The organism is Ruegeria sp. CDSC042 (genome assembly GCF_059610745.1).
The window spans coordinates 1-54211 of the sequence record NZ_JBXWOF010000012.1; the positions used below are offsets into that span (position 1 = coordinate 1).

Annotated in this window: 64 protein-coding genes and 2 tRNA genes (1 of these 66 cut by a window edge); 28 read left to right on the forward strand and 38 right to left on the reverse strand. The window is 56.4% G+C overall.

Going from position 1 to position 54211, the window contains the following annotated elements; genetic code table 11:
- Positions 1–132: 132 nt before the first annotated feature.
- Positions 133–507 carry a hypothetical protein gene (locus AC2FHX_RS18795; protein WP_281973222.1) on the reverse strand — a complete coding sequence of 125 codons (375 nt, stop codon included), beginning with the start codon at positions 505–507 and terminating at the stop codon, positions 133–135.
- Positions 508–598: 91 nt separating this feature from the next.
- On the opposite strand from AC2FHX_RS18795, the gene AC2FHX_RS18800 reads away from it, so the two are divergent.
- Entirely contained in the window at positions 599–1357 is a 759-nt protein-coding gene (locus tag AC2FHX_RS18800) for an alpha/beta fold hydrolase (protein ID WP_496731114.1), read from the forward strand.
- Between the two features lie 48 nt (positions 1358–1405).
- Here AC2FHX_RS18800 and AC2FHX_RS18805 read toward each other — a convergent pair whose 3' ends face one another.
- The 3 genes from AC2FHX_RS18805 to AC2FHX_RS18815 form a co-directional block, all read right to left on the reverse strand.
- On the reverse strand, positions 1406–1777 hold the full coding sequence (locus tag AC2FHX_RS18805) for a rhodanese-like domain-containing protein (RefSeq protein WP_142638196.1): 372 nt from the start codon (positions 1775–1777) through the stop codon (positions 1406–1408).
- Between the two features lie 225 nt (positions 1778–2002).
- A tRNA-Leu gene (locus AC2FHX_RS18810) sits at positions 2003–2088 on the reverse strand.
- A 239-nt stretch (positions 2089–2327) separates the two neighbouring features.
- Positions 2328–2403 (reverse strand) — tRNA-Thr (locus AC2FHX_RS18815).
- A 499-nt stretch (positions 2404–2902) separates the two neighbouring features.
- On the opposite strand from AC2FHX_RS18815, the gene AC2FHX_RS18820 reads away from it, so the two are divergent.
- Positions 2903–3460 (forward strand): hypothetical protein, encoded by a 558-nt coding sequence (locus AC2FHX_RS18820; protein WP_281973223.1) that lies wholly within the window; start codon positions 2903–2905, stop codon positions 3458–3460.
- Positions 3461–3482: 22 nt separating this feature from the next.
- On the opposite strand, the gene AC2FHX_RS18825 is transcribed toward AC2FHX_RS18820, so the two are convergent.
- On the reverse strand, positions 3483–3749 hold the full coding sequence (locus AC2FHX_RS18825) for a DUF2312 domain-containing protein (RefSeq protein ID WP_142638157.1): 267 nt from the start codon (positions 3747–3749) through the stop codon (positions 3483–3485).
- 162 nt (positions 3750–3911) lie between these two features.
- Here AC2FHX_RS18825 and AC2FHX_RS18830 point away from each other — a divergent pair, with 162 nt between their 5' ends.
- Entirely contained in the window at positions 3912–4130 is a 219-nt protein-coding gene (locus AC2FHX_RS18830) for a carboxymuconolactone decarboxylase family protein (protein ID WP_142638212.1), read from the forward strand.
- A 9-nt stretch (positions 4131–4139) separates the two neighbouring features.
- Here AC2FHX_RS18830 and AC2FHX_RS18835 read toward each other — a convergent pair whose 3' ends face one another.
- On the reverse strand, positions 4140–4355 hold the full coding sequence (locus AC2FHX_RS18835; protein WP_142638155.1) for a hypothetical protein: 216 nt from the start codon (positions 4353–4355) through the stop codon (positions 4140–4142).
- A gap of 246 nt (positions 4356–4601) precedes the next feature.
- Here AC2FHX_RS18835 and AC2FHX_RS18840 point away from each other — a divergent pair, with 246 nt between their 5' ends.
- The 4 genes from AC2FHX_RS18840 to AC2FHX_RS18855 are packed head-to-tail and all read left to right on the forward strand — an operon-like array spanning position 4602 to position 6795.
- Positions 4602–5465 (forward strand): MBL fold metallo-hydrolase, encoded by an 864-nt coding sequence (locus tag AC2FHX_RS18840; RefSeq protein ID WP_282022110.1) that lies wholly within the window; start codon positions 4602–4604, stop codon positions 5463–5465.
- 35 nt (positions 5466–5500) lie between these two features.
- A complete protein-coding gene (locus AC2FHX_RS18845) occupies positions 5501–5923 on the forward strand; it encodes a YeeE/YedE family protein (RefSeq protein WP_496692838.1) in 423 nt (140 codons plus the stop codon).
- Positions 5923–6354: a DUF6691 family protein gene (locus tag AC2FHX_RS18850; RefSeq protein WP_496698102.1), complete on the forward strand. Its 432-nt coding sequence runs from the start codon at positions 5923–5925 to the stop codon at positions 6352–6354. Before AC2FHX_RS18845 ends, AC2FHX_RS18850 begins: the two co-directional genes overlap by 1 nt.
- A 9-nt stretch (positions 6355–6363) precedes the next feature.
- Positions 6364–6795: a protein tyrosine phosphatase family protein gene (locus tag AC2FHX_RS18855; RefSeq protein WP_496703397.1), complete on the forward strand. Its 432-nt coding sequence runs from the start codon at positions 6364–6366 to the stop codon at positions 6793–6795.
- Positions 6796–6803: 8 nt separating this feature from the next.
- On the opposite strand, the gene AC2FHX_RS18860 is transcribed toward AC2FHX_RS18855, so the two are convergent.
- The 5 genes from AC2FHX_RS18860 to AC2FHX_RS18880 all read right to left on the reverse strand — a co-directional run bounded on the left by AC2FHX_RS18860 (position 6804) and on the right by AC2FHX_RS18880 (position 12707).
- The gene (locus AC2FHX_RS18860; RefSeq protein ID WP_496731100.1) at positions 6804–7922 is read right to left on the reverse strand and encodes a FliM/FliN family flagellar motor C-terminal domain-containing protein; all 1119 of its coding nucleotides are present in this window, start codon (positions 7920–7922) and stop codon (positions 6804–6806) included.
- A gap of 50 nt (positions 7923–7972) precedes the next feature.
- Entirely contained in the window at positions 7973–10651 is a 2679-nt protein-coding gene (locus AC2FHX_RS18865; RefSeq protein WP_496703393.1) for an ATP-binding protein, read from the reverse strand.
- Complete coding sequence (locus AC2FHX_RS18870; RefSeq protein WP_281973229.1) at positions 10651–10953, reverse strand: hypothetical protein; 303 nt, start codon at positions 10951–10953, stop codon at positions 10651–10653. Before AC2FHX_RS18870 ends, AC2FHX_RS18865 begins: the two co-directional genes overlap by 1 nt.
- Positions 10950–11330 carry a response regulator transcription factor gene (locus AC2FHX_RS18875; protein WP_496703392.1) on the reverse strand — a complete coding sequence of 127 codons (381 nt, stop codon included), beginning with the start codon at positions 11328–11330 and terminating at the stop codon, positions 10950–10952. Before AC2FHX_RS18875 ends, AC2FHX_RS18870 begins: the two co-directional genes overlap by 4 nt.
- 78 nt (positions 11331–11408) lie before the next feature.
- A complete protein-coding gene (locus AC2FHX_RS18880; RefSeq protein WP_496703402.1) occupies positions 11409–12707 on the reverse strand; it encodes a helix-turn-helix domain-containing protein in 1299 nt (432 codons plus the stop codon).
- Between the two features lie 222 nt (positions 12708–12929).
- Between AC2FHX_RS18880 and AC2FHX_RS18885 the strand changes: the two genes are divergently transcribed.
- The 4 genes from AC2FHX_RS18885 (at position 12930) to aat (ending at position 16150) form a co-directional block, all read left to right on the forward strand.
- Entirely contained in the window at positions 12930–13466 is a 537-nt protein-coding gene (locus AC2FHX_RS18885; protein WP_142638135.1) for a helix-turn-helix domain-containing protein, read from the forward strand.
- Positions 13467–13618: 152 nt separating this feature from the next.
- Complete coding sequence (accB, locus tag AC2FHX_RS18890) at positions 13619–14110, forward strand: acetyl-CoA carboxylase biotin carboxyl carrier protein (protein ID WP_142638133.1); 492 nt, start codon at positions 13619–13621, stop codon at positions 14108–14110.
- A gap of 9 nt (positions 14111–14119) precedes the next feature.
- Positions 14120–15469 (forward strand): acetyl-CoA carboxylase biotin carboxylase subunit, encoded by a 1350-nt coding sequence (gene accC, locus AC2FHX_RS18895; protein WP_271950374.1) that lies wholly within the window; start codon positions 14120–14122, stop codon positions 15467–15469.
- 48 nt (positions 15470–15517) lie between these two features.
- Positions 15518–16150 (forward strand): leucyl/phenylalanyl-tRNA--protein transferase, encoded by a 633-nt coding sequence (gene aat, locus AC2FHX_RS18900; protein ID WP_496703390.1) that lies wholly within the window; start codon positions 15518–15520, stop codon positions 16148–16150.
- Here the strand turns inward: aat and AC2FHX_RS18905 are convergent.
- From AC2FHX_RS18905 to AC2FHX_RS18930, 6 genes are all read right to left on the reverse strand, one after another.
- Complete coding sequence (locus AC2FHX_RS18905) at positions 16105–16473, reverse strand: DUF2155 domain-containing protein (protein ID WP_142638127.1); 369 nt, start codon at positions 16471–16473, stop codon at positions 16105–16107. The two genes, aat and AC2FHX_RS18905, sit on opposite strands and share 46 nt — an antisense overlap.
- Positions 16470–16922 (reverse strand): outer membrane lipid asymmetry maintenance protein MlaD, encoded by a 453-nt coding sequence (gene mlaD / locus AC2FHX_RS18910; protein WP_496703388.1) that lies wholly within the window; start codon positions 16920–16922, stop codon positions 16470–16472. Before mlaD ends, AC2FHX_RS18905 begins: the two co-directional genes overlap by 4 nt.
- Positions 16923–16935: 13 nt before the next feature.
- On the reverse strand, positions 16936–17319 hold the full coding sequence (locus tag AC2FHX_RS18915; RefSeq protein WP_271950379.1) for an NADH:ubiquinone oxidoreductase subunit NDUFA12: 384 nt from the start codon (positions 17317–17319) through the stop codon (positions 16936–16938).
- A gap of 79 nt (positions 17320–17398) precedes the next feature.
- Positions 17399–17773, reverse strand: a complete 375-nt coding sequence (locus AC2FHX_RS18920; protein WP_142638120.1) for a Rid family hydrolase — start codon at positions 17771–17773, stop codon at positions 17399–17401.
- A gap of 66 nt (positions 17774–17839) precedes the next feature.
- Entirely contained in the window at positions 17840–19105 is a 1266-nt protein-coding gene (gene clpX, locus AC2FHX_RS18925) for an ATP-dependent Clp protease ATP-binding subunit ClpX (RefSeq protein WP_142638118.1), read from the reverse strand.
- Positions 19106–19237: 132 nt separating this feature from the next.
- Positions 19238–19870, reverse strand: coding sequence for an ATP-dependent Clp protease proteolytic subunit (locus AC2FHX_RS18930; RefSeq protein WP_271950384.1), 633 nt, complete (start codon positions 19868–19870; stop codon positions 19238–19240).
- Between the two features lie 320 nt (positions 19871–20190).
- Here AC2FHX_RS18930 and AC2FHX_RS18935 point away from each other — a divergent pair, with 320 nt between their 5' ends.
- Entirely contained in the window at positions 20191–20526 is a 336-nt protein-coding gene (locus AC2FHX_RS18935) for an ArsR/SmtB family transcription factor (RefSeq protein WP_142638116.1), read from the forward strand.
- 23 nt (positions 20527–20549) lie between these two features.
- On the opposite strand, the gene AC2FHX_RS18940 is transcribed toward AC2FHX_RS18935, so the two are convergent.
- Positions 20550–21560, reverse strand: a complete 1011-nt coding sequence (locus tag AC2FHX_RS18940; RefSeq protein ID WP_496703385.1) for a zinc ABC transporter substrate-binding protein — start codon at positions 21558–21560, stop codon at positions 20550–20552.
- A 93-nt stretch (positions 21561–21653) separates the two neighbouring features.
- On the opposite strand from AC2FHX_RS18940, the gene AC2FHX_RS18945 reads away from it, so the two are divergent.
- The 4 genes from AC2FHX_RS18945 (at position 21654) to AC2FHX_RS18960 (ending at position 23887) form a co-directional block, all read left to right on the forward strand.
- Positions 21654–22133: a Fur family transcriptional regulator gene (locus AC2FHX_RS18945; RefSeq protein WP_142638114.1), complete on the forward strand. Its 480-nt coding sequence runs from the start codon at positions 21654–21656 to the stop codon at positions 22131–22133.
- A complete protein-coding gene (locus AC2FHX_RS18950; RefSeq protein ID WP_496690139.1) occupies positions 22130–22879 on the forward strand; it encodes a metal ABC transporter ATP-binding protein in 750 nt (249 codons plus the stop codon). The genes AC2FHX_RS18945 and AC2FHX_RS18950 overlap by 4 nt, the downstream gene beginning before the upstream one ends.
- Complete coding sequence (locus AC2FHX_RS18955) at positions 22879–23673, forward strand: metal ABC transporter permease (protein ID WP_496703383.1); 795 nt, start codon at positions 22879–22881, stop codon at positions 23671–23673. Before AC2FHX_RS18950 ends, AC2FHX_RS18955 begins: the two co-directional genes overlap by 1 nt.
- Positions 23674–23749: 76 nt before the next feature.
- Entirely contained in the window at positions 23750–23887 is a 138-nt protein-coding gene (locus tag AC2FHX_RS18960) for an entericidin A/B family lipoprotein (RefSeq protein WP_142638111.1), read from the forward strand.
- A 1294-nt stretch (positions 23888–25181) separates the two neighbouring features.
- Here AC2FHX_RS18960 and AC2FHX_RS18965 read toward each other — a convergent pair.
- Entirely contained in the window at positions 25182–25502 is a 321-nt protein-coding gene (locus tag AC2FHX_RS18965) for a hypothetical protein (RefSeq protein ID WP_142638110.1), read from the reverse strand.
- Positions 25503–25592: 90 nt separating this feature from the next.
- Positions 25593–25772, reverse strand: coding sequence for a CTP synthetase (locus AC2FHX_RS18970; RefSeq protein WP_142638109.1), 180 nt, complete (start codon positions 25770–25772; stop codon positions 25593–25595).
- 354 nt (positions 25773–26126) lie between these two features.
- On the opposite strand from AC2FHX_RS18970, the gene AC2FHX_RS18975 reads away from it, so the two are divergent.
- Positions 26127–26969 carry a hypothetical protein gene (locus AC2FHX_RS18975; RefSeq protein WP_496703381.1) on the forward strand — a complete coding sequence of 281 codons (843 nt, stop codon included), beginning with the start codon at positions 26127–26129 and terminating at the stop codon, positions 26967–26969.
- A 16-nt stretch (positions 26970–26985) separates the two neighbouring features.
- On the opposite strand, the gene lepA is transcribed toward AC2FHX_RS18975, so the two are convergent.
- Both lepA and AC2FHX_RS18985 read right to left on the reverse strand, forming a co-directional pair.
- On the reverse strand, positions 26986–28785 hold the full coding sequence (lepA, locus tag AC2FHX_RS18980) for a translation elongation factor 4 (protein WP_142638105.1): 1800 nt from the start codon (positions 28783–28785) through the stop codon (positions 26986–26988).
- A gap of 143 nt (positions 28786–28928) precedes the next feature.
- Positions 28929–29942 (reverse strand): hypothetical protein, encoded by a 1014-nt coding sequence (locus tag AC2FHX_RS18985; RefSeq protein WP_496703379.1) that lies wholly within the window; start codon positions 29940–29942, stop codon positions 28929–28931.
- Positions 29943–30134: 192 nt separating this feature from the next.
- Here AC2FHX_RS18985 and AC2FHX_RS18990 point away from each other — a divergent pair, with 192 nt between their 5' ends.
- The 3 genes from AC2FHX_RS18990 to AC2FHX_RS19000 all read left to right on the forward strand — a co-directional run bounded on the left by AC2FHX_RS18990 (position 30135) and on the right by AC2FHX_RS19000 (position 32540).
- The gene (locus tag AC2FHX_RS18990) at positions 30135–30446 is read left to right on the forward strand and encodes a hypothetical protein (protein ID WP_142638101.1); all 312 of its coding nucleotides are present in this window, start codon (positions 30135–30137) and stop codon (positions 30444–30446) included.
- A gap of 66 nt (positions 30447–30512) precedes the next feature.
- The gene (locus tag AC2FHX_RS18995) at positions 30513–31454 is read left to right on the forward strand and encodes a LysR family transcriptional regulator (protein WP_282022114.1); all 942 of its coding nucleotides are present in this window, start codon (positions 30513–30515) and stop codon (positions 31452–31454) included.
- Positions 31455–31613: 159 nt separating this feature from the next.
- On the forward strand, positions 31614–32540 hold the full coding sequence (locus tag AC2FHX_RS19000; protein ID WP_496703377.1) for a DMT family transporter: 927 nt from the start codon (positions 31614–31616) through the stop codon (positions 32538–32540).
- A gap of 67 nt (positions 32541–32607) precedes the next feature.
- On the opposite strand, the gene AC2FHX_RS19005 is transcribed toward AC2FHX_RS19000, so the two are convergent.
- Positions 32608–33051: a low molecular weight protein-tyrosine-phosphatase gene (locus tag AC2FHX_RS19005; protein WP_496692854.1), complete on the reverse strand. Its 444-nt coding sequence runs from the start codon at positions 33049–33051 to the stop codon at positions 32608–32610.
- A gap of 28 nt (positions 33052–33079) precedes the next feature.
- On the opposite strand from AC2FHX_RS19005, the gene AC2FHX_RS19010 reads away from it, so the two are divergent.
- Positions 33080–33775, forward strand: coding sequence for an NAD-dependent deacylase (locus tag AC2FHX_RS19010; RefSeq protein ID WP_496703375.1), 696 nt, complete (start codon positions 33080–33082; stop codon positions 33773–33775).
- 54 nt (positions 33776–33829) lie between these two features.
- Complete coding sequence (locus tag AC2FHX_RS19015) at positions 33830–34438, forward strand: HdeD family acid-resistance protein (RefSeq protein ID WP_496703373.1); 609 nt, start codon at positions 33830–33832, stop codon at positions 34436–34438.
- Between the two features lie 81 nt (positions 34439–34519).
- On the opposite strand, the gene AC2FHX_RS19020 is transcribed toward AC2FHX_RS19015, so the two are convergent.
- From AC2FHX_RS19020 to meaB, 5 genes are all read right to left on the reverse strand, one after another.
- Positions 34520–34984 carry a copper chaperone PCu(A)C gene (locus tag AC2FHX_RS19020; RefSeq protein WP_496703371.1) on the reverse strand — a complete coding sequence of 155 codons (465 nt, stop codon included), beginning with the start codon at positions 34982–34984 and terminating at the stop codon, positions 34520–34522.
- Between the two features lie 42 nt (positions 34985–35026).
- On the reverse strand, positions 35027–35377 hold the full coding sequence (locus AC2FHX_RS19025; protein WP_142638088.1) for a hypothetical protein: 351 nt from the start codon (positions 35375–35377) through the stop codon (positions 35027–35029).
- A gap of 407 nt (positions 35378–35784) precedes the next feature.
- On the reverse strand, positions 35785–36072 hold the full coding sequence (gene rpmB / locus AC2FHX_RS19030; protein WP_142638086.1) for a 50S ribosomal protein L28: 288 nt from the start codon (positions 36070–36072) through the stop codon (positions 35785–35787).
- Between the two features lie 169 nt (positions 36073–36241).
- The gene (locus AC2FHX_RS19035) at positions 36242–37381 is read right to left on the reverse strand and encodes a Hint domain-containing protein (RefSeq protein ID WP_142638084.1); all 1140 of its coding nucleotides are present in this window, start codon (positions 37379–37381) and stop codon (positions 36242–36244) included.
- A 149-nt stretch (positions 37382–37530) separates the two neighbouring features.
- Positions 37531–38508: a methylmalonyl Co-A mutase-associated GTPase MeaB gene (gene meaB / locus AC2FHX_RS19040; protein WP_142638208.1), complete on the reverse strand. Its 978-nt coding sequence runs from the start codon at positions 38506–38508 to the stop codon at positions 37531–37533.
- Positions 38509–38661: 153 nt separating this feature from the next.
- Between meaB and hrpB the strand changes: the two genes are divergently transcribed.
- The 3 genes from hrpB (at position 38662) to AC2FHX_RS19055 (ending at position 43264) form a co-directional block, all read left to right on the forward strand.
- Entirely contained in the window at positions 38662–41094 is a 2433-nt protein-coding gene (gene hrpB / locus AC2FHX_RS19045) for an ATP-dependent helicase HrpB (protein ID WP_496703368.1), read from the forward strand.
- A 139-nt stretch (positions 41095–41233) separates the two neighbouring features.
- Complete coding sequence (locus AC2FHX_RS19050) at positions 41234–41692, forward strand: NUDIX hydrolase (protein WP_271950409.1); 459 nt, start codon at positions 41234–41236, stop codon at positions 41690–41692.
- A gap of 93 nt (positions 41693–41785) precedes the next feature.
- Positions 41786–43264: an inorganic phosphate transporter gene (locus AC2FHX_RS19055; protein WP_496703366.1), complete on the forward strand. Its 1479-nt coding sequence runs from the start codon at positions 41786–41788 to the stop codon at positions 43262–43264.
- 4 nt (positions 43265–43268) lie between these two features.
- Here AC2FHX_RS19055 and AC2FHX_RS19060 read toward each other — a convergent pair whose 3' ends face one another.
- The 6 genes from AC2FHX_RS19060 to AC2FHX_RS19085 form a co-directional block, all read right to left on the reverse strand.
- Positions 43269–44234 carry a 2-dehydropantoate 2-reductase gene (locus AC2FHX_RS19060; protein ID WP_496703364.1) on the reverse strand — a complete coding sequence of 322 codons (966 nt, stop codon included), beginning with the start codon at positions 44232–44234 and terminating at the stop codon, positions 43269–43271.
- A 67-nt stretch (positions 44235–44301) separates the two neighbouring features.
- Positions 44302–45264 (reverse strand): pirin family protein, encoded by a 963-nt coding sequence (locus AC2FHX_RS19065; protein ID WP_282027759.1) that lies wholly within the window; start codon positions 45262–45264, stop codon positions 44302–44304.
- Between the two features lie 309 nt (positions 45265–45573).
- Positions 45574–45915 (reverse strand): 5-carboxymethyl-2-hydroxymuconate Delta-isomerase, encoded by a 342-nt coding sequence (locus AC2FHX_RS19070; protein WP_496692861.1) that lies wholly within the window; start codon positions 45913–45915, stop codon positions 45574–45576.
- Positions 45916–45972: 57 nt separating this feature from the next.
- Positions 45973–46899, reverse strand: a complete 927-nt coding sequence (argF, locus tag AC2FHX_RS19075) for an ornithine carbamoyltransferase (RefSeq protein WP_271950442.1) — start codon at positions 46897–46899, stop codon at positions 45973–45975.
- Between the two features lie 28 nt (positions 46900–46927).
- On the reverse strand, positions 46928–48115 hold the full coding sequence (locus AC2FHX_RS19080; RefSeq protein ID WP_496703361.1) for an aspartate aminotransferase family protein: 1188 nt from the start codon (positions 48113–48115) through the stop codon (positions 46928–46930).
- 239 nt (positions 48116–48354) lie between these two features.
- A complete protein-coding gene (locus AC2FHX_RS19085) occupies positions 48355–48612 on the reverse strand; it encodes a zinc ribbon domain-containing protein (protein WP_496692863.1) in 258 nt (85 codons plus the stop codon).
- 61 nt (positions 48613–48673) lie between these two features.
- On the opposite strand from AC2FHX_RS19085, the gene AC2FHX_RS19090 reads away from it, so the two are divergent.
- Both AC2FHX_RS19090 and AC2FHX_RS19095 read left to right on the forward strand, forming a co-directional pair.
- On the forward strand, positions 48674–49051 hold the full coding sequence (locus AC2FHX_RS19090; RefSeq protein ID WP_496703360.1) for a MerR family transcriptional regulator: 378 nt from the start codon (positions 48674–48676) through the stop codon (positions 49049–49051).
- A 47-nt stretch (positions 49052–49098) separates the two neighbouring features.
- On the forward strand, positions 49099–49992 hold the full coding sequence (locus AC2FHX_RS19095) for a DMT family transporter (RefSeq protein ID WP_496690153.1): 894 nt from the start codon (positions 49099–49101) through the stop codon (positions 49990–49992).
- Here the strand turns inward: AC2FHX_RS19095 and AC2FHX_RS19100 are convergent.
- A complete protein-coding gene (locus AC2FHX_RS19100) occupies positions 49974–50777 on the reverse strand; it encodes an ABC transporter permease (RefSeq protein ID WP_496703358.1) in 804 nt (267 codons plus the stop codon). The genes AC2FHX_RS19095 and AC2FHX_RS19100 overlap by 19 nt on opposite strands.
- Positions 50778–50903: 126 nt before the next feature.
- Between AC2FHX_RS19100 and AC2FHX_RS19105 the strand changes: the two genes are divergently transcribed.
- A complete protein-coding gene (locus tag AC2FHX_RS19105; RefSeq protein WP_142638060.1) occupies positions 50904–51479 on the forward strand; it encodes a GcrA family cell cycle regulator in 576 nt (191 codons plus the stop codon).
- A gap of 101 nt (positions 51480–51580) precedes the next feature.
- On the opposite strand, the gene AC2FHX_RS19110 is transcribed toward AC2FHX_RS19105, so the two are convergent.
- From AC2FHX_RS19110 to AC2FHX_RS19120, 3 genes are all read right to left on the reverse strand, one after another.
- A complete protein-coding gene (locus AC2FHX_RS19110) occupies positions 51581–52669 on the reverse strand; it encodes a Hint domain-containing protein (protein ID WP_496703356.1) in 1089 nt (362 codons plus the stop codon).
- A gap of 124 nt (positions 52670–52793) precedes the next feature.
- Positions 52794–53870, reverse strand: a complete 1077-nt coding sequence (locus tag AC2FHX_RS19115; protein WP_142638056.1) for a T6SS phospholipase effector Tle1-like catalytic domain-containing protein — start codon at positions 53868–53870, stop codon at positions 52794–52796.
- Positions 53848–54211, reverse strand: partial view of a xanthine dehydrogenase family protein molybdopterin-binding subunit gene (locus tag AC2FHX_RS19120; RefSeq protein ID WP_496703354.1) — the 3' end only. It continues 1928 nt past the right edge of the window; only the last 364 of its 2292 coding nucleotides appear in the window; its start codon lies beyond the right edge, outside the window; it ends in the stop codon at positions 53848–53850. Before AC2FHX_RS19120 ends, AC2FHX_RS19115 begins: the two co-directional genes overlap by 23 nt.

A 54211-nucleotide genomic window follows, 5' to 3' on the forward strand; every position in this document is an offset into this window, starting at 1 on the left:
ACGGTGAGGTCGAGGCCAAAGTCAAAACCGAAGTCGCAAACCTCTGCGCCAGATTCCCTATCTATCCAAACTTGTAAGAATTCAGTCATCCAAGAACAAAACGGCGCCAACCCGGCGCCGTTTTTTTTGTGGTCAGATAAGCCCCTGCCACATCATGAAGATCAGCAACAAAGCAGAAAAGGCCAACAGGTTAAAAGTCAGCCCGCCCAGCATTCCCAGAAACCACCCCATCCGCCGATCCGCCAAATTGATACCCCCCAGATGTTTTTGCACCTCTTCCGAGGCCTGGATCAGTTTCGGATTGTCCAGCACAAGTCGCAGTTTTGGATGGGCCGCCATCTGCTCTGCTTGTGCCAGAACCATTGCCTGTTTGTATATCCGGCGCGGCAGTTGCCTTTTGGCCTTTTTGACCGAGGCGGTCAGCGTTTTGTCGCGCACACCCAACTTGTCACGCAACAGCTGTATGGTCTGCGCAATTTGGGTTTGTATATCTGTGTCTTGCGGCATGCTGCGGCCTCCTGAGCTGACAGTTTACCCATGTGGAATAGGAGCCACAATGGGGCTGGCCGTTTCAGATTGCGGCGGGTATCACGGCTATATGCTGAACACGATCATACATGGTGAACCAACCGACAGGCCCCCTTTGCTGATCGCCCATGGCCTATATGGCTCGGCCCGGAACTGGGGGGTCATCGCCCGCCGGCTATCTGACGAGCGGCAAGTTGTGGCGGTTGATATGCGCAACCACGCAAACAGCATGTGGACGCATGACCATAGGTATTCCGATCTGGCGAATGATCTGGCCGAAGTCATCGACCAGTTCGGCGGACAGGCAGATGTCGTCGGACATTCGATGGGCGGCAAGGCATCCATGACTTTAGCCCTGCTGCACAGCGCAAAGCTGCGCAAACTGGTGGTGGCAGACATCGCCCCGGTGGCCTATAGCCACAGTCAGATTCAGTTTATTGAAGCGATGCGCGCGGTGGACCTTTCCCGGGTCGAGCGTCGCTCGGACGCTGAACAACAACTGGCCGACAACGGAGTCGAAAAAGCCCTTCAGAGCTTTTTCACGCAGTCACTCGACATCAACGGACAGCGTTGGCTTTTGAACCTGGATACTTTGGCCTCTGAAATGCCCAAGATCATGGGATTTCCTGAAATAGACGCATCCTGGGGTGGTCAAACACTGTTTTTGTCCGGGGGGGAGTCCGACTATGTGCTGCCTGAACATCGCTCTGTGATCCGCGGAATGTTCCCTTCGGCACGTTTTGCAAAAATACCTGGTGCAGGACATTGGTTGCATGCGGAAAAACCGCGTGAGTTCGAGGCCGCCGTCAGGACGTTCCTCAACGCCTGACCTGACCTTTCGAACGATCACAGCTCGGGTTCTGGCGTTTCCTATTGGCTAGGCGACTTCGCCCCCGCCATTCACCCAATCGACCAAGCCACCCAGGTTATAGACCTGCTCATACCCCATGTCCTGCAACAGTTTTCCCGCAAGGGCAGCGCGGCCACCCGAGGCACAATACAAGACAATTGGGCGATCTTTGCGAAGCTCTGGATCATGTGATTGCAGAGTGTCATCGGCCCGAAATTCCAACATACCGCGCGGGATATGATGTGACCCCGAAGCACGCCCTGTCTGCTGCAATTCCGCTGCATCGCGGATGTCCAGAAGCAGGCCACCTCGCTCCAGGATCTCGACCGCTTTGGCTCTCTGGATTCGCTCGACGGTGGAGTTCGCAGCTTCCATCATTTGTTTTACGGTCAACGGCATATGGTGTCTCCTGAAGAAATTTACGGGATGCTAACATGCAGGAACTGGAAGGTGTAGCCTGACAGGCCCTCACCTTAGACTGGATAGATATTGGACATTTAATGCAGGACACCGATTTTTGCGCTGGACCAATCCCGGTATTCAATTCCCGCCGAACCCGAACCAAAGCAAATCGGGAGAGGTTCCGCTGCATCGAGACTTGAAAATCAATCAGGGTGGCAGAGGTGGTGCGGGCGGTGGGACTCGAACCCACACGGGCATACGCCCTTCAGATTTTAAGTCTGATATGTCTACCATTCCATCACGCCCGCACAGCGCGTTGGGCCAGTTTTTAGGCTGAAAGCACCAGTAAGGCCATAAGGCTATGAACACAATGCGTTTCGCCGATGCAACTTGCGGAAATTCAATCGCCGCCTTTGACCACCACCCCATTTACGCAGGTCATCAGAAAAAGTCCTCGGAAAAACTCTTCGTTACGCAATTCGCCTGCGCTGTCCCAATCATTCTGACTTTTGGAAAATCAAGAAATAGAAAGAATCTTAGAGTGAAATGGTGCCCCCACACGGACTCGAACCGCGGACCTACTGATTACAAATCAGTTGCTCTACCAGCTGAGCTATAGGGGCACTTGGTGTCGATTAATGCCTCTTGTTACGGACTTCAAGACAGAATTTTGCCGCCGCTTAACGATTTTCTGTATTCATGGCACTGGGTCTGGCCCAGAGATTTTACTCCGCCTGGTTTGACTGTGCGGAGTACAGCCTGTAACCCAGCAGATAATGTGCACGAACGCGAGGGTAAAAACCGAATATGCAGGTTGCAATCCACGCAGGTGCTGCGTTCACCGATGAAGGTCTCGTATTGCGGTCCCTTCAACGCAACACCGGCGCGTTGCATCAAAATGGTGCATCCGTATTTGGCCCGCGCCGTTATCGGCAAATTTTCGAACCCGCCTTTGCTGCCATTGAAAACCAGGATGAAATCGGTGCCGCAAAGGAAATGCTTCGGGCTGGGTTGCGATCGGCTCCGAAGGTCGATCGTTTGATTTACTCATGCGCCAGCTTTGCAGGCGATGTTGGAAATGCACTGGACGACGGGCAGCTATACCCAAATGCGGGACGCCGAATGGAGTTGCTTGAAAAGTCCTTTCCTGACCACGAAATTGAGCTTTGTATGGGTTTTTTAAGCCCTGGCAGATTTATTCCCAAAGCTTTGATGTCGCTACCTGAACAGAGTCGCCTCGACAAAATGCGAAGTACCGATATCAGCTGCCTCAGCTGGATCAGCATGGTCGAGGACATCAGAGATCTTGCGCCCAATGTCAAAATCACACTCTGGAGCAATGAGGACGCACCTCTGATCTGGGGAGATATAATCCGTGCAATCGCGGCCCTCCCCCCGGACAACACGCTGGTTGACGAGTTTGATTTACTGCTGTCACTTCTAGACGATTCAGGCAAATCCAAAGGTCTGGCATTGATTGATCAAAGCCTGGAACAGGACGAACATTTGCGTGACGACCTTGCCACGGTTTTGGAGGAACACGCCAAAACCGAGCTCACAACAGAAGAGCTTGATCTGCCAGATTGGAGCATGGAAATCGTCGACGCGTTTGCAGAATTATATGCGCAGGACATGGACCGACTTGAGTCCATGCCCGGAGTGCAGGTTCTAAGACCTTGAGTCTATAGCGGGAAAGCAGCCGTTACATTCCCAGCGCTTCTTTGTACATTTCCAACACCGCCTCTTCCTCGGCAATGTCGTCTTTGTCACGTTTGCGCAATGCGATCACTTTCCGCATGACCTTGGTGTCGTAGCCCCGCGCTTTTGCCTCGGCCATCACTTCTTTTTGTTGCTCCGCCAAATCTTTCTTTTCCGCATCCAGACGCTCGATCCGTTCGATGAACTGGCGCAGCTCACCCGCGGTTACACGGTAATTCGCGGCGGCCTGATCTTCGGTATTCTCTTCCATCTAAGTCTCTCCCAGAGGCTGGTTTGTCATGCTGAAAAGGTGGGCAACAAGCGGGATACATCGGTGCGAGCCAAGCCGCAAGCATGCAAAAAACCAGTCTCGCTTGTGCGGGCCAGCGCGATCAGTTAAGCGCTCAGGTCAGACGTTGAAAGATGGAAAACGATGTTCGAATTCATCACCTGGGGCGGTGCCGCCCTGTCACTTATCGGCCTGGCTGGGCTGGTTTGGTGCATTCTGCATGTCATGAAAGCCCGCAAATCCGGCCTGTCTGACGATGAATTGCGCGCCGTTGTTCAACGGGTGCTGCCCTGGAACATGGGCGCGCTCTTTTTGTCGGTGATAGGTCTGATGCTGGTTATACTTGGAATCTCGTTCGGTTGACTGCGGCCATCAAACCGGCAGATTGTCGAAACGCGCTTCCATAACGTCCTCGCACAGGGCCGCATCCAGGCGACGCAGGCGCGCAGGAACCTCAACACCCTGCAGACGCATCTTCTCGATGACCTTTGTGACACTGGGCTGAAGGGCAAGGCGGGTATCAACACTGGCGCCCTTCAGTTTTTTCTCAAGTTGTTCGGCTTCGGAATACAAATCTATTCTCGGCATATCCATCCTCCCAAATGTCATCAGTTACCTATAGTTTAGTAACGGTTTTAAGACTTACATCACTCAGTTATTCTATCGCGCGAAAATTCGCCCGACCGCCCCCTAACATCGGCGCGCTTTCGCAGGATGCCAGAATTTTAGCCCAACTTTGCCGCTTCTGCCTTGACCGGCATCAAATCACCAAATGTTGATTGCTTCACATTCCGTTATTAATATATGACTAAGACCTAACCGGCGGAGGAAACCATGACGCCCAAAGTGAAAGCATTTTTTGACGCCGAGACATTCACGGTGTCTTATCTGGTTCAGGATCCTGAAGGCGATGCCTGCGCGATCATAGATAGTGTTCTGGATTTCGATCACGCATCCGGCCGGACCAATACGCGATCTGCGGATGAGATCATCGGATATGTCCAATCCAATTCGTTGCGAACCGAATGGATTCTGGAAAGCCATGTCCATGCCGACCACCTTTCAGCAGCCCCCTATTTGCAGCAGAAACTCGGAGGCAAGATTGGCATCGGTGATCAAATCGTCGCCATCCAGGAAACTTTCGGGAAAATTTTCAACGAGGGTACCGAGTTTCAGCGCGATGGTAGCCAGTTCGACGCCTTGTTCCGCGACGGCGACGGATTTCATGTCGGTCAAATGAGAGGCGACGTCTTGCACACCCCCGGGCATACACCCGCCTGCATGACCTATGTCATCGGCGACGCGGCATTTGTCGGAGACACGCTGTTCATGCCGGATTTTGGCACAGCGCGATGCGACTTTCCCGGCGGATCGTCCGGAGATTTGTACAACTCGATCCAGAGGATCCTTTCACTGCCGGATGCGACACGCATCTTTGTCGGGCATGACTACAAAGCTCCAGGGCGGGACGAGTTTGCGTGGGAAACAACTGTTGAAGAGCAAAAAGCCTTGAACGTGCATATCGGGCAAGGTCGACCTATCGAGGAATTCGTTGAAATGCGCGACGCCCGCGATGCCACTTTGGCCATGCCGCGGCTGATCCTGCCCTCTTTACAAGTCAATATGCGGGCGGGTCAGATGCCGCCTGAGGATGAGAATGGCGACGTGTTCCTGAAACTACCAGTGAACAAACTTTAGACGGCTAGAGCCGAACTTCTTGGGGGAACAAATCAGTGTATTCAGAATGGATATGGGGACTGGTAGGCGGCCTGTTGATTGGTCTTGGCGCAGCAGTTTACCTGCTTGGAAACGGTCGTGTAATGGGGGCGAGCGGTATCCTGGGAGGGCTTGTCGATCGCTCTGACCGCTCGGCCGAGCGGCTGTATTTCCTCGCTGGGATGATTGGGACGCCGTTGATGCTAAGCCTGTTTTTGTCGCCGGGGCCGCAGACAAACCTGACCTCGAATTTGACGGTTGTGATCGGGGCTGGGCTGCTTGTCGGTATCGGGACACGAATTGCCAACGGGTGCACCTCTGGACATGGGGTGTGCGGCATTTCCCGGTTTTCGGTGCGCGGGATCGTGGCAACGATCCTTTACATTGCGGCCGGGGCAGTGACGCTGGCCTTGTTTCGCCATGTCTGGGGGGTGATCTGATGCGCAATCTGATATCGCTTCTTTCGGGCTCCTTGTTCGGAGCAGGCCTGTTGATTTCCGGCATGACTGACACAACCAAGGTTCAGGGGTGGCTGGATATTTTCGGCAACTGGGATCCGACACTCGCATTTGTGATGGGGGGCGCCATTGTGCCCATGATGATCGCATGGAGACTGGTTCCAGATCGCAAACCGCTGTCGGGTGGGAAATTCCCGACGATGGTTCAGCATGAACTGGATCGCCGCCTTATCATCGGATCGGTCATGTTTGGCATGGGATGGGGATTAGCGGGACTGTGTCCCGGTCCAGCCATCGCGTCTCTTACGTATGGCGGAACCGGAGGCGTTGTGTTTCTGGTTTCCATGCTCGCAGGGATGTATGCCGCTCCTGCCGTAGGTGCAAAACTGGACAGAACCGTAAACGCGACCTAAGCAGTAGCCATGGAGATTCGACCGATAACCCCCCGCTATGCCGTCTCGCCGCAAATTTCGGTCGAGGATGTTCCCACTATTGTCGAGGCAGGCTTTGTCAAAGTGATCTGCAACCGGCCGAACAGCGAAGTTCCCGAGGATCTCCAGTCAGATGCTATCGGACAGGCCGTGCGTGCTGCCGGGTTGGAATACGAAGTGCTAGAGCTGACGCATCAGACCATGACGCCCGAAAACGTCTCCTTGCAACGTGACCTGGCAGAATCCTGTGCCGGTCCGGTACTCGCATATTGTGCATCGGGCACGCGTTGTTCTGTGATCTGGGCATTGGGGCAGTGCGAAAGCATGAGCACCGAAGACATCCTTCAGGCGACGACCAAGGCAGGCTATGTGTTGGACAACCTACGTCCAACCTTGGAAGAAATACGCAGATCAGTGACTTGAGCCGTCTGCTAACTGCCTTTCAGCGCGCTTTCATCCCCAGATAAACCAGCCAGTTGAGATATCTCGGCAACCATGTGTTCCGAATTCTCGAGGTTCAATTCTGTCCCCTCTTGGCCCAGCGCGCCGGGGGAAAATGGCATTATTTCCTGCCCGTGTTCGGTTGGCCCCTCTTCGTGTATACTGGCTGAACTCGCCTCAAGGAACTCATTTGCTTCGGGCTGGGAAAATGTCTGAGTTTGGTAGGTTTCGTTCAGGCGCACCGCACGCAGCCCTCCGCATTGGCCGAGTCGTCCGATCGCGGCCCGGCTGCGGTCGATCGCCACAATCTCGGTACGATCCAGCCGCGCCCCGATCAATGGCAACACATCCCCCACCGCCAGTTCTGTAAGCGTCGCCAGAGACAAGGGCATCCGGCAGACCACCGTATTCAAATCTGCCCTCAACACGCCCGATGCCTGATCAAGCCTGCCCTCTGGCTCATCATGAATCACCTCCGTCTCGGCCGTTTCAGCCGGTCGGATGGGCAACAGTACTGAAAGCTGACCTTGTCTCAGCCCACCGCCAAGTTCGACTGTCAGTTCAAAAACTCGGTATTCCTCTTCCACCATCGCCAGGGTCAAAGTTCGCAGATCTGCAAGGCGCGAAGCATATTCAAAACCGATCAGGCACATGCGGTCACTCGCCGTTTCGACAAGTGATGCCGCGCGAGACAGCCCCTCTTCGATCCAAGGGGACACCATGGCCGCGTCCGTATCGGTGAACCCCCGCGCAGAAGGCGCTCCGGGCATCACCTCGCCTATTGTCTGAGCCTGCACGACAGCCGACACTAACCCTATATCCATGCAGATCGCAGACAAGCTGCTGTCAGAGCCTGAAAAGAGCAGCAATATCCAATCCTCATCCAAAGACTGTGTCAGCCCACCTGGTGGCCGACAGGATTGTTTGGCGCCAATAACCGACAACGGCATCTGCAAACGATCTTCTGCCGCGCGCGCAAAAGCCAGACGCAGCGCACGGAGGATCGAGCGAGGCTTGTCACCCTTTTCCTCCTGACTGATCGAAAGCTTGCGCGCCAGAGCCGCGCTGACAGATTGCGTCATGCCTAAAACCGCTGATTGTTCCTGCATTCTCTTTCAGGTCTAACCCGGCGATAGTTACCAACCTGTTTATACAGCCGTCACTGCGCAGCCTGTCGGTAGGCCTGTGGCAGCCTGACCCGGAACGCAGCCCCACCATGGCCGGGCAAGTAGCTGATATCGCCCCCCAGTCTTTGCATAATCTCACGGCAGATCGCTAATCCCAGCCCCGCACCACCTGCCTTGTCGCCTCCGACGCGGGCAAATTTCTCAAAAACCATCTGCCGGGCATCTGGAGGAATGCCAGTGCCGTTATCAGCAAAATCAATGACGACCTGCCCCCCGACATCATGCGCGGAAATGGTCAGAACCGGTTCTTTGGCATCACAATATTTCTGAGCGTTCGAAATCAGGTTGATAAACACCTGCCCCAGACGGTCCAAATCCGTATGCAGGAGAACGCGTTCGGAGGTTTTCGACCGCCGGACGGTTAGTTTCTGGCTGGTTCCAGCCAAGGCACTGGACACAGCACGATCCAAAACCGACCGCAGGGTGTCACCGCTCTTGTTCAAATTGACTCGTCCACTTTCCAGAACGCTCAGGTCCAGCAAGTCATCCAGCAGCCGTGTCAACCGAAGCGCCTCGTCATGGATGATGGCAGCGTAACGCGTTCTCTCTTCGCTGGTCAGACCTTCGGTATCCCGCATGATCTCGGAAAATGCCCGGATCGAGGTCATGGGGGTTCGCAATTCGTGGCTGACCTGGCTAAGGAACCCGTCCTTTTGTTCGGAAATCTGGGTCAGTTTGGTGTTTGCTTCACGTAACTGACGCGCCGTACGGCTGAGTTCAGCGGATTTCGCTTCCAGTTGGCTGGAGTATTCCAACATCTGCGCGGATTCGTCGGCCACAGCGAGCAAATCCTCGACCGAAACGGAGGAACCACCAACAATCTGCCCGATCATCGCATGCGCTGTCGCCGCCCCGACCGAGCCGCTGAGTTCACGTTCCAACCGCTCCAAAAACCCAGGCGTAGGTTCGGGCAGGCTGGAACGCCCACCCTGCTGTTCCGCCTGCGCCTGAAAGAACTCTTGCGCCGGACCTGCGCCCAAAATGCGCTGGGTCATGATCATCAGGTCTTCGCTTTGCGCTACCGATCCGGTCCAACCGCGCAGCGCGACCGAATGGTCGAATACGTTGACGAATTGCGCCCCTTGCAAACGTTCGAGCGGGCTTGGAAAACTCAGCAAAGAGGCCGCGCAAAATGCCAATGTGTTCAGAGAAAGCGACCATAACACCGCGTGCACCATCGGGTCCATTCCGTCGATCCCGAACAAGGCCTGCGGGCGCAACCAGCCCCATCCGAACGGTCCGTTCTGCAGGACACTATCCGACATAATCGCGCTGCCCATGCCGGGCAACAACAGCGTGTAGATCCACAACAAGAACCCGACCGTCAGCCCGACCAAAGCGCCTGTTCGCGTCGCCCCGCGCCAGAACAGCCCCCCAACCAGCGAGGGCAAAATCTGGGAAATCCCGGCAAAGGCCACCAGACCGATCGACGCCAGCGCAGCCCCGCCGCCGGAGATGCGGTAATACGAAAACCCAAGCACCATGATCACGGCGATTGAAATCCGCCGGGACAGCAAAACCACATTGCGGACATCACCGGATACGGCGCCAGCGCCCTCCTGCCGGCTAAACCAGATCGGCATCACGACGTGATTTGACACCATGGTCGATAGGGCCATTGCCGTGACAATCACCATCGATGTGGCGGATGAAAAGCCGCCAATAAAGGACAGCATCGCCAGCCATTCATTGCCCTGCGACAGGGGCACCGTCAGCACGAACAGATCCGGATTCGATCCTTCGGGCAAAAGGTCCAATCCTACGACCGCGATTGGCACGACAAAGAGACTCATCAACAGCAGATACAGGGGGAAGGCCCATGCGGCTGTCCTCAGATGCCCTTCATCGGCGTTCTCCACCACCATCACCTGAAACATCCTCGGTAGACACACAAAGGCCGCAGCCGATAGAAAAATAAACGTGGTCCAGCGTCCGGCATTCACATTCCACTGCCCGATCTCAGAGGCATCGATGCGGTCCATCATCGGACTGACTCCTCCGGCTATACCCCAGACAACGAAAATGCCCACGGCCAGCAGCGCAAAAAGTTTAACGACAGATTCCAATGCGATGGCCGTGACAACGCCATGATGGCGTTCGTTGGCATCCAGATTGCGGGTACCGAACAGAATGGCGAACACCGCCAGCCCCGCCGCAACCCAGAACACACTGGACCCTTCGCGGTAAAGACCGCTTGGGTCGGCCTCGGCAAAGATTGAGAATGACAGCGTAATGGATTGAAGTTGCAGCGCAATATAGGGTGTCCCGCCCAACACGGCCAGAATTGTGACGCAAATCGCCAGAGTGTTCGACTTGCCATAGCGAGACGAAATCAGGTCAGCGATTGAGGTCACCCTCTGGCTGCGGCCAACCCGAACCAGCTTGCGCAATCCCCACCACCAACAGATCATGACCAGCGTGGGGCCCAGATAGATCGTTACGAACTCCAGCCCCGACCGGGCGGCGTTCCCTACCGCGCCATAAAAGGTCCAGGCGGTACAATAGATCGACAGCGACAGCGTGTAGATCAACGGAGATCGCAGCCACGCCCCCCTGCCCGCCGCGGCCATTCTGTCGGCGGCGAATGCGACGCTGAACAACAGCACCACATAGCCCAAACAAACCAGGATCAGCACGTTCAGCGTTGCCATCAGTCTTGACCTGGCTCGGAATCATCGCCGGTTGATATGCGTCTTGCGGCGAACCCAAAGAGGACGCTGGCAACGATCAAAACCGCCCAGCATGTGAAGATATAGAGAATCGCAGAAGACAGCGGCACTCCGTCCGCTGCATCGCCCCCACGCGGCCACAGCAACGGAATCGCAATCAGCGCGGCCCCCAATATGGGCAATAAACGGGCGGCGTCGGTCAGCCTGCGTCGGCGGTAACTTTGACGCTCAAGAAACAGCGACGGCCGCGCACCAGATGGTTGGCGGTCGTCCTGCATGCTCATGACCGCGAGGCCTGCGCATGCAAATCGCGGACGGCGGTCAGAACTTCTGCATTGGAAAACGGCTTTGTCATGAACCGGCTGACCCCTGCATTCTCGGCCATCTCACGATCTTTCGATTGGCCACGAGCCGTTAGCATCAGAACCGGAAGATTTCGCAGCTCTTCGAGTTCGCGCAAGTCGCGCAAAATCTCCATCCCGCTTTTGCCCGGCAGCATCACATCCAGAATCACAAGATCGGGCTTCGCACCCAGAATCACCAGCAGCGCATCCGTCCCTTCAGCATGCGTTTCAACCTGCCATCCCTCGCGGGTCAGCAAAAACCGAATGGCTTCAGCAATGTTCGGCTCATCCTCGATCAACAGAACCTTTCGGCTCATATATTTCATTCCTCCCCGAGACGGGCTGCACCACTGTCAACCTGTCCGAAACAGCTTATGCGCAGTGTCACGAAACTGTCAAAAACCTTCGCTCAGAATCGATGGCTCTCGGCGCGATTCACAGTCCTTATTGGGACATACACGGCAACTTGGGCCAACATGGGCAACCGCCTGACTGCCCAGAGGGCTTTCTTCGACGGATCGAACCAGCATGACCGAACGATAAACAGGCGCATCGTCATAGCCGGAAATGGATTGCGGCCAGGCATAGGCATAACAATCGAATTCCGCGGCCGTTCGCCCCAGCTGGACGATCCGTTTTCGGATCGGAACCAGCGGCCGGTTCAGCGCCTGAAACAGCGGCCACAGAGGACACGCCTCGCCGAATCTGGGCATGGCAAAACCGGGCACCGATTTGCTGAACAAAATGCTGCCCGAGGCATCACAAATCACCAGCCCGGTCGGGCGCGACAAATACCCTTTGGGCAAGGTGGCCAGCCGCCTCAGCACGGTGGCGATGTCGACTGAATACTCTGTTGCCAAAAGCAAAGGATCTGTAACTCCCCGATCCAAAGCCCCTTTGAGCGCATCCAGAGGCAAAAGCCGAGCGTCGGATTCGTAGACGTCCAGAATATCCCGCGCCACTTTTCGCGCAGCAGAGGAATCAATCTCATTCAGATTAACATCTGCGCTCCCGCCTCCGGATTCGATTTCCGGGAAATGGTGATCATGCCTGTCAAAAAACGCTTCGACATCTTCCAGAGGGACCCCGCGACGATCCTCGGCCCCCTCGGAATCATCCAGATAGGCCACCAGCGATTTGGAGCTATCGGCCAGGCGTTCGGCATCCTGGTGCAGGTTCCGGTGGAATCGGTCTTGCCACTCGGGTTCAATCTCTTGCGTTTCAGCAAGAATGGCAGCGGTGGAACGAATCGCGGCGGCTGTCGAAAGGACCTCGTGCATGGATGCCGCCAGATGCGGATCGTGGGTCAAACGATCCGACAGGGTTTCAATCGTTCGCTCTAACGACACCACTCGGCTGTGCATTTGCGCCAAAACGCCCGCCCACCCTGGAAACCTACTTGCGAATTCCTCAAGCCCGTCCACCTCGGCTTTCTGGCCAACAGCATCTGCCGCAGCCTCGCGCAGCGCAGAAATCAGCGTCGCCTCGATCCCCTGGGTTAACACCGAAGGCTCAACGGTCAGGGCCGCAGCGATATCCACCAGCAGCTTTCCTCCGATCCTGCGGCGGTTATGCTCGATCAGGTTCAGATAGGATGCCGAGATTCCAACCTGCCGTGCAAGCTGGGCCTGACGCAATCCTGCGATCTGACGCCTTTCGCGAATACGGCTGCCTGTTAACGTGTCCCGCAAAATTTCCTCTTTTTCCGCTGGCTCCTTTGGTCAACCTCAGAAGCATTTTCAAAACTATTATTTAAATATAAGTCTTTAGCAATTAATTTTCTTGAGCAATTTACTTTCTTCACAAACGCATCCCGCAATTCCAAACACCCGGTCCACGGTGTAACCCATTTGCATATTTCGAAAATCACAGGCCTTCCCCTTCTATTTTCGGCAAAACACCTGCACCATGGACATATGAGCGACCCAGCCTTTGAATATGCGCCGATCGGATTGGTCGAGTTGGAGAACCGCGTGATCCGCCGGTGCAATCTGCAGTTCGCACGCACTTTCGGCGGTGAAGAGGCCGATTACCGCAACATGCCCCTGCTACACCTCTACCCTTCTGTCGCAGATTGGGAACGTATCGGCGCACGGAGCCTGCAAATCATGCGCGACACCGGATATTACACGGATGAGAGGGTCATGCGTCGCCGCGATAGCGACTTATTCTGGTGCCGCGCGCGCGGACGTTCGCTAACGCCTGAAGATCCATTCCGCCATGGCATCTGGAGTTTTTCGGATATTTCCGAGGAACGCCCTTTGGTCGAGCTAACCAGCCGTGAGCGCGAGGTTGCCATTCTGTCCTGCAAGGGCTTGTCGGCCAAGGAAATCGGTGCGGAACTAAACCTGAGCTATCGTACAATCGAAGCCTACCGTGCGCGGCTGCTTGAAAAATTCGGGGCACGTAAACTGCCTGAACTGGTTGCGAAACTCTCCGGAATGCCGCTGTAACGCTGTTTACCACTGGTAATCTTCAGCAAAACCCCCATCTGACAGGCCGAGACTGTGCTTTTCATGGCCGTACGCTTAGCTTATAACGCTGCGTAATCAGACCAAAGCCCGCGCGAAACAGACGGGCCAAAGGGGAACCGTCGAGGACACTCATGACAGATACCAAACACGAAGCGGATGTGGCGTTTATCAAGGCACTGGCCGAACTGCTGCGGGAAAACGACCTGACCGAGTTGCAGGTAAAGCGTGATTATGGCGAAGATGACAGCTTGAACGTACGCGTTAGCCGCATGTCACCCGTCGCCGCTCCGGTCCAGGTTGCGGTCCCGGCGGCCGCGCCAGCCGCAGCCCCGGCAGCCGCACCAGCAGCAGCTGAAGCACCCACAGCAAGTGACGATCCAGCCAGCCATCCGGGCGCTGTGACTTCGCCCATGGTCGGCACCGTGTACATGCAGCCCGAGCCGGGTGCGCCGTCCTTCATCTCCGTCGGTGCCAGTGTTTCCGAAGGCGACACGCTGCTGATCGTCGAAGCGATGAAAACCATGAACCACATCCACGCGCCTAAATCCGGCACTATCAAGCGTATTTTGGTGGGTGATGGCGATGCTGTGGAATTCGGCACTCCTCTGGTCATTGTTGAGTAAGGCGGCCCCATGTTCGACAAGATCCTGATTGCCAACCGAGGCGAGATCGCCCTGCGCGTCATCCGCGCCGCACGCGAGATGGGGATTAAGACAGTCGCCGTCCATTCAACCGCAGACAGTGACGCGATGCATGTACGCATGGCGGACGAATCGGTCTGCATCGGCCCCCCGCCCAGCCCTCAAAGCTATCTGTCGGTGCCTGCGATCATCTCAGCCTGCGAGATCACTGGCGCTCAGGCGATCCACCCGGGCTACGGCTTTTTGTCTGAAAATGCCGAGTTTGTGCAGATTGTCGAAGATCACGACATCACCTTCATTGGCCCCACCGCTGAGCATATCCGCGTGATGGGGGACAAGATCACCGCCAAGGACACGATGAAGGCCTTGGGCGTTCCCTGTGTGCCTGGTTCAGATGGTGGCGTGCCGGATCTGGCCGCAGCCAAGCGGATCGGTGAAGAATTCGGCTATCCTGTCATCATCAAGGCCACCGCCGGTGGCGGCGGACGCGGCATGAAAGTCGCGATGAGTGCGGATGAGATGGAAAGCGCCTTTATGACTGCGCGCGCCGAAGGCAAAGCCGCCTTTGGTAATGACGAGGTCTATATTGAGAAATACCTGACCACGCCGCGCCACATCGAGATTCAGGTCTTTGGCGATGGCAAGGGCCAAGCGGTTCATCTGGGCGAGCGCGACTGTTCCCTGCAGCGCCGCCACCAAAAGGTATTCGAAGAGGCACCCGGCCCCTGCATCACCCCCGAAGAACGCGCAAGGATCGGTAAGGTCTGTGCCGATGCGGTTGCCAAGATCAACTATATCGGTGCAGGTACGATCGAGTTTCTGTACGAAAATGGCGACTTCTATTTCATAGAGATGAACACCCGCCTACAGGTCGAACACCCGGTCACTGAGGGCATCTTTGGCGTAGATCTGGTGCGCGAACAAATCCGCGTTGCCGCTGGTCAGCCAATGTCATTCGGTCAGGATGATCTGAAAATCAATGGTCACGCCATCGAGGTTCGGATCAACGCCGAGAAATTGCCAAACTTCTCACCCTGCCCCGGAAAAATCTCGGCCTACCATGCGCCGGGCGGTCTGGGTGTGCGGATGGATTCAGCGTTGTATGACGGGTACACGATCCCGCCCTACTACGACTCACTGATCGCCAAACTGATCGTGCAGGGCCGCGACCGACCCGAAGCACTGGCCCGTCTGGAACGCGCATTGGGAGAGTTGATCGTGGACGGAATCGACACGACGGTTCCCTTGTTCCACGCACTTCTGCAAGAAAGTGACGTCCAAAGCGGTGATTATAACATCCACTGGCTGGAGCACTGGCTTGCGGAGAATATGGCCGACTAACTCAGCTGGGTCGGAAGGTTACCGCTTTCCGACCCTGAGGCGCCTGGCATGAGCCTTTCCCCGGAATTACTGCTCCATGGATATTCCATCGGTATCTTCCCGATGGCTGAACATCGCGATGATCCGGACCTGTTCTGGGTTGATCCTAAGTTTCGCGGCATCTTCCCTCTGGACGGTTTCCACATCTCACGCAGCTTGGCCCGCAGGATTCGGAACTGTGGGTACACGGTGTCAATCAACAGGGATTTTGCCGGCGTTGTTGATGGCTGCGCTGATCGCACGGATACCTGGATCAATCAGGAACTTCGCACCCTTTACCAAAAGCTGAACCAATCCGGTCACGCCCATTCGCTGGAAATCTGGGACGGCCCGAATTTGGTTGGGGGCGTTTATGGCGTTACTCTTGGCGCTGCCTTCTTTGGCGAAAGCATGTTTTCCCGACGCAAGGATGCCTCAAAAATTGCGCTTGCTTATCTGGTCGACCGGTTGCGGTCCTGCGGGTTCAAACTGTTCGATACACAGTTTTTAACCGCGCATCTCGCCTCGCTCGGCGCGATTGAGGTGCCGCGGGCACAGTATCGGAACGCGCTGGAAGAGGCAGTGACTATTGCAGCAGATTTCTCTGCTGATCTCGATCAATCGCCGGATGGCGTGATACAGCGGATCACCCAGACGTCATAGCGCGAATGATCAAGCGCATTCAGGGCTGGCGAGGTGGCAATCATCCACCCGTCAAACAGCTGATCCGTTCCGCCTTGTTCCCAAATGGTCAGGTAGGCAAACGCGTCCCCTGTTGGGTTATCTGCAGGATAGCGGCAATCACCCAGTGCGACATCCAGCCCAAAGACTGTCTTGGATTGGCCGTTTTGCAGTTCGACATCAACGGTCTGGCCATTGACCTTATCCAGCCCTCTGAGCATTGCACCCGGTCCAGATTGAACCTTTTGCTGTGCCGCTACCCCAGAGGCTGCCAGTATTGCCGCGATCAGAGCATATCGCTTCATTCGCCGCCATCTCCGGCGACGAACTTAACCAAAAGCGAAATCAGGCTGACTGCGCCCTGTGTATCCTCGACCTGATCGCCCGGTTCAAAGTTAAAGAGCGATCCGCCTGGCATGACTTCTACAAAGTTACCACCCAGCAACCCTTCGGATGAGATCACGATAGCACTGTCATCGGGGACTAAAATTCCATCAGAAATCGCAAAAGTCGTGTCCGCCCGGTAGGTTTCCGGGTTCAGGGCCACTCCTGTCACGGTGCCGATTTTGACCCCGGCAAGCCGCACGTCCGTTCCGACGCCGACGCCTTCGAGCGAGCGGAAAGAGGCGTTAAGCTCATAACCAGAACCGCCCTGGGACAGGCCTGTCGACTGGCTCGCATAGACGCCAAACGCTATTGCCCCGGCCAGGACGGCGCCTCCGACCAAAACTTCTGAAACTTTGTAAGATGACATTGCTCGCCTCGTCTTATTCCGGGTTCCAGGCCTCATAATCCGAACGCTCGACCGGATCCGGGCGGCGCAAAGACCCCGCCGGTGCATAAGCAAGCGCGGTTCCTGTCAGGTTTTCCTGATGCGGTTTTTCCCAGGATTTATGTGCCAGAGGTTTATCGGTTGGCGGTTCGTCCCAGGTGCGGTGCAACCAACCGTGCCAATCGGGATCAACCCTGCTGGCCTCGGCCTCGCCGTTGAAGATCACCCAACGCCTGCTGTCATCCGCGGTACGATAAAACATATTGCCTTCATTATCTTCACCGACTTTCACGCCTTTGCGCGCGGTGTAAATCTGGGTGTTCAGGGTGGCCCCGTTCCACCAGGTCACGGCGCGCAAAAGACTGTTCAGGATTCCCATCGGCTGCCTCCGGCATTTTTGTCTCTGCAGATATGGACCAAAGGTCCGCCAAGGTCCAGTGCTAGGGTAACGTTGCGCATCAATCCGGCAAAACTGCGGTCACTTCAATCTCGATGCGGTCCTCTGGCGTGATCAGGTTGCATTCGGTCACTGTCGCCGCCGGCGGGTTTTCACCAAATGCCTCAACCAGCAAGGGCCAGCACAGTTCAAATTCTGACATGTCCGGAAGGTAGTAGTTTACCCGAACCACATGCGCCAAATTTGATCCAGCCTCATCCAAGGCCTTTTCAATCGCCTGCAGCGCGGATTTGCACTGTCCGACGATATCTTTGGGAATGATTTCGCCTTGTGCGCAGGTCCCGGCAACAAAGACAAAACCGTTTGCAACCACTGCCCGGCAATAGCCGACTTTGGCCTCATATTGGCCGCCCGAGGAAATTCGCCTTATCGTCATCCTGCCCTCCCAAACACAAAATGGCGCGGGATCACCGCGCCATCTGTTGCAATTCAAATTCAGTGATTACCCGGCCGAAGCTGATTCCGCCGCATCCGCATAGATGATCAGCGGCTGCTTGTCCGAGGATACAGCCTCTTCATTGACGACAACTTCGGTCACGTTCTTCATGCCAGGCAATTCGAACATCGTGTCCAGAAGGATGTCTTCAAGGATCGAGCGCAGCCCGCGAGCACCGGTCTTGCGTTCAATGGCGCGTTTGGCGATTGCCTTGAGCGCATCGTCGGTAAAGCCCAGCTCGGCATCTTCCAGTTCGAACAGACGCTGATACTGTTTGACCAGCGCGTTCTTGGGTTTTGTCAGAATGGTGACCAGCGCATCCTCGTCGAGATCCTCAAGCGTGGCCAGAACTGGCAGACGTCCGACAAATTCCGGGATCAGACCGAATTTCAGCAGGTCTTCAGGCTCCAGCTCTTTGAAAATCTCACCCACGCCGCGGTCATCATTGTCCCGCACATCAGCACCAAAGCCCATGGCCGAGCCTTTGCCGCGCTGTGCGATAATTCTATCCAGACCCGCAAAGGCACCACCGCAGATGAACAGGATATTCGTCGTGTCCACTTGCAGGAATTCCTGCTGCGGATGCTTGCGTCCACCCTGCGGCGGAACACTGGCGACGGTGCCTTCCATCAGCTTCAGCAGCGCCTGCTGCACGCCCTCGCCCGACACGTCGCGCGTGATCGAGGGATTCTCGGATTTGCGCGTGATCTTGTCGACCTCATCGATGTAAACGATGCCGCGCTGCGCGCGTTCGACATTGTATTCGCTGGCCTGCAACAGTTTGAGGATGATATTTTCGACATCCTCGCCCACATAACCGGCTTCGGTCAGCGTGGTCGCATCGGCCATGGTAAAGGGCACATCCAGAATGCGCGCCAGAGTTTGCGCCAACAACGTCTTGCCGCAGCCTGTCGGGCCGATCAACAGGATGTTGGATTTGGCCAGCTCGATATCGCTGCCGGCCTTCTGAGCGTGATTCAATCGTTTATAGTGGTTGTGAACCGCCACTGACAGAACCCGCTTGGCCGTAGCCTGACCGATCACATAATCGTCCAGAACTTCGCAGATGTCTTTCGGCGTCGGCACTCCGTCAGAAGATTTCAGCCCGTTGGCTTTCGTCTCTTCGCGGATGATGTCCATACACAGCTCGACGCATTCATCACAGATGAACACGGTCGGACCTGCAATCAGCTTACGCACCTCATGCTGACTTTTGCCACAGAAGCTGCAGTAGAGCGTGTTTTTGCCGTCACCGCCTGAATTCGTCGCCATGATCTACCTTTCGGGCTCCATCCTATGCCCCTTGCGGGGCCGCGCTTGCGCCTGTTCGTGCAGCTTAGGCCAGCACTGTGGCGGCTACAATCTCAAAATACCCCCCGTATCGGCGATACGAGGGGTCTGGGCTTAGCTCTCTTCGCCGCTCATCTTGGCGCGGTTTTCAACGATCTCGTCGATGTGACCCCATTCCTTAGCCTCTTCCGGGCTCATGAAGTTGTCACGGTCCAGCGCCTTTTCAACGGCCTTTTTGGTCTGTCCAGTATGGCGTACATAGATATCATACAGGCGATCCTTCAGCTTTTGCGTCTCAGCTGCGTGGATCATGATATCGCTTGCCTGCCCCTGATATCCGCCACTGGGCTGGTGCACCATGATGCGGCTGTTCGGCAGGGAAAAGCGCATACCCTTCTCACCACCGGCCAGCAGAACCGACCCCATCGAGGCCGCTTGACCGATCACCAATGTGGAACATTTCGGTTTGATATACTGCATTGTGTCGTAAATCGACAAACCGCTGGTGACCACGCCACCCGGCGAGTTGATGTAGATCGAGATTTCCTTGTTCGGGTTTTCCGCCTCAAGGTGCAGCAGCTGAGCAACCACAAGATGGCTCATCCCGTCGTGGATCGGGCCGTTGATAAAGATGATCCGCTCTTTCAGAAGGCGCGAGAAGATATCATATGCGCGCTCACCCCTGCTGGTCTGCTCAACGACCATTGGGACAAGCGTGTTCATGTATGTGTCAACGGGATCGAACATAAGAAACCTGCCTGCTTTGCTATGGATCGGGACACTACCCGAAAATCTGTTACCTGAGTCTTAGTATCGCCACAGTGGGGCTGCAAGGGGTGCAGGAAACTTCATGCCCTGCAAATGCAAATAGATATTCAGCGGTGACTAAAGCGATACGCTCTTCAAAGTCGAAATCTGCGTCGAACTCTCACAAGTTCCCCTTTTCCCCTCACCTCATTTTGATTCATGCATATGAGAGTAAATGTTCATAACTAGCTGACTTGCGACCTTCTCCAGGCAGCAACACAAACAGGCGCCCAAAGTGTGGGCTGGTAAGGAAACAGAGGATGGCCCTTCCACAACTTTCTCAGGAAACATCTCCGGAAAATTTCGACAAAATGGTTGAAAATGCAACGCATGCTGCAAATTTCCTCAAGGCCATCAGCCACGAAGGGCGTCTCATGATCCTGTGCCACCTGGTATCGGGAGAAAAGTCAGTAACAGAACTGGAAGAGCTGCTTTCGGCGCGGCAAGCCGCTGTTTCGCAACAACTGTCGCGGTTGCGACTTGAAGGGTTGGTGACGCCTCGCCGCGAAGGCAAGGCGATCTTTTATAGACTTGCCGATGAACGGCCACGCCGGATGTTAGAGGTTGTCTACGAACTCTTTTGCAACGAAGAATAAGAGCAATCCGCTGTCCCGGCTACTTACGACTTACTTTTGGAACAGTCTTGATAGCCGGCGGACATGGCCATTAACAAACTATCATAGTGCGAAATTCCCGTGTCAAAACTCACGCCTACGGGATCCAATTCAAAGATCGTGGCCCCGGTTCCTTCGATCGCTGTCCGCACCAGCCTTGTGTCAAATTGCGGCTCGGAAAAGGCACAAACAATTCCTTCATGCTCAACCTTTTCACGCAAAGCCGCCAATCGCGCCGGCCCGGGAGAGGACGCATCGCCAAGACTGACTGCGCCGGATGACTCCAGCCCAAATCGCTTTTCGAAATACTGATAGGCATCATGAAACGTTATGAATGACAGCGTCTGCATATCTGTCAGATCTGTTATAATTTTTTCTTTCAGCTCAACCAGTTCCCGATCTGCGGTTGCAGCGTTCTGCTGATAAGTTTCGGCGTTTGAGGGGTCCGCCTGTGAGAGTGTTGCAGCAATCACTTGAACCCAGATACGCGCATTCTCGGGATCCAGCCAGGCATGAGGATCGATCCCTTTGTGATCATGGTCATGTTCGTCGTCATGATCTGCGTGGTCCGCATGGTCGTCATGATCTGCGTGGTCCGCATGGTCGTCATGATCTGCGTGGTCCGCATGGTCGTCGTGATCTGCATGGTCATCATGATCCGCACCATCGGTCGCATCGCGAAAATCATAGAGTATCGTTCCATCGGCATCCAACAAAGAGACATGCAGTGCATCCGGCGACAGCGCACCCAAGGGTTTAGCCAGCCAAGGGGTCAGCTCTTCTCCAGTCCAGAATACGATCTCGGCGGACTGCAAAGACCGCGCCTCAGAAGGCCGCATCGCGTGATCATGCGGAGACGCGCCGGGTGGAATGATCAAGCTGGGCTCACCCACGCCGTCCATCACCCGGGCGACCAGCGAATGGACAGGCGCAATATCGACGGCCACGCTTGGCGCCTCGGCGATTGCCTGGCCCGCAAACGCAAGTGAGCACACATATAGTGTAGATCGGAACATTTTCCCTCCAAATTGATATGTTATTACATTCGTTGAGCGCTTGTTAATCCGGACGTTATTACATATCAAGTTCAAAATCATTGGAGCCCCGTCATGAGCACCGTTGGATTCAGACAACACGATCACGCCCACTGCGTTCACACTGCGCTGTCTCAGGCCGAAAACAAGTGCAGAACAAAGCGCCTGCAGTTCACCACTGTCCGACGCCGTGTTCTTGAGATCCTGTTGGAAAAGCACCGAGCAATGGGCGCATATGATATCCTGGCTGTGCTAGCTGCAGAAGGGCTCGGGTCGCAACCTCCGGTCGCGTATCGTGCACTGGATTTCCTTGTGCAAAACGGGTTCGTGCATCGTATCGAGCAACTGAATGCCTATACAGCCTGCGCCCACCCGACCCATGACCATGTCCCCGCGTTTCTGATCTGCAGGTCCTGCAAAGCAGTGGCTGAAACGGAAACCGAGCTGACACAGGGTCGATTGGGCGCTGCGGCGAACACCTCGGGGTTTCAAATCGAACGAGTAGTGGTCGAGGCCGAGGGCCTATGTCCCGAATGCGTAGGGTCGGCGGCATGAATACCCCCCTTATTTCATTGAAAAACATGTCCATTCGGATCGACGGCCGCACGATCCTTGAACATGTGAATGCGGCAGTTTCCGAAGCAGAGATCGTAACCATTGTGGGGCCCAACGGATCTGGTAAGTCGACTCTTTTACGGGCGATCATTGGGGCCATTACCCCATCAGAAGGCCAGGTAAGCCGCGCACCCGGCCTGCGCATCGGTTATGTCCCGCAAAAACTGGCTTTGGACGCCGCTTTACCGATGACCGTGCAACGTTTCCTGGGCTTACCCAAACGGATCTCGGCCCGCAAAGCGCTGGATGCACTAGAACGAGCGGGCGTCCCGGATCTGCGCAACCGGCAAATGACCCAACTTTCGGGCGGTCAATTTCAACGAGTTCTGCTGGCGCGCGCACTCCTTGATGATCCTCAGGTCTTGCTTTTGGATGAAGCGACGCAAGGCCTGGATCAACCGGGTGCAGCTGCCTTTTATCAACGCATTGAGCAGGTCAGACGCGACCTTGGTTGCGCGATCGTGATGGTCAGTCACGATCTGCACGTTGTCATGGCGGCCTCAGACCGTGTGCTATGTCTGAACGGACATATATGCTGCGAGGGGTCGCCTCATACCGTCGCGGACGCACCCGAATACCGGGCCCTATTTGGCAGCGGAACCAAGGGCATGATGGCCCTTTACCAACATCAACACAGCCATTCGCACGACCATGACCACCACCACGACCAGGAAACAACCAACTGATGTTAGACGATTTTATGGTTCGTGCGGCGCTGGCGGGTATTGGCGTTGCACTCGCGGCGGCCCCTTTGGGGTGCTTTGTGGTATGGCGCAGGATGGCCTATCTGGGCGAAGCCACAGCGCACGCGGCTGTTCTGGGTGTGGCACTGTCTCTGGCATTTTCGCTTCCGATGCTGCCGTCGATTGTGGCGTCAGCGCTTGCCATGGGACTTACCGTCACGCTTTTGCGTGGCAAGGGGTTGGCGATGGATACATTACTAGGCGTAATAGCGCATACAGCCCTGGCCGCAGGGCTAGTCACCGTCGCCTTGCTGTCCGACGTCCGGCTGGATTTAAATGCCTTTCTGTTTGGTGATATCCTGGCTGTCACCAAAGGCGATCTGGCGACCATTTGGGGCGGCGGCGCATTGATCCTGGCGGTCATGATCTGGCGCTGGTCGGCCCTGCTTGTGGCCACCCTGAACCCGGACATGGCCTATGCCTCGGGCATTGACCCAAAGCGCGAGGAAATGTGGCTGACGCTGACCATGGCTCTGGCCGTTGCCGTGGCAATCAAAGTGGTAGGGGTTCTGTTGATTGCCGCCCTGCTCGTCATCCCGGCAGCCGGCGCGCGGTCTTTGGTGAAAACACCTGAAAATATGGCGTTCGGGGCCGCCATCATCGGATCAGCTGCCTCCCTTGTCGGGCTGTGCGGTGCGTATCTTGCCGACACTCCGGCCGGGCCCAGCATCGTCTGCGCCGCAGCTGTGATCTTTCTGGTAACCGCCGCCATCGGGCCGCTTTTTCGTAAAGAATAGATTGCCGGTTCAAAACTCTGGTTCACCATTAGCAAAACTGCTACGAAAATCGGGACTTATACAAAAGGAGAGACCTATGATCCGAGCCGCACTTATTGGACTGGCCCTTTGCACACTCGCCGCATGTGAAACCGCTAAAGGCGCCGGTAAAGATATTGAAAAAGCAGGTGACGCAATTCAGGGCGCAGCCACCGAGGTTCAGGAAAACATCTGATTCCTTTCGGAATGTAGCGATTAAGATCGGGCGACATACAAGATATAGTTGCCCTCTGCACCCGCACCCGCTATCCTTGCGGACACAGGTGCATAGACGCGGCATTGCATTTCTGACACGATCACGGGGTTCTTGCTTAAACGCAAGAACCCCGTTCCCGTTTTAGGGGGAATTAAATCGCTGCCTGTATGAATCCGGGGCCCGGAAAAAGGAAAAGGCGTCAGGTGCGCAGACGCGGTCTTTGCACGTGCCCAAAGGACACCCCTGACGCCTTACCGGTTCGACACGCCCGAGGGACGTCTCGATCCAGTTGCTTTGTCCCCCTAAGGGGCCACAGCCGCTGAACAGAGCCCGAGGGCCCCGCACAGCACGCATTAACCTTCTGAGAGCTTGATCACCTGTTTCAAACTTGACGCCCAAATCAGCGGATCACGCACCGGTAAGTCTTTGCAGTAGAACAAAATCCTAAGATTTCCCTTCACCGCAGCGACCCCCTTGGCCTTTGCGTCCCACCCAGGATCCTAAGAACCTCTGCGGTAACCTGACTGTTACATCGCGGTCATAAACGGGCAAGAAAATAGCACTGCAGCATAAAAAATAGCCGGGGATAAACTGTTGATATCTCGCTGGAGAGTGATGTGGATAACTCTAGATTCTACGTTCCTGCGCAGAGTTGCCAATGGACAAGTGAAATTGCGTGCTTGGCCCGGGATTTTGGACTCTTTCTGCAGGCGCAAACGGGCTGCACGACCCTTCTGGGGGTTTTGGTGAGCGATTGCGCCGATCCGATCCCTGATATTTCGAATCAAACCCGCCTTGAACGGGTCGCTCTTTGGCCACGGCCTCCGAGGACCGAGGCATTTTCTGACCAATCAGGGCCACCTGCCCGCATTTTGCGCTGAAAGCCTGTTCTGAATTTGAGAAGCGCTCCGACCCGGTTGGGTTACCTACTAAGCGCTGCGGCAATTCGCAGCCAGTACCCCCTAAATTCCAACCGGACCAGAGACGCTTCAGTTCACCTGGAGACCAGAGACGAGCCCGGAACTCGTTCGATCGCGCAGGCTACGCAAATTCAAGATTACATACAGCCCAAGGATCTTGCGCCAGCCCACGCAGCCAACCTAAATGAAGGGGCATTTACCGCTTCGATAGTTGAATTTGCTGTCACTGGCTCACCTCCTGCACTGGGCCTTTCGCTGGCCTTTTATACAGATTGGGTGGCTGAGGGCCGGTTGCAACTTACCTAAAGGAAGCTTCATGAAGGCTTTAAAAAAGCCTAACCAGATTGTCGCGCTTAGGCCCAGGCCAGCGCGGTGCCGATCACGACCAGGGAAATGCCAAACACTTCGCGATGCGAGAAGTTTTCGCCAAACAGAAAGAATGAGGCGATGGCGATCAGAACGACCTCGGCCCCCAGAATGCCAGTATAGATTATGCCCAACCGTTCGTCGCGCAGCGCGGCGAGTTCGAGCGTCGCCCCGGCCAGCAGGGTCGCGACGATCAGCAGGCCAAGCCCCAGGCCTGGGATTTTCCACCAGAACTTCATCGCGACCATGGCAACGGAATAGAGACCCGCTGACCCGAGGGCAATGAAGGGGATCATGGATGTGGACATCTGCGCCTCCTGCTAGGGTTCCGCAGGGTAAACTCTAGCAGGCCAGCCGGGATGCGGCTGTGAGGTTGGTCACAATGGGCCGAACAGGCCTTATCCCGCGATCTTTCGGGTCACCAGATACGAAACCGGAAACGCCGCAATAAAGCCAGCTCCGGCAGCGATCAGGATAGGGTATAGCGTCGTATACCCCATCGACAGAACCGCAATCACAGCGGACCCGGCAAAGGTGGAGCCAAGGAAGATATGTACGATCAGCATCAGGGGAAGCATGGGGGCCTCATATCAGGGATTCAACTTCCGCGGATCCTAGGATTGAGTGCGCAGGCGGTCTTTGATCTGAGTCAGAGTGAGCGGTGTCTTGGAATTCGTCCAGTGGACGAATTCAGCCGCGAACGGGCGGAGCCCTAGCTTGTAAAAGCTCTTGCGACGCTCAGTCAATAGAGGTTAGGGCAGCACCGGCCCATGGGGTCGGGTCGGCGCGGCCCGGCGGTGCCGCCAGGCGGGTGGTGAATATGCTAAGATACTGAAATATCGATTATTACCTAGTTGCCCGCAATCCCACTTGCCCTGAGCGCCCGCATATTGGAATTTAGGGCATTCAAAGTTCAAATGAGTTTCCCGCCAATGACAAGCAACATAGTCGCCAGTATAACGGCAGCATCAATTAACGCACTTTCCGCAGCTGCAATAGTTGGTTTCGTAGGCTTTCTACTCCGCGGGGTACTATCGCGTTGGATAGGAGAAAAGATCAGTGAGCGAACCCAAAAGAGGCTCTCAGAGTTTGAGGCCAAACTCAGCGCGGAGCAGGCAAAAGTCAGCGATCTCAGACAGTTCGTCATCTCCGGAAAACTAAGGCGTCATGATGCTCTCTTGGAAAAGCAAATACAATCTGCGGACGCGTTGTGGGACGCACTGATCTCAGACAAACGGCATAGTTTTCTTGTGCAGGTTATGCAAACCCTAGATGTCGACAAAATCAACGAGTTGATCGCGTCCGGCGACCATACTGAGACAGTGGAATTTGTCTCTTCCACAACTGGGTTAGACAGATTTATTGAAAACGCACAGGAGCAGAAGAACCAAACAGAACGCCAGATAGCTAGAAAAGCAGAGCTATCCAGACCCTTTGTGTCCCCTTTGGCTTGGGCTTACTACTCTGCTTTTCGCTCGATCTGCATGCACGCAGTTGTAACTATGCTGGCTTGGAAAAGTGGGATGGACACCAAAATCCTAAAAAATCATCAGCTCATGGAAGCCGTTTCTAGAGCCCTGCCACATCAAAAGGGATTCATTGAAAAATATGGCGCAAGTGCAACCTACTTTTTGATTGAAGAACTAGAAGAAAAACTCCTTCAAGAACTGCGCCGCTTTGTTCGCGATGGAGAAACTGATCAAGAGCTTGTCGATCAGGCAAGCGGGATTTTAGCGGCTGTTAATGAGCAGAAACAAAAACCCACTTCCATGTAATTGAAACGGACAGCTATTAGCTGTCCATTTTTAAGGCGCTGATAAACGCCTCCTGCGGGATATCGACCTTCCCGAACTGACGCATCTTTTTCTTACCCGCCTTCTGCTTGTCCAGCAGTTTGCGTTTCCGCGTGGCGTCGCCTCCGTAGCACTTCGCGGTCACGTCCTTGCGCAGGGCCGAGAGGGTCTCGCGGGCGATGACCTTGCCTCCGATGGCGGCCTGGATCGGGATTTTGAACATGTGGCGCGGGATCAGGTCCTTGAGCTTTTCGCACATCGCCCGGCCCCGCATCTCGGCCCGGTCACGGTGAACCATGGTCGACAGCGCATCGACCGGCTCGTCATTCACCAGCACCGACATCTTGACCAGCGCGTCCTCGGTATAGCCGGTCATCTGATAGTCAAACGAGGCATAGCCCTTGGTCACCGATTTCAGGCGGTCGTAGAAGTCAAAGACGACCTCATTCAGTGGCAGGTCATAGACGACCATGGCGCGGCTGCCCGCATAGGTCAGGTCCATCTGGATGCCGCGGCGGTCCTGACACAGTTTCAGCACGTCGCCCAGGAATTCATCCGGCACAAGGATGGTCGCCTTGATGCGTGGTTCCTCGATATGGTCGACCTTTGACGGGTCGGGCATGTCGGCGGGATTGTGCAGTTCGATCATCTCGCCGTCTTTCATGAAGACGTGATAGATCACCGAGGGCGCGGTGGTGATCAGCTCGATATCATATTCGCGCTCGATCCGGTCGCGAATGACCTCAAGGTGCAACAGGCCAAGGAAACCGCAGCGGAAGCCAAAGCCCAAAGCGGCCGAGGTTTCCATTTCAAAGCTGAAGCTGGCGTCGTTCAGCGCCAGTTTGTCAATCGCATCGCGCAGGTCTTCGAATTCGGAACTGTCGACGGGGAAGAGGCCACAGAACACCACCGGCTGCGCGGGTTTAAAGCCGTCCAGCGCGATTTCTGCGCCATTGCGGTCATTGGTGATCGTGTCACCGACGCGGGTGTCACGGACCTGTTTGATCGAGGCGGTGAGAAAGCCGATTTCGCCGGGACCGAGGCTGTCGACCATCTCCATCTCAGGCCGGAAGACGCCGACGCGGTCGACATGGTGCAGGGTGTTGTTCGACATGAACTTGACGCGCATGCCCTTTTTCAGGGTGCCGTCCATGATGCGGACCAGAACGATGACGCCGAGATAGGCGTCGTACCAGCTATCGACCAGCATCGCCTTGAGCGGTGCATCCAGATTACCCTTGGGGGCCGGCAGATGGGTGACAATGGCCTCCAACGTCTCATGGATGCCCTGCCCGGTCTTGGCGCTGACCTGAATCGCCTCGGACGCGTCGATGCCGATCACATCCTCGATCTGTTCGGCCACGCGGTCACAATCGGACGCAGGCAGGTCGATCTTGTTCAGCACCGGCACGATGTCGTGGTCAGCGTCGATGGCTTGATACACGTTCGCCAGCGTCTGCGCCTCGACCCCCTGGGTCGAGTCCACAACCAGCAGAGAGCCTTCGACCGCGCGCATCGACCGGCTGACCTCATAGGCAAAGTCCACGTGGCCGGGGGTGTCGATCAGGTTCAGCACGTATTGCTCGCCATTGTCAGCGGTATAGTCGATGCGGACCGTGTTGGCCTTGATGGTGATGCCGCGCTCGCGCTCGATATCCATGCTGTCGAGCAGCTGTTCCTTCATGTCACGATCCTTGACCGTACCGGTCTCTTGGATGAGCCGGTCAGCAAGGGTGGATTTGCCATGGTCGATATGCGCGACGATGGAGAAATTGCGGATATGAGCGAGGTCTGTCATGGATTGGGGATATGTATAGATTTTAAGGTTTGGTCAATGGCTGCTGAAACAACAGCGGCGATCAAATTTGAAACAGAGAACAGCTAAGGCGCAAATACATCAGTATGCTCCATCTTGGGCCTGCTAAATCTTACCTAACGCTCCTACCCATGACCTTCGACTAGCTGCAGTTCTTTCATACTTCGTTTGAAACATGCGTCGGGAACCTTGGCATCACTGTCAGCCTCCACGATGATTTCCCAAGTGGACCTAGCAAGATCGCCGGTGACACGCTTACTGGCCCAATAAACTTCGTTCGAAATTACACTTTCCAACGGGCTGCGCGGTGACAATGGCGTCGTAAGGTAACTTCCGCCGGTTGCAGTACATTCCGAAATAGAGTCCGGGCATTGATCTTCACAGAAATTTCGAACCGGCGTCCAAGCTCGGATATTGCCGCTGTGTTTAATTGCCGCTTCACGCGCTTCGCCATCTTCGACCAGTGCGCGTGGCGAGAGATGGCCCCAAGCAAACTCAGACAGTCGGAAATGCTCATTACCAGTCAAAATTCTAGGAACACGAGCCGATCCTGCATATGGGCTGTCTGAGCCTTGTGAAGCTTGAAAAAGCGCCCATGCCAATAATACATCAGCCTCTTCGGGAAGTTTGTCATCCAGACCCTGCAAGACAGAAACAAGTTCTTCAGCCTCACCATTTAACAGCATAGATTGCGCAGCAATTATTGCTGTCTGCGGCTCGCCCAACTCTATGAGCGTTGCAATTGCCGGAGCCTTCTCTCCTATCTTGGACGCTTGAAGAAGCGCCAGGGCTAAGGCCTCTGAGTTCTGTGCTTCGGTCAGCCAAGATTTACCAGACAGACCGCCGGGTTTGCGCAACAAAGCAATGCGCTCCTTGCGCTCCATATCTGTAGTAACATGAGAGTGGTATTTGCTGCCGCTTGCTATACTCGCCAGCAAGATTTGCGCCGCAGTATTGCCTTGTTGCGCCTGTCCAGCCAGATTTTGCAATGCGACCAAATCATCGCCATCCAACCATGCTTGAACCGCCTCGTTGAATTCCGGCACGTCTTCGCCTTGCAGAGAACCAGAATCTGACAAAGCTGCTATCGGAGACAAACAGACTGCGATCGAGAAGAAAAACGTTTTGATCGAAACCACAAAATTGCTCCTTGAATAAGCTGCTTTTATTCATTTCCGACGCACCTCAGTGCGTAGTTGTGCCCTCGTCAAATCAACACCGTTTGATTTGCCTGTCAAAACAATTGATCCCTCCCCCCGTTTGATTCATAATCCGCCACAGACCGAGAGGGGCATCAGACCCGTCCGGGCAGGCAAAAACGAGGCAAGAGCATGAAACAGTTCCTCTTAATCGCATTCTGCGCGGCATCGCTGACGGCGATGGCTCCGGCACCGAGCGAGGCTGCGCAGATCAAACGGGCGTGTCTGGCGTCGGACCGGTCGGCGGCGACGCGGGCGCGGTGCAGCTGCATTCAGCGCGTCGCAGATCAGGCGTTGACGCGGGGCGATCAGAAGACCGTCGCCAAGTGGTTCACCGACCCCCATCAGGCGCAGGAGTTGAAGATGTCGCAGACTTCGCGCGATGATGCGCTGTGGGATCGGTATAAGAACTTTGGCCAGATGGCGCAGGCAATCTGCAACTAAGCCGGTCACGCTGCTTGACCTGATGCGCACTGCACCTCAGAAATGGCGCAGCGAAAGGTGTATCAGATGGTAATGAAAGGGCTGACCCTGCGGGGCCTTGAGGTGTTCGAGGCTTTGGCGCGGACAGGATCTGTGGCACAGGCCGCCGAGATCACGGGGCTCAGCCAGCCTTCGGTTTCTCAGCAGTTGCGCAATCTGGAAAAGGCATTGGGCACTGATCTGGTCGATCACGGGCGACGACCAATGCGTTTAACGCAAGCCGGCCGCAGCTTTCTGGCGCGGGCCGAGGTCGTGCTGGCCGAACTGCAAATGGCCCAAAGCGAACTGACCGTGATGGATCTGGGGCATCTGACCACCCTCTCCATCGGTTTGATAGACGATTTCGACAACGATCTGACCCCGCGGCTGGCGACTTTGCTGGCCGACAGCCTGACCCGGTCGAAATTCAAACTGATCACGTTGCCCAGTCTAAACCTGTTCGCCGAGCTGGAGGCGCAGAGGCTGCATATGGCTGTATCCGCGCATTCCGGAGAGGTCCTGAAGGGTGTGATTGAATACCCTCTGGTTCAGGACCCTTTCATTCTGGTGACCCCAAAGGGTATGGGGAATTCAATACAGGACCTGCCCTTTCTGCGATACGCCCGAGATCAGCTGATCAGTCGCCAGATCGAGGCGCATCTGGCGCGCCAGCAAATGGAGTTCGAGGAACGGTTTGAAATCGGCTCGCACCTGGCGCTGATGGCAATGGTCGCACAGGGGCTTGGCTGGGCGATCACAACACCACTGGGATATATGCGTGCGACGCGGTTTCATGACGGGATGGAGGCGCACCCGGTCCCGTTCGGTGACTTCGCCCGCACAATTTCGCTGTTCACCCGCTCTGACTGGTCGGACCAAGTACCCAAAGAGGTTGCAGACATGATCCGACGGCTGATGCGGAGCCAGATTGTTGATCCGGCAGTCGCGCAGGTGCCGTGGCTGGGCGGGCAGTTGAAGGTGATGAGTTAGTGTAGGGCACCGCAGAAATTGGAAGCATAATTACCAACGCGCCGTGTGTTTCTGCCACCATCTTCATACAGAACCGAACTAGGGTTAGCTTTGCGAACCGAAGCAACCGCTCGACGAATCTCTGCTACAGCAGTCGCAAACCTGTGATAGCAAATTGGAATGGCAACGATATCAACACAGACGAGACCAACTATTCCCTATCCGATTGCGGTTGCCGGCGTTCTTTTCGCCTCAATTTGTTTCGGGTTGGTTCCCTTTTTTAGCCGAGGGCTGACCGAGCAAGGCGTCGCGCCTTATGCAGTCGCGTTCTATCGCTACATCGTTACGGCAATTCTGCTGCTGCCTGTTCTTTTTATACACCGAAACGCTTGGCGCGAGATTGTTTGGGGGCTTTCGGCAGGCGCGGTAATGGGCCTTGGATGGATTGGATATGTGACGGCGCTGGAGACATTACCCGCATCGACTGTGGGCGTTCTCTATATGACCTATCCGGTTTTCACGCTGATCATTGCCTGGGCTTTGTTCGCCGATACACCCACAAGGCGCGCATTGTTCGCCTCGGGCCTCATTACCTTGGCGGCACTCATTGCAGGATCGCCCGCATCTGTTCCGATACAGCACATACCAACGCTTCTGATGTCGCTAGCAGCCCCAATCGGGTTCGGCTTCGGCATATGTGTCTTGGTTCACAGGTTGTCCCGCATCGCACCGCTTGCGCGCATTGCTTCGGTTTCCTTGGGATCGGTTCTCGGGCTGTTGCCGCTGATGTTGAACGCCGATGTTGCCAAGTTGCTCCCGCAAGGGCAATCCGACTGGATTTTGATCGTCGGAATTGGCCTGGTCGCAGCGCTTGTGCCACAGCTCATTTATACGATCTGCTCGCCGTTGATCGGCGCTTCTCAAACTGCGGTCGTCGGCAGCATTGAATTGCCGACAATGTTTGCTGTAGGCTTTCTTGCCTTTGGCGAAGCAATCACAACACCACAGGCCGTAGCCTGCGCTTTGGTTTTGGGTGCGATTGCGATCACCAGAAGCCGGACGACACGCACCTTATCCACTGTGATTTCGAAAGAACCAAACAGGTGAGCTTGGCCCCGATGCAGGCGTCGATTGATTTTACACCTGAATGTCGAAGACATCAGAGCGTCTACAACTAAGCCCTCAGATGTGCGTCAAGACCTGCGACGGCCTTTTCGATCAAATCCAGCGTGCCCTCGAAATCACGGGTGTAATACGGATCGGGCACATGATCCGCGCCTGTCTCAGTAGCGAAATCAGTCAGCAAGCGAACCGGAGTTTCGTTGCCACGGGGGCGCAAGTTTTCGATATTGATAAGGTTCTCTGCATCCATTCCGATGATCAGGTCAAAGTGGTCAAAATCTTCGGCCACGAATTTGCGCGCGCGCAGATCGCTGATGTCGATACTACGGTCATGAGCAGCCTGCTGCATTGGGCCATAAGGCGGGTCTCCGATGTGCCAGCCAGAGGTTCCGGCGCTGTCGGTGGCATGATGCGGCGCACGGGCGCGAAAGGCACCTTCGGCGGCCGGAGACCGGCAGATATTGCCCAAACAGACGAAAAGGATACGGTGTGTCATACAACCGGGTGTAACGCGTGAGGCGGAAATGGAAAAGATCGTCATTCTGACCGGTGCCGGGATTTCCGCCGAAAGCGGGCTGGGCACATTCCGCGACGAAGGAGGTCTGTGGGCGCAGCACAGGATCGAGGATGTCGCCACGCCCGAAGGCTTTGCCCGCAATCCGGCGGTGGTGCAAAAGTTCTACAACGCGCGCCGTGTGCAGGCTGCACAGGCGCAACCCAATCCGGCCCATACCGCGCTGACCCATCTGCAACGCAACTGGCCCGGCGAGGTTATCATCGTGACCCAGAATGTCGACGGCCTCCACGAAGCCGCAGGATCCGAGAATGTGATCCATATGCACGGCACCCTCGCTGGGGCCTTATGCACCACCTGCGATCACCGCTGGGTCGCCCCGCCCGAGATGTCGGTGGGTGAACCCTGCCCCGCCTGCGGTGGCCCAACCGCCCGACCCGATGTTGTATGGTTCGGTGAGATGCCCTATTTTATGGACCTGATCTACGATCACCTGGCCAATGCTGCAATCTTCGCTTCAATCGGCACCTCGGGTCAGGTCTACCCCGCCGCAGCATTTGTGCACGAGGCGACAATGTCAGGCGCACGAACCGTCGAGTTGAACCTAGATCCGTCATCCGGCGCCTCGAGTTTCGATCAGGTGATACTTGGCCCTGCATCCGAAACCGTGCCACGCTGGGTTCAAAAGCTGCTGCGCGAATCTTAGCCCGCCAGACCGGCACCAAAATTATTGATACGACAATCGAAATAAGAGGCTCCCATGACCGACCCCCACCACACGCGCGAAGAAATCCTGGACGATTCCAGTATGGAGGGCCGCGATACATTTGGCGACCAACTGGCAAATCTGTGGTGGACCTTCCTGTTGCGCGGATGTCTGGCCGGAGCATTGGGGATCGCCGCGCTGTTTTGGCCAACGGGCAGTATCTCATTGCTGTTGCGACTGGTCGGCCTGCTTTTGGTTCTAGATGGCGGCCTGACCCTACTAGGCTTTGGACGGCGCGGATTGATCGGCGGCGTCGGCATCGGGGCACTGTTGATCGGACTTGTCCTGCTGATCTGGCCCGAGGGTGTTGCGCGGCTGACATTTTTCCTGCTGGGTGCTTGGGCGCTGATCGTCGGCATCGGTTCGTTGCTGGCATGGCGGCAGATACCCAGCAACAGCCCGGATGCCGTGATGGTGCGAAACTCGGGGATCATTGCGCTGATCATTGGGTTGGTGCTGTTGTTCTGGCCCGGCAGTGGCATGGTCGCACTGGGGTGGGCCATTGCCTTTTCCGCTCTGGCTTTCGCCGCCGTGATGTTCTTTCTGGCAGTGCGCTTCAAACGGGCGCATGACCGCGTTTCGATGCGGGTTGTTAACCGTTGAAGCGATAGGCAAACAGGCCGGGCAAAGCCCGGCCTGACGCGTGGATGACGGCCGCATAGCGGCTTGAAGGATGACGTGACCTTAGTTCGAGTGGGCGCCCATGTCTTTTCGTTCCAGATCAACCGGCACGTCGATCTCAACCTCACCGGCTTTTTCAAAAACCAGCGTTACAGGCACAGTTGCACCATGTTCAAACGGAGCAACCAATCCCATGAACATCACGTGATCGCCCCCGCGCTTGAGCGCATGCGCACCACCGGCTGGGATGACGAATCCCTCTTCGACATGGGTCATCTGCGCCACGCCGTTGGCATCGATCAGATGCGTGTGCAGCTCAACCCGTGCAGCCGCCTCCGATTCCGCACGAACAAGACGGTCATCCGCCTCGCCCGTGTTCTGAATCACCATAAAGGCCGCGCCCGCTTTCGCCGTTTTGCCGGCGGAGCGCGCATAGGCATCTTCTAGTGTGATGGTTTCCTGCGCCATTGCAGTGGTGGCAAATGCGGCCGCAGCCAGGGCTGCCAAAAGTTTGGAAGTGAGGGACATTGCGCCTCTCCTATGTCAAGTGTCTGAAAAAGTTAAATTTAATCAGGCTCTTGCAGGTGGCGCGCGGGCGGGCTGAAACGGAACGGGCGCTGCTATTAGGCTCCTGTCGCCGCGCTCTAAAAATGGCCCGGCATAACTTGGTGCATCGGGCAGCACATGTGAAACGACAGCAATAGCACCCAGCAACGTCAGCGCATAGTCGGGGCAGAAATGCGGGGGCTTTGCCGGTTGCCCCTCGGCATCCATATAGATCACAACAGGACCAACACCAGTACACAGCACCATCTGCCCGACTGCGGTATCAACGCCACGCGACGCAGCCACCCCTTGACCGGTCAGAATGACCAGCAGCGACAGGGCAAATGATAGAAATCTGTTCCGAAAGTGTTTCATCCTGCCTTCGGTATACGCCCGAGACAAAAAGGGCTTCAAGCACAATCGAATGCGCCAGAAGCCCTCGGGTCATTTTGGTCAGTACGAGGTCAGTTGTCCAATCCAGGACGTTTGACAGACCCTTTGGTCAGGCTAGTATGCAACCTGTTCACCTGACGCTGCATCCGCACACATGTCCCAAACGTCTTGCCAAAAAAGGCCGCCAACAGGGAGAGGGAATCAAAGGATTTGAAAGACATGAGATCGAACTCCGCCAATAGAATATGAACAAACATATTCAAACATCAGAACACTGTATGTGAACAAGATCACGCTCTGACGGCGAAATCGTCTAAACTCAATCAGACAAAAGAAAAGACCCTGCACCGTTCGGGTACAGGGTCGAAATCTTTGATGAAAAAGAACGTTTAGACCGCAGCTTGAGCCTTGGCGATTTCTTTTTTCACTTTCAGTGCGTTGGTGGACAGCTCGTCATCCTTGGCTTTGGCCAGGAACGCATCCAGACCACCACGGTGGTCAACTGAACGCAGGGCAGCGGCCGAGATACGCAGCTTGACGCCACGACCCAGGGTTTCCGACTGCAGGGTTACGTCGTTCAGGTTGGGCAGAAAACGACGACGAGTTCTGTTTTTGGCGTGGCTGACATTGTTGCCAGTCATCGGGCCTTTTCCGGTCAGTTCGCAACGGCGCGACATGGTTTCTTCCTTTGTATCTGCGGGCTGGGTACAGGACCCGTGGCCAAATCACAAGGGGCGCAACCCGAAGTCGCGCCCGAAAACTGGTTGGATGCGTTTAGTGGGAATCACAGGAAGGGTCAAGACGGGCCGTGCGAAATCTTTGCACCCATCTTAAACTCTATAAGACCTAGGCGCCATTGCGTTGAAGCAAGGGTTTGTTGTTCTTCAAATGTCGCTGGATCAGGTGGGACTGTTGGCGTCCACATGGTATGAACCGGGCCGGGTTTTCACCATGATTTTCGATCAGTTCCGGAAAGATTTCGAAAATTTCTTGCCGCGCCTCCGATCCGAGGGATTTCAGGGCCTCGACTCCGGTGAACAGGCTTTCGGTTGGGGCATCTTCGGCAAAGATGACATGATGGCGATCAAATAGCAGGTGAAAATACTCAACCGATTGCACGGCCTCATCGATATAGATTCCCGGCAGTGAGGTCAGTTTGATCGCCGGAATCAGAACTTCGGTGGTGCCGAACATGCGTTCCGCGATTCTGGACTGCACCAGCATCCTGTGCTGGCGTGAGACCAGAAGATCGCGATGCGGCAAACCCTCGCCCAGCGCACCTGCAAGGATTCGTACCGGCAAGAGCCTGGGATTTACCAGCAAGGCGGCGCGGTCAAACTGTCGACGACCGATCCAGCGTATAGGCTGAGGGTCGCACCCCATGGTCGGGACCATGTCCCCGATCCGTAGCGCTTGGATTGCTTTCATGCCGTCCTGCGTCAGGATGTGCGTGTCACGGGTAAAACAAGGAACGCCACTTCCGTTCTCAAAGGCAGAATATGTGACCGTGATACCGGATGGTAGGGTGAATGTCCCGCTGGACAGGGTATAGCCTACGCCATCTACGACGTTAATGACGCCAAAATTGGTATCGGTGATGACGGTACCCACAGGTAAGTTCAACGTGTCGGTCCCGCCGCCACCCCGCAAATCACCACTGACGCTGGTGCTGGTGAAATTCAGGGTATCGTTGCCGCTCCCCAGCCGGATGTTTCCAACACTCGAGCCACTGATATCGACAGTGTCGTCATCCGACCCGCTGGCAATCCTGCCACCAATGGTGCTGCTGGTGACGGTGATCGTGTCGGAGCCGGCATTGCCGATGACATTCCCGGTAATCGTGCTGTTATTGATGTCGACGTCGTCGTCGCCACCCCGGCCGCGGATATTATCAATCGGAGTTCCAGCCGGTGAACCGTTCAGGGTCCCCGTGTCATTGTTAACGTCGATATCGTCGTTGCCGTTGGTCCCAGTAATATCGGGCATAGCTGACGGTTCCCGCATATCCGGCCTGGCGACAGATGCGCGGCCTTAACCTGAGTTTGCATCAAGTTTGGGTCAACTTGCAACCTATGGGCGATAACCCACCGATCCGAAATCAGAAAGAGAATGAGATCAAAGGCTTGAATAAGGCCTTAGCCAGCGACTAAAGCAGACAACATATGTTCCGCCGCAACCGACGGACTGAGCTGACCAGTGCTGACCTGCGAGCCCAGACGCTCCATTTCCGAGCGCGCTTGTGGAGTCGCCAGGCGTGCCAGAAGGGCAGACCGAACCTCTTGTTCGAACCAATATTGTGCTTGCGTGGCGCGGTTGACCTCCCAGTGGCCATTTTCACGGCGCCATTTACTGAGGGACTGCATCTCCTCCCAGGCTTGAGCCAGCCCATGTTCCTCGACCGCTGAGACAGTCATCGCTTTGGGAAACCCTTCCGGGTCCTGGGGGCGTTTACGCAACAGACGCAGCGCCCCGGAATAATCGGCGCAGGTGCGAGTGGCAGCAGATTTCAGGTCACCATCCGCCTTGTTGACCAAGATCATGTCGGCCATTTCCATGATACCGCGCTTGACGCCCTGCAGTTCGTCACCGCCCGCCGGGGCAAGCAACAGCATAAACAGATCCGACAACTCGGAGACAACCGTCTCCGATTGCCCGACACCAACCGTTTCGATCAAAACAACATCGAACCCAGCGGCCTCACATAAAGCGATGGCCTCACGTGTGCGGCGGGCAACACCGCCCAGGTGCGACTGGCTGGGTGATGGACGGATAAAGGCGTTTTTCTCGCGGCTCAGGCGTTCCATCCGGGTCTTGTCCCCCAGAATGGACCCGCCCGACCGAGTCGAACTGGGATCAACTGCAAGAACCGCAACGCGCAGCCCCTGCCCTGTCAGCATCATGCCAAAGCTTTCGATGAACGTGGACTTGCCGACGCCGGGCGTTCCTGACAATCCGATCCGCAGGGCCTGGCGGCCCTCTTTGGTCAATCTGGTCAGCAGTTCCGTCGCCTGCGCACGATGATCGGCGCGACCGCTTTCCACCAGCGTGATACCACGGGCCAGCGCGCGCCGGTCTCCGTTCAAAATCCTGTCACTCAGGCTGTCCAGTTCCATTTCGCCCCCAATCAGTTGCGGCAGTTCTAGTTGCCGTCCCAATGAGGGGTTTGTCCAGACCAGAGCGCACAAGAATTTACCTCTGGGATATGCGCTCTCCGGGCATAAGAGACGGAACTGGACCTTGTCGTACCGTTGGCGGATAAAGCCCGCATGATACGCCTGCCCATCGACGACGCCATTCCTGACCTTCTTGCCGCCCTAAAGGCTTCGGGCCGCGCAGTGCTGCAGGCGCCTCCGGGCGCGGGGAAAACAACACGAGTGCCGCTGGCGATATTCGAGGCGGGGCTATGCGATGGCAAGATCGTGATGCTGGAACCCCGCCGCTTGGCGGCCCGGGCTGCTGCTGAGCGCATGGCCGATACGCTGGGACAGCGCGTGGGCGACACAGTTGGTTATCGCGTGCGGGGCGAGGCGAAGGTATCGAAATCGACCCGGATCGAGGTCGTCACCGAAGGTATCCTGACCCGGATGCTGCAAGTCAAACCCGATCTGCCCGGCATTAGTGCGGTGATTTTCGATGAATTCCATGAACGGTCCCTGAACGCGGATCTCGGCCTGGCCTTGTGCCTTGAGGTCGCCGGGGCATTGCGGGACGATCTTATCCTGCTGGCAATGTCGGCAACGCTGGACGCTGAGCCTGTGGGGCGGTTGATGGAGGCCCCCGTTGTGACGTCCCAAGGGCGCAGCTACCCGGTCGAAACACGTTGGCTGGACCGACCGCTAGGACAACAGGCGCGAAAGCTGGACGCATTGGTCGATCTTGTGGTTCAGGCCGAGCGCGAAACAGAAGGTGGGATGTTGGTGTTCCTGCCCGGAGAAGGCGAAATCCGCCGGGCAGAGGCCGCCTTGGCTGGCCGGCTATCCAGCAAAGCTACGGTGCGACCACTATTCGGCGCGATGCCTTTTGCTGCCCAGCGCCAAGCGATTGCACCGGTCGAAACCGGTCGCAAAGTGGTTTTGGCTACGTCCATTGCCGAAACCTCGTTGACCATTCCAGACATTCGCGTGGTCTTGGACATGGGACAGGCTCGGCGGGCGCGTTTCGATCCGGGTTCGGGTATGTCCAGACTAGTGACCGAGCGGGTGACGCGCGCCGAGGCAACGCAGCGCGCTGGCCGCGCTGGTCGTGTCGCCGAAGGCACGTGCTATCGCTTATGGTCGAAGGGCGAAGAAGGCGCGCTGGCCGCCTATCCCCCGGCCGAGATCGAGGCAACCGACCTGACCGGGCTGGCGCTGGAACTGGCACTTTGGGGGGCGGACCCCGAAGAACTGTCTTTCCTGACCCCTCCACCAGAGGGCACGATGGCAGAGGCCCGCACGTTGCTGACAATGCTGGGCGCGCTGGATGGAAAGGGGCGGATCACCGACCACGGGCGGTCACTGGCTGCGTTACCTCTGCACCCGCGACTGGGGCATATGCTGGAACAGGCAGGCCCCGGCGCTGCGCCCTTGGCCGCCCTGATGGCCGAACGCGACCCTCTGCGCGGTGCGCCGGTGGATATGCTGCTCCGGCTCGAAGCCATACGGGATGTGCGCGCCTTTCAGTGTAACCGTGTCTGGCAGGTCAACATTGGTGCGTTGGAACGGATAACGACCGAGGCCAAGCGACTGCGATCCAAAGGCACCCCATCCGACTTCAGCCCAGCGGCAACAGCCGCACTCGCCTATCCCGATCGCATTGGACAACGGCGCAAAGGGGATGAGCCGCGTTATGTGTTGTCAGGAGGGAAGGGTGTTGTGCTTGATGGCAGCGATACGCTGGCCACCGCGCCTTATCTGGTTGTGACCGATACCGATGGCAACCCCCGCGAAGCAAAGGTGCGCATGGCCGCACAGATCTCGGAAAAGGAAATTCGTGACCTGTTCGAGGATCAGATCACCTGGATCGAGGTCTGCGACTGGTCAAAACGTGACCGCCGTGTCGTTGCGCGCAAACAAGAACGGCTAGGCGCAATCACGTTGAGTGATCGTGTTTGGAAAGAGGTTCCGGACGAAGCAGTTGCATTGGCGATGCTGGATGGCGTCCGTGATCTTGGCCTGCGACTGAACGGGGCCGCTGCGCGATTGGCGGCACGGGTGGAACTGGTCCGGACCGAAGGCGCAGAGCTGCCTGATTTCTCGATCGAGGGGTTGACCGACACGCTGCAAGACTGGCTGTTGCCGATGCTTTCCGGCGTCCGCAATGCTGAAGACTGGAAACGTTTCGACCTTTTGCCAGCGTTGCGCGCCCGACTGGACTGGGCCCAGACGCAGGAACTGGACCGGCGCGCTCCAGGGTCGTTTGAAACTCCTCTCGGGCGAAAGGTGCCGATAGATTATGGCGGTGCAGTACCGGAAATCTCGGTGCGGCTGCAGGAACTGTTTGGCGTCACGCGCCATCCGGTCATTGGCGGTGAGGCCCTCAAGATCACGCTTCTTTCACCGGCCCAACGACCCATCCAGATCACGCGCGACTTGCCCGGTTTCTGGGCTGGGTCATACGCGGATGTGCGCAAAGATATGCGCGCGCAATATCCCAGACACCCTTGGCCCGAAGATCCGACCAAGGCCGACCCCACCTTGCGCGCAAAACGTCGTAATTAGGCGGCCGTCGGGAATTTTCGTCGAGAATTCTTGGCATGAAGATGCGGAAAGCATGGTGATTCCGGGCGTTCATTGAAGATTATCTGTTTCATTGCTATGTGGGCTGCTCAGGTAAAACCCGGGTTCGAGAACGACAAACATGACAAAATGGCTGCGAAATATTTGGGAAGAGGTCGCCCGGCCTCTGTTCCTGCGCCCCCATCGGGTGCAGTTTGGCGCCTTGTGCACCCGCGAAACACAGGACGGGCTGCAGGTTCTTTTGATCACCAGCCGGGACACCGGACGCTGGATCATCCCCAAAGGTTGGCCGATTGATGGCCTGGATGGCGCCGAGGCTGCCCGGCAAGAGGCCTGGGAAGAAGCCGGCGTGCGCGCCCAATCCCTATCCAAAGATCCTGTTGGGCAATATACTTATGACAAGATCCTGAAAGACGGGGCCAGCCAGACTGTGGTGACCAATGTCTATCGGATCGAAGTGCAGGAACTGGCCAATATCTACCCCGAGGCCGAGGAAAGGACCCGCGAGTGGGTTTCGCCCGTGATAGCGGCCGAACGTGTTCAGGAACCCGAACTGCGCGCTTTGCTGCTGCAGCTGTGACTCCTCCACAAAAAGTGATGACGCCACGGTTGCTCGTCTGAGCGAAACCGTATAGCCGCGGGTGTTCTTTTGGAAACCGCCCGCAATAGCCTGATGTCGAACCCAAGCTCCAAACTCCGTTGGCAATCGCTGGACAGCGATCTGGCGCGCATCTCGCGCGTTGAGTATGCCAATGCCCATGTGGCACGCCCCATGCTGGCGCCGGGTATCGCCTTCGCCTTTATTGCGCTGGCCGGGCTGACGGCCGCAGTGGTTTTTGGGCGGGCTGATGGCGGGTTGATCGTTGTCGCGGCAGCGGGTTTTGGGGCCTATATGGCCATCAATATCGGCGCAAATGACGTTGCCAATAACATGGGCCCCGCTGTCGGGGCCAACGCGCTGACCATGACCGGCGCAATCGTCATCGCCGCCATCGCAGAAAGCGCGGGGGCCTTGCTGGCAGGTGGGGATGTAGTGTCGACGATTTCGAAAGGGATTATAGACCCGGCATCGGTTCACGACAGCACCGTCTTTATCTGGGCGATGATGGCGGCTCTGATTTCTTCAGCCATGTGGGTCAACTTGGCCACCTGGGTCGGCGCGCCTGTTTCGACCACACATTCGGTGGTAGGGGGCGTCATGGGGGCGGGCATCGCGGCAGCTGGCCTAAGCGCGGTCAGTTGGACCACGATGAGCGCCATTGCCGCCAGTTGGATCATCTCTCCTGTGTTAGGTGGAATTATTGCCGCTGGCTTTCTGGCTTTGATCAATGCCAAAATTCAGTATCAAGACGACAAGATCGCCGCTGCCCGCCGTTGGGTGCCGATACTCGTTGCTGTCATGGCTGGTGCCTTTACCACCTATTTGGCCGTCAAAGGCCTGAACAAGCTTGTCAAAGTTGAGCTTGAAGTCGCTTTGCTGTTCGGTCTGGCCACAGGATTTCTGACATGGCTGGTGACAGTCCCTTGGGTGCATCGCAGATCAGAAGGACTTGAAAACAGAACGAAGTCTCTGAAAACGCTGTTTGGGCTACCACTTATTATCTCAGCAACATTTCTTAGCTTTGCCCACGGCGCCAATGACGTGGCAAATGCGGTTGGTCCGTTGGCGGCAATCGTGCATACGGCGCAATTCGGGGATTTCGCTGCACAAGTCGCAATTCCAACCTGGGTTATGGTGATCGGAGCGCTGGGAATTTCCTTTGGGCTGTTCCTGTTTGGCCCAAAATTGATCAGGATGGTCGGCAGTCAGATCACCAAGCTCAACCCAATGCGCGCATTCTGTGTCGCCCTTTCTGCGGCGATCACTGTGATCCTGGCCAGTTGGCTGGGCCTGCCCGTCAGTTCCACCCATATCGCAGTGGGAGCGGTCTTCGGAGTGGGCTTCTATCGCGAATGGCATGCCGAGCGGCGCAGAAAGAACGCGAACCACCAACGCCTGCCCGAACGGCGCCAGGCACAGGAAGAGAAAAAACGCCGGAAACTCGTCCGTCGCTCGCATTTCATGACGATCGTGGCTGCCTGGATCATAACGGTCCCCGCTACCGCAGTGTTATCAGCCGCTATCTTCTGGACACTGACGGCTTTTCTCTAACCCATCAGCTTCGGATTTGCTCGGGAGTAAGCGGGGATTTTGGGTTCTGTGCAATCTTTTCGCGAACCTGCGCGCAGATTGGGGTCGCAATGTCTTGCTGCTCGCCCAAACGGATGATCTCGCCTTGCAGATTGTCGATTTCCGTTGGGCGCCCTGCCATCAGGTCATAGGCCATAGAGGTGCGCGCCGAAGGGTCAATGATCAGCATCCGGGATGCGATCCGCGAAAACAAAGGCGTAGGCAGACGCAGGATATGCGGTGTCATCCAGGCGGGCAGCGGCGTCATTGACACAATCGGTTGTCCTGCGGATCGCAACACGGTCAGAGCTTCGGACATCTGATCTGCCATCAGTTGGCGCCAGTTGCGGTCCAGCAACTGCTGTTTCAACGTCAACCCGGACAGCGCATTCAGCGCGTTATTGAGATTGATCACCAGCTTGCCCCATTGGACGGCTTCGATCTGGTCACTCTCTGACACCGGAAGGTCGGGGCCAGTCAGCTTTGCGCCCAAATCGCCGAGGCCGGATTGGATAACGATTTCACCTGAAGTCGCGCGATGAAATCCGCCGGTATCTGTCGGTACGACGTTGAACGGCACCATACCGGCGCGGACATCGTGGTGCGGAAGCATCGTACGTAAGGTGCCTGCGTTTTCCAGCCCATTTTGCCAAGAGAGGATCACAGCGTCTGGAGCGTGTTTCCCGATATCCTTCGCCATCTCTTCCGTCGCGCCGGTCTTTACCGTGACAATGACTATTTCAGCATCACTCAGTTCCGCCGGATCTTCGGTCAGGGACAGGTTGGTCACATGACACCGCAGGCCTGAAAAATCTGTGACCATCAGCCCCTTATCCCGGATCGGGTCGAGGATTCGTGCCCGCCCCAACAGGGTGACATCGTGACCGGATCGGGCCAGCAAAGCCCCGCAGTAACATCCAATGCTGCCCGCCCCCGCGATTGCGATCCTCATGACGCCCCTCCCCTTCGGCCAAAGATTGCCGCGATCCGCCTGTCAGACAAGGCCAACTGACGCTAGGTCAGCGCGCGCGCCTCGGACGGGTGCGTTCAAGGTCTTCTGAAATCGGGATGAAGTCTTGATCGTCCCCCGGAGGCAGTTGAAAAGCCCCTTTGGCCCAGTCCGCCGTTTTCCATTCGCGGGTGGCTGCTTCTATCTTTTCCTTTGAGGACGACACGAAGTTCCACCAGATATAACGATCCTCGTTCAACGTCGCACCTCCAAGCAACATTAGCCGCGCACCCTGCGGCCCTGCCTGAACGGAAAGGCGATCCCTTGGCCGAAACACCATCATACGACCTTGGGTGAACTGATCGCCGGCAATCTCAACCGTTCCTTCCGTCACATAAACTCCGCGGTCCTCCTGATCATCAGGCAAAGGAAAAGAGGCCCCGGGGGCAAGCTGCACGTCCAGATAGAAGGTTTCAGACAGTGTCGTGACCGGGCTGCTTTCACCATAAGCCGAGCCAAGGATGAGACGAGCGCTGACCCCAGCATCCTGAATATGGGGCAGCGCAGATTGTTTGTGATGTTCGAAGTCCGGTGCAATATCTTCCTGGTCCTCTGGCAGCGCGATCCAGGTCTGAATGCCAAAAAGACTGTGTCTTTTGCTGCGCGTTTCCTTGCTGGTGCGTTCAGAATGGGTCACGCCACGTCCTGCAATCATCCAGTTGACCTCACCGGGATAGATCATCTGATGGGTGCCCAAGCTATCACGATGCTCAAATTCCCCTTTATACAGGTAGGTGACCGTGCCCAACCCGATATGAGGGTGAGGCCGGACGTCTATACCGCCTTCTGTGATGAATTCTGCAGGGCCGACCTGGTCAAAGAAAATGAACGGGCCAACAAGCTGTCGTTTGACCGAGGGTAGCGCGCGGCGCACCTCGAACCCACCCAGATCACGTGCGCGAGGAATGATCAGTGCCTCTAAAGACGGGTTCTCAGTCAAACGATCGGGGTTGTGAGACGGGTTCCAGCTCATTCCAGTTTCTCCCTTTTTCGGCAGGCAACGGTTCGCCCCTGCAAGATGCAGGCCGCTGCACCTGAAAGAAACCTCAATAATTGCACAACTCCGGTGGATTTTTGTCCGTTATGACATATCATTAATGTTATTACATAACAATTCTAACAGAAATTCCACCTGAGAAAAGAACCATCCAAACAGCTCGCTACCCGATCACCTGTTTGACAGGGAATGCAGGGCATTTTTGCTGCCCTGCAAAGGAATGTTGCTTACGACTAAAGAAGGTGTCAGTCGCCGTGCTTCAGATAAACAAATTGCCAAACACAATCACGCCAGGCGTTTGGCATAAGACGCACGGTTCAGTTCGACCTCTTGCACCGTGATGCTGCCAACCTCGGGCATGGCAACAGTCAGAACATCCAAAACGGTAGCGTTCAGTTCAGCTCGCGTGGCCTCATCCCGGCCCTGCATCAATAAAAGCGTCGCATGGACAAAGGTCTGCGGTTCGGTCCCGATCCGAAAATAGGTGACCGGATTGGCACGGATCTTAAGGGCCGGTGCATCAAACTCAGCATGTTCAGAAAGCACCGCAAACAACTTCTCGCAGACCGCATGGAAATCATGTTTCTCTTCAAGGCCCTGAGAGAATTCGAGGACTATATGGGGCATTGTGCACTCCGGAAATCATGAGAGAGCACGCGGCTCTCTTTTGCCATTTTCATGTGTTCAAACACCCAGACACCAACGCATAACGGCCTTCTGGGCGTGCAGTCGGTTTTCGGCCTCATCAAAAATGACCGAGTTCGGCCCATCCATGACATCGGATGTCGCTTCTTCTTCGCGGTGCGCGGGAAGGCAATGCATGAACAGCGCATCGGGTTTGGCATGAGCCATCAATTCGGCGTTTACCTGATAAGGACGCAGCAGGTTGTGGCGCCGTTCTTTCGCGGATTGAGAGTCGTGCATCGAAACCCAGGTATCTGCGACAACCAGATCGGCCCCATCTACAGCCTTGTAGGGGTCCCGTTCCACAACAATCTTGGACCCTTTTTGACGGGCAAAACCCATGAAATCCTCTTCGGGGTCGAATTGCGCCGGGCCAGTAAAAGTCAGATCAAACCCGAACTGGCCCGCCGCGTGAAGGAACGAGGCACACACATTGTTACCATCGCCAGTCCAAACGACTTTCTTCCCGGCGATCGGGCCACGGTGCTCTTCGAACGTCAGAACATCGGCCATGATTTGGCAAGGATGGGTGCGATCGGTCAGGCCGTTGATCACCGGCACGTCCGAGTATTCCGCCATTTCGGTTAGGATGGTTTCGTCAAATGTCCGGATCATGATCATATCGACATAGCGCGACAGCACGCGGGCGGTGTCTGCGATGGTTTCGCCGTGGCCCAACTGCATGTCCTTGCCCGAAAGGACCATCGTCTGACCACCCATCTGGCGCACGCCCACATCAAAAGACACGCGCGTCCGGGTTGACGGTTTTTCAAAGATCAGGGCGACCATGCGGTCTTTGAGTGCCAATTCGTCATCCGGTGCCGCCTTTGGCTGCCCCAGACGCGCCTGCTTCATGGCAGCAGCCTGGTCGATCATGCCCCGCAAAGCGGCGGCATTGGTTTTGTGAATGTCGAGGAAGTGCTTCATGTCGTTTCGCTTTTCTAATCGGGTGGGCTCAGGCAGACGCCAGATTGCTTTCGACCTGCGCGGCCGTTTTCTCCAGACGAATAACCGCCTGTGCAATGTCGTCCTCTGTCAGGGTCAAAGGCGGCAATAGGCGGATCACATTGTCAGCGGCGGGAACGGTGATGAGGCCGTTATCATATCCCGCATTCACCACGTCCAAGTTGGTCGCCTTGCATTTCAGACCCAGCATGAGCCCTGCGCCGCGCACCTCTTCGAACACCTCCGGATGATTTGCAATCAATCCTTCGAGCTTCTGGCGCAACATGCCCGCCTTGCGATTGACCCCGTCCAGAAAGGCGGGGGTTGCAACCTGGTCGATCACCGCGCAGCCCACCGCGCAACCGAGAGGGTTGCCGCCATAGGTCGACCCGTGCGTACCTGCCGTCATGCCGCTGGCCGCGTCTTCGGTGGCCAGCACCGCACCCAGAGGGAACCCTCCACCGATGCCCTTGGCGACCATCATGATGTCAGGCGTGATGCCCGCCCATTCATGGGCAAAAAGTTTACCGGTACGCCCAACGCCGCATTGGACCTCGTCGAGGATCAGCAACAGGCCATTGTCGTCGCAGATCTGACGCAGCGCTTTGAGCTCGGCATCGGGGACGGGGCGAATACCGCCCTCGCCCTGAATGGGTTCGATCAAGATCGCCGCGGTTTTGTCCGAGATCGCATTGGTGACTCCGTCAAGATCACCAAATGTCAGGTGTACAAAGCCGGGCAGCAGCGGGCCAAAGCCTTTGGTCATCTTCTCGGACCCCGCAGCGGCAATGCCTGCCGAGGACCGACCGTGAAACGAACCGTCAAAGGTGATGATGTCGACCCGATCGGGCTGATCTTTATCGTAGAAATATTTGCGTGCCATTTTCACAGCCAGCTCGCAGGCTTCCGTGCCTGAATTGGTAAAGAACACCGTGTCGGCAAAGGTATGTTCAACCAGCTTATCAGCCAGCGCCTGCTGCTGAGGGATATTATAAAGGTTCGACACATGCCACAGCGCGTGGGCCTGTTCCGTCAGCGCGTTCACCAGCGCCGGATGCGCATGGCCCAGTGCATTCACCGCAATCCCCGCGCCCATATCCAGAAAACGTCGGCCATCCGCCTCGGTCAGCCAAGCGCCTTCGCCCTTCACAAAGGTCAGGGGCGCACGATTATAGGTCGGCAGAACGGACGGGATCATCGGATCATCCTTTTCGATATGTTGAGCCCCGTGAGTGATACACGAGAGCCATGTTCGTCAACTGATTTGGTGGGAGATGCGCCGATTTGGACAGCGCAAATGGATCAAACGGGCCGGTTACGCGGCAAAGCGTCGGCGTCGAAGTCGCAGGATATCAGCGTGTTTGATCATGGGTGCCGTATAGCGGCGATGCTTTGTGATGAAAAGCGTTTTGTTTCTTTGGTCAGAAGGGCTGGTTTTCAGGCGTCGCTCCACCGGTCCAGCTTGCCCATGCCGCGCGTAAAAGCCCAGGCCAGAATACGGGGCATGCCCTTGTTCACCAGCGCATCCAGACAATGGGACTGAAATTCCTCGAACGAGGCATCGGGATGTCGAAACGCACCGTCCGCATAACAGAGTGAACAATACCGCGTGCTGCGGGTTCCGTCCGCTTCGCTGCCGCCCCCTTCGGTATCCTTGCTAAGAGGCATGCCGCAGCTTTGACATTTGAATCCCATCATCTTTCCCCTTGCAGGCTTTGACCACGAGCCATAAGATCAAAACCATAGAGTATAGTCAATGGTTTTACATATGCGTATCGGAGAACTGTCCCGCCGAAGCGGGCTGCCCCGCGACACATTGCGGTTTTACGAGCGGCACGGATTGATTGCCTCGCGCCCCGGGCCAGAAGCGACAAACAGCTATCGCGACTATCCGGATGACACGCTGATCACGCTGGAACAGATCGGCGATGCACAGGCGGCGGGGATCAGTATCGCGCAACTTGCAACCCTGCTGGGGCAACTTGGTGCGGCTGATCCCGAAACCTTTGACGGCGTAGCATTTCTTCAGGAACGGATCGAAGAGGTTGAGGCGCGGATCGAGCGCGCAAATCGTTTTCTAGACAGCTTGCGACAGGCCAAACAGGCTCTTGCTACACCGTCGGGACAGCCCTGACCGTTTTACCTCTTGCCTTTCGTCCACCCGTACATCACCGCTTACGCATGTTCGTTCCCAAAGCGCATAACCCGCCCCTTGCGGCACTGTTGATTTTTGTCGCCAGTGCATTCCTTGCGGCAACCACCCTGCTGGCCAAAGCTTTGGGGACAGATACGCTAGGTGCTCCTTTGCATCCAATGCAGATCAGCCATGGGCGGTTTCTATTCGCCTTCCTGGTCATCGTTTCGGCAGTGGGCATCATGCGCCCTAAACTGCGGCGGCCCCATTGGGGGCTGCATATCGGTAGGACAAGCTTTGGCTGGCTGGGAATCACGCTGATGTTTGCATCGGTCGCGTTCATACCGATGGCGGATGCGACGGCGATTTCGTTCTTGAACCCGGTCTTTGCGATGGTTCTGGCCATTCCCTTGCTGAAAGAAGGCGTCGGTCCCTGGCGCTGGCTGGCGGCGGCGGTGGCCCTGATCGGGGCAATGGTTCTGCTGCGCCCGACACCTGCGAGCTTCCAACCTGCGGCGTTACTGGCGCTGGCGGCGGCTGTCGTCATCGGGATGGAGCTGATCTTTATCAAAAAGCTGTCAGGGCGAGAGAGCCCGATCCAAATTCTATTGGTGAACAACGCGATGGGCCTGACCATCGCATCAGTCGCGGTGAGTTTCGTGTTTCAGATGCCCAACCCGGCGCAATGGGCGGCCCTTGCGGGGATCGGCGCATTGATGGCTTGCGCACAGGCCTGTTTCGTTAACGGCATGGCGCGGGCAGATGCGTCTTTCGTAGCGCCGATAAGCTATGCGACACTGCTGTTCGCTGCGCTATATGATTTTGCGATATTCGATGTGGTCCCCGACGCGGTCAGCCTGATTGGATCTGCCATCATCTTGGCCGGAGGGCTGATTCTTGTGTGGCGCGAGGCGCGGCACCGTCAGGCCTTGAGCCGATAGCCCGTTCGCAGCATCTGCCAGGTCAGTGCACCGACCACCAGTGTTGCAGCCGTGCAGATCAACATCCCAAGGTAGGGCGAGCTGTCCGAAACCCCAATCATACCATAGCGCAGCCCGTCGATCAGATAGAAAACCGGGTTGGCGTGGCTTAGCCGGTACAAAACCGGCGGCAATGCCTCGACCGAGTAAAAGGTTCCAGAAAGAAACGCCAAAGGCGTGACGATGAAGTTGGTAATCGCAGCCATCTGGTCGAACTTATTGGCGAATATCCCGGCAAAAAGGCCCAGCGCGCCCATAAAGGCCCCTCCCAGCACTACAAAGATCATGGCGATCAGTGGGTTCTGCGGGACAATACCCAGCACCAGCGCCAGCGCGGTTGCTACGACAACAGCGATCAGAAAGCCACGGGCAATGCCGCCCGCAAGGTATCCCAGCAGAATCTCTAACGGCGAAAGCGGCGGCATAAGGGTATCGACGATGTTGCCCTGTACTTTCGAGATCACCATCGAGGACGAAGTATTGGCAAACGCATTCTGGATCACCGTCATCATCATGATGCCCGGCGCCAGAAAGGTCAAAAATGGCACGCCCATCACATCAGGCCGGCTGGGCCCGATAGCGATGTTGAAGATCAGCAGAAACAGCCCCGCAGTCACCAGCGGTGCCAAAAGTGTCTGCGTCCACACCGCCATAAACCGCAAAGTTTCCCGCCGGGCCAGCGTATAGAGACCCATCCAGTTCACCGCACCAAAGCGGCGTGCCTCCTGATCCATGAGATTCTGCATGATCTGCCCTCTACCTGATTCGAAGACCGCTTGTAACTCGGACCGCAGTGTTTAAAATAGGGGGCTGAGACGAATTCCCAAGGCGGCCCGAATCCGGGGCCGCTTTCCGCTTTTGAAAGGCAAATGATGTCCTGGACTGACGAGCGTGTAGAGCTGCTTAAAAAGATGTGGGGCGAGGGCCAGTCGGCCAGCCAGATCGCCAAGGAACTGGGCGGTGTGACCCGCAATGCGGTTATCGGCAAAGTCCACCGGCTGGGCCTGTCGAATCGCGCAACCGGCGCGACCCCCGCCAAGGCTGAGCCAAAGGAAAAACCAGCGCCCGCGCCCAAGGCCGAGGCCAAGCCCAAACCCACGCCCAAGACGGAACCGGCACGTCCAGCCGCAGCGCCGGCAGCCGAGGCCAAGCCCGCTGTTCCGGCCCGCCGTCAGATCATCCCGGCCGGTCAACCGCTGCCGCCGCAACCTTCAGCGAACGAGATCAGCCCCGAGGCGCTGGCCAAGGTCAACGAGGTTGAGAAGAAAGCCAAAAAGCTGACGCTGATGGAACTGACCGAGAAGACCTGCAAATGGCCCGTCGGCGACCCCGCGACCGAGGATTTCTGGTTTTGCGGTCTGCCCGTTGAGGCAGGCAAACCTTATTGCGAAGCGCATGTGGGTGTGGCGTTCCAGCCTATGAGCTCACGTCGCGACCGGCGGCGGTAAGGCTTTGACGACGGCAGGCACCTAGCTACAGAACGCGGTGCCCGCAGCAGGCCGGAATGTAGGCAATACACCTGTTTTGGCTCTGCGTCATCTAAGAGCGATCACACTGGAATCGAAGAAGAGTCGTAATCTGCCAAAAGCGGCCGCCGGTTCCGTGCATGCCGAGCGATCAATCGCTTTTGCCGCCCCCCCTCTGGGATTTTGTAGTTGGTCTTTTGCATCGGGGTTTCGACAAGATCGGGGAACAGCGTAAAAAGCTCTTCCATGGCTGCTGCCGGTAGAGATTTCAGTGCTTCATCGCCAAGCAAAAGGCTCTCGGTCGGGGCGCCATCTGCATAAATTACCTCATGTTCAGAAAACACCAGGTGGAAATAAGTAACTTCTGTAATTCTGTCGTCGACGTATATCCCCGGAAGCTCGACCAACTTTATAGCTGAGACCAGAACCTCGGGGCACTCAAACATGCGCTTAACGATCGCCGAGGATATCAGCATCCGGTGCTGACGGGACACGAGCAGGTCGCGTCTGGGCAGGCCCTGCCCTAGCGCGCCAGCGCAAATGCGTACTGGGTAAAGCTTGGGATTGCGGCGCAAATCCCGCACACTGACATGTCGCCGAATGATTTGTGACAAAGGCTGCGTGCAACCATGATCCGTCAAGACACGATCACCTTGCTTCAAACTCTCGATCAAAACTGGGCCCTGATCGGTCGCAATCAACGTTCCTGCCGTCAGGCACGGTATGGTGCCCGGTGTCGGAGTGGTGTTCAGAGTATAGGTTCCACCATTGTCGGTGGAAATAAGTGAATCTCCCGCCCCGGCCTCGCCGATAACCGTCGAGCTCATCCCATTGGCGGGGCCAGCTGTCGCCGTTATCGGGCCGGGGCTGGGGGGATCGCTGAAAGAGCTGAACTGATAAACCGTTGACCCGTCGGATAAAGAGATACCATTCGTTTTACCGAGCCCGGTAAAGGTGGCGGAACTGGCTGAATCAATTACATAGACGTCCCGGCCTGCGACTGTCGTCGGGGTGATCCCATCAAGCGTGTTAGTGCTGCGGATAGATCCGTCAGAGTTGTAGATCGTAACAACAAGCCCAGAAACATCTGCACCCGCGTCAACAGCGACCTCGATAAAGTCCTGTGGTGGGCCTCCAAGGTACTTGAGTTCGGAAAAATATGGGTCTGCCATATGTCAATTCGCCTTTGTGTTCGGCGTGAGTATGATGATCCGATACTTGTTTCAATATATGAGTACTAGGGTCTCACTAACCAATAAATGTTCCCAGTGATTTTTGTTCGCAGCTGGAACCGAATTACTGCGCTGGATGCGATGGCAAATCCAACATCGGCACCCAACCGGGCAGTTCGTTTGGCGAAACCGAGACATGCAGCCGCTCGGATCGGTCGCGGCCTACTTTGCGGTGCTTGCGCAGTAGGAAAATCTTACCCCAACCGCGCCATGTGCCGACCGAACGCGCATGAGGGTCGATCACAAAGCGGTCTCTCCATCCCTCCGGCAATGGCAGGCCGTGCAGCTCTGCCTTGTCCAGCATCCAAACCAGCGAGATGTTGCTAAGGGGGCGGGCTTCTTCAAACCCGTTCAACTGGCCACCCACATCGCCATGAGTGCCTCGGAACCAGACTTGCTCGATATGGCCTTTAAAATCGGGGGTACATTTCCACAGGACCGGCTCGAATACCTCGCGCGTTTCATCCAGCGCCATCGCGTGGTAGCCGTGGCGCGTAGCAGGACCAAGCTGATGGTTGTGGAAGGCGTGGCGATCCTCGGCCCAACGCCAAAGCAGCGGTAGACGCAAGCCCAGCGCTTTTACTGTATCCCACACGCCGATCATTTCGATTGCAACATCTTCGTGGCAGAACTGCCGGCGAAACGCAGCGGCGGCGCTACCATTGGCATTGCATTCATAGTGGCGGTAGGCCTGTTTGATATTCCTAACGGTCGCGTGCTCGGCCTTGAGCAGGCCAATCATGTCGATAACACCCGCAAGGCTGCGCACACCGTAGGCCCCACGTGAGTAGCCGATGAAATAGATACGGTCGCCGGGCTTATACCGCGAGGCCAGATATCCATAGGCCCGGCGTATCTGGCGATTGATCCCCCGCCCCATCATCACATCCAACGAGGACTTCCAGCTTTCCCATTGCACACCGGCCTCATAGAAGACGGATACCTTGCTTCCCATCTCGCAGCACAGCCGCAGCGCCTGCCCCGCATGAGTTTCATATCCGGGCTCAAGCGTCGACATGGTGCCGTCTAGAATGATGACATGGCTGACAGGTTCACGATGGCGCGTTTCGGCCGAATGCTCGGATCGCAGCGGCCGTCCAAGCCACCCCAGTACCTTTCTACTCAGCCGCGACAGTTGCATCGTTCAGCAGTTCCCATACTTTGTGCGGCGTAAAAGGCATATCGGCCTGCCGCACCCCGTGATCCCAGAGCGCATCCTGAACCGCATTTGCCACTGCAGCCAGCGCGCCCACGGTGCCGGCCTCTCCGCATCCTTTCATTCCCAACGGGTTAGAGGTTGACGGTACCGGCGCCGAGGTAAACTTAATCATGGGTATCTCGGTTGCGCGGGGCAAGGCGTAATCCATCAACGATGCCGTGAGCAGTTGCCCCTGCGCATCATGGACAACATGTTCGGACAGCGCCTGACCTATGCCTTGTGCGACACCACCATGAACTTGCCCCTCGGCCAGCATCGGATTG

Bases quoted from the DNA above. Each gene is read 5' to 3' on its own strand.
- AC2FHX_RS18795 (WP_281973222.1), bottom strand. From the start codon at position 507: ATGCCGCAAGACACAGATATACAAACCCAAATTGCGCAGACCATACAG.
- AC2FHX_RS18800 (WP_496731114.1), top strand. From the start codon at position 599: ATGCTGAACACGATCATACATGGTGAACCAACCGACAGGCCCCCTTTG.
- AC2FHX_RS18805 (WP_142638196.1), bottom strand. From the start codon at position 1,777: ATGCCGTTGACCGTAAAACAAATGATGGAAGCTGCGAACTCCACCGTC.
- AC2FHX_RS18820 (WP_281973223.1), top strand. From the start codon at position 2,903: ATGGAGTTGCTTGAAAAGTCCTTTCCTGACCACGAAATTGAGCTTTGT.
- AC2FHX_RS18825 (WP_142638157.1), bottom strand. From the start codon at position 3,749: ATGGAAGAGAATACCGAAGATCAGGCCGCCGCGAATTACCGTGTAACC.
- AC2FHX_RS18830 (WP_142638212.1), top strand. From the start codon at position 3,912: ATGTTCGAATTCATCACCTGGGGCGGTGCCGCCCTGTCACTTATCGGC.
- AC2FHX_RS18835 (WP_142638155.1), bottom strand. From the start codon at position 4,355: ATGCCGAGAATAGATTTGTATTCCGAAGCCGAACAACTTGAGAAAAAA.
- AC2FHX_RS18840 (WP_282022110.1), top strand. From the start codon at position 4,602: ATGACGCCCAAAGTGAAAGCATTTTTTGACGCCGAGACATTCACGGTG.
- AC2FHX_RS18850 (WP_496698102.1), top strand. From the start codon at position 5,923: ATGCGCAATCTGATATCGCTTCTTTCGGGCTCCTTGTTCGGAGCAGGC.
- AC2FHX_RS18855 (WP_496703397.1), top strand. From the start codon at position 6,364: ATGGAGATTCGACCGATAACCCCCCGCTATGCCGTCTCGCCGCAAATT.
- AC2FHX_RS18860 (WP_496731100.1), bottom strand. From the start codon at position 7,922: ATGCAGGAACAATCAGCGGTTTTAGGCATGACGCAATCTGTCAGCGCG.
- AC2FHX_RS18865 (WP_496703393.1), bottom strand. From the start codon at position 10,651: ATGGCAACGCTGAACGTGCTGATCCTGGTTTGTTTGGGCTATGTGGTG.
- AC2FHX_RS18870 (WP_281973229.1), bottom strand. From the start codon at position 10,953: ATGAGCATGCAGGACGACCGCCAACCATCTGGTGCGCGGCCGTCGCTG.
- AC2FHX_RS18875 (WP_496703392.1), bottom strand. From the start codon at position 11,330: ATGAGCCGAAAGGTTCTGTTGATCGAGGATGAGCCGAACATTGCTGAA.
- AC2FHX_RS18885 (WP_142638135.1), top strand. From the start codon at position 12,930: ATGAGCGACCCAGCCTTTGAATATGCGCCGATCGGATTGGTCGAGTTG.
- accB (WP_142638133.1), top strand. From the start codon at position 13,619: ATGACAGATACCAAACACGAAGCGGATGTGGCGTTTATCAAGGCACTG.
- accC (WP_271950374.1), top strand. From the start codon at position 14,120: ATGTTCGACAAGATCCTGATTGCCAACCGAGGCGAGATCGCCCTGCGC.
- aat (WP_496703390.1), top strand. From the start codon at position 15,518: ATGAGCCTTTCCCCGGAATTACTGCTCCATGGATATTCCATCGGTATC.
- AC2FHX_RS18905 (WP_142638127.1), bottom strand. From the start codon at position 16,473: ATGAAGCGATATGCTCTGATCGCGGCAATACTGGCAGCCTCTGGGGTA.
- mlaD (WP_496703388.1), bottom strand. From the start codon at position 16,922: ATGTCATCTTACAAAGTTTCAGAAGTTTTGGTCGGAGGCGCCGTCCTG.
- AC2FHX_RS18915 (WP_271950379.1), bottom strand. From the start codon at position 17,319: ATGGGAATCCTGAACAGTCTTTTGCGCGCCGTGACCTGGTGGAACGGG.
- AC2FHX_RS18920 (WP_142638120.1), bottom strand. From the start codon at position 17,773: ATGACGATAAGGCGAATTTCCTCGGGCGGCCAATATGAGGCCAAAGTC.
- clpX (WP_142638118.1), bottom strand. From the start codon at position 19,105: ATGGCGACGAATTCAGGCGGTGACGGCAAAAACACGCTCTACTGCAGC.
- AC2FHX_RS18930 (WP_271950384.1), bottom strand. From the start codon at position 19,870: ATGTTCGATCCCGTTGACACATACATGAACACGCTTGTCCCAATGGTC.
- AC2FHX_RS18935 (WP_142638116.1), top strand. From the start codon at position 20,191: ATGGCCCTTCCACAACTTTCTCAGGAAACATCTCCGGAAAATTTCGAC.
- AC2FHX_RS18940 (WP_496703385.1), bottom strand. From the start codon at position 21,560: ATGTTCCGATCTACACTATATGTGTGCTCACTTGCGTTTGCGGGCCAG.
- AC2FHX_RS18945 (WP_142638114.1), top strand. From the start codon at position 21,654: ATGAGCACCGTTGGATTCAGACAACACGATCACGCCCACTGCGTTCAC.
- AC2FHX_RS18950 (WP_496690139.1), top strand. From the start codon at position 22,130: ATGAATACCCCCCTTATTTCATTGAAAAACATGTCCATTCGGATCGAC.
- AC2FHX_RS18955 (WP_496703383.1), top strand. From the start codon at position 22,879: ATGTTAGACGATTTTATGGTTCGTGCGGCGCTGGCGGGTATTGGCGTT.
- AC2FHX_RS18960 (WP_142638111.1), top strand. From the start codon at position 23,750: ATGATCCGAGCCGCACTTATTGGACTGGCCCTTTGCACACTCGCCGCA.
- AC2FHX_RS18965 (WP_142638110.1), bottom strand. From the start codon at position 25,502: ATGTCCACATCCATGATCCCCTTCATTGCCCTCGGGTCAGCGGGTCTC.
- AC2FHX_RS18970 (WP_142638109.1), bottom strand. From the start codon at position 25,772: ATGCTTCCCCTGATGCTGATCGTACATATCTTCCTTGGCTCCACCTTT.
- AC2FHX_RS18975 (WP_496703381.1), top strand. From the start codon at position 26,127: ATGACAAGCAACATAGTCGCCAGTATAACGGCAGCATCAATTAACGCA.
- lepA (WP_142638105.1), bottom strand. From the start codon at position 28,785: ATGACAGACCTCGCTCATATCCGCAATTTCTCCATCGTCGCGCATATC.
- AC2FHX_RS18990 (WP_142638101.1), top strand. From the start codon at position 30,135: ATGAAACAGTTCCTCTTAATCGCATTCTGCGCGGCATCGCTGACGGCG.
- AC2FHX_RS18995 (WP_282022114.1), top strand. From the start codon at position 30,513: ATGGTAATGAAAGGGCTGACCCTGCGGGGCCTTGAGGTGTTCGAGGCT.
- AC2FHX_RS19000 (WP_496703377.1), top strand. From the start codon at position 31,614: ATGGCAACGATATCAACACAGACGAGACCAACTATTCCCTATCCGATT.
- AC2FHX_RS19005 (WP_496692854.1), bottom strand. From the start codon at position 33,051: ATGACACACCGTATCCTTTTCGTCTGTTTGGGCAATATCTGCCGGTCT.
- AC2FHX_RS19010 (WP_496703375.1), top strand. From the start codon at position 33,080: ATGGAAAAGATCGTCATTCTGACCGGTGCCGGGATTTCCGCCGAAAGC.
- AC2FHX_RS19015 (WP_496703373.1), top strand. From the start codon at position 33,830: ATGACCGACCCCCACCACACGCGCGAAGAAATCCTGGACGATTCCAGT.
- AC2FHX_RS19020 (WP_496703371.1), bottom strand. From the start codon at position 34,984: ATGTCCCTCACTTCCAAACTTTTGGCAGCCCTGGCTGCGGCCGCATTT.
- AC2FHX_RS19025 (WP_142638088.1), bottom strand. From the start codon at position 35,377: ATGAAACACTTTCGGAACAGATTTCTATCATTTGCCCTGTCGCTGCTG.
- rpmB (WP_142638086.1), bottom strand. From the start codon at position 36,072: ATGTCGCGCCGTTGCGAACTGACCGGAAAAGGCCCGATGACTGGCAAC.
- AC2FHX_RS19035 (WP_142638084.1), bottom strand. From the start codon at position 37,381: ATGCCCGATATTACTGGGACCAACGGCAACGACGATATCGACGTTAAC.
- meaB (WP_142638208.1), bottom strand. From the start codon at position 38,508: ATGGAACTGGACAGCCTGAGTGACAGGATTTTGAACGGAGACCGGCGC.
- hrpB (WP_496703368.1), top strand. From the start codon at position 38,662: ATGATACGCCTGCCCATCGACGACGCCATTCCTGACCTTCTTGCCGCC.
- AC2FHX_RS19050 (WP_271950409.1), top strand. From the start codon at position 41,234: ATGACAAAATGGCTGCGAAATATTTGGGAAGAGGTCGCCCGGCCTCTG.
- AC2FHX_RS19055 (WP_496703366.1), top strand. From the start codon at position 41,786: ATGTCGAACCCAAGCTCCAAACTCCGTTGGCAATCGCTGGACAGCGAT.
- AC2FHX_RS19060 (WP_496703364.1), bottom strand. From the start codon at position 44,234: ATGAGGATCGCAATCGCGGGGGCGGGCAGCATTGGATGTTACTGCGGG.
- AC2FHX_RS19065 (WP_282027759.1), bottom strand. From the start codon at position 45,264: ATGAGCTGGAACCCGTCTCACAACCCCGATCGTTTGACTGAGAACCCG.
- AC2FHX_RS19070 (WP_496692861.1), bottom strand. From the start codon at position 45,915: ATGCCCCATATAGTCCTCGAATTCTCTCAGGGCCTTGAAGAGAAACAT.
- argF (WP_271950442.1), bottom strand. From the start codon at position 46,899: ATGAAGCACTTCCTCGACATTCACAAAACCAATGCCGCCGCTTTGCGG.
- AC2FHX_RS19080 (WP_496703361.1), bottom strand. From the start codon at position 48,115: ATGATCCCGTCCGTTCTGCCGACCTATAATCGTGCGCCCCTGACCTTT.
- AC2FHX_RS19085 (WP_496692863.1), bottom strand. From the start codon at position 48,612: ATGGGATTCAAATGTCAAAGCTGCGGCATGCCTCTTAGCAAGGATACC.
- AC2FHX_RS19090 (WP_496703360.1), top strand. From the start codon at position 48,674: ATGGTTTTACATATGCGTATCGGAGAACTGTCCCGCCGAAGCGGGCTG.
- AC2FHX_RS19095 (WP_496690153.1), top strand. From the start codon at position 49,099: ATGTTCGTTCCCAAAGCGCATAACCCGCCCCTTGCGGCACTGTTGATT.
- AC2FHX_RS19100 (WP_496703358.1), bottom strand. From the start codon at position 50,777: ATGCAGAATCTCATGGATCAGGAGGCACGCCGCTTTGGTGCGGTGAAC.
- AC2FHX_RS19105 (WP_142638060.1), top strand. From the start codon at position 50,904: ATGTCCTGGACTGACGAGCGTGTAGAGCTGCTTAAAAAGATGTGGGGC.
- AC2FHX_RS19110 (WP_496703356.1), bottom strand. From the start codon at position 52,669: ATGGCAGACCCATATTTTTCCGAACTCAAGTACCTTGGAGGCCCACCA.
- AC2FHX_RS19115 (WP_142638056.1), bottom strand. From the start codon at position 53,870: ATGCAACTGTCGCGGCTGAGTAGAAAGGTACTGGGGTGGCTTGGACGG.